Source organism: Pseudomonas sp. PDM01 (assembly GCF_014852325.1).
In the GTDB taxonomy this organism is placed as follows: Bacteria; Pseudomonadota; Gammaproteobacteria; order Pseudomonadales; family Pseudomonadaceae; genus Aquipseudomonas; species Aquipseudomonas migulae.
This window is the reverse complement of record NZ_JACVBK010000003.1, coordinates 56,482-114,152: the sequence shown is the minus strand read 5'-3', so window position 1 is coordinate 114,152 and position 57,671 is coordinate 56,482. Positions and strand designations below refer to the sequence as shown.

Here is a 57,671-nt window from a genome sequence, read left to right as displayed (position 1 = left end):
CACGGTTTGCTGAACAAGGCCGGTCAACGCGGTTATCTGTTTGTGCAATTGAAGGCGGTCATGCCAAAAACCTCGAGCGATGAGGTCAAGGCGTTGTGGCAGGAACTGGCGAAAAAAGCCGCATTCGACCCGAGAGAAAACTTCTGATCCAAGAGACGGAGTAGCCCATCATGAGCAACCCCCTGATCGTTCAACTGGACATGGCAGAATTCTGTGAGGCGACCGATTTGTCGGACGTCTACGTGATCGAAATCGTCGAGCACGGCATCCTCGAACCTCAGGGCAAGCAGCCCAAGGATTGGCGTTTCACCGATTATGAGCTGGCGCTGGCCAAGCGTGCCGCGAAGCTGCGGCACGACCTGGAGCTGGAGTGGGAAGGCGTCGCCCTGGCGCTCGACCTGCTTGAAGAGGTGCAGCAACTGCGGGCCGAGAACCGGATGCTCAAGCAGCGGTTGGCGCGGCTGGTTGTCGAATAGCTGAAGCCAATTCGATTCCTGTAGGAGCCGGCTTGCTGGCGATGAACGATGATGCGGTGAGTCAGACAGACCGCGTTGCCCCCATCGCCAGCAAGCTGGCTCCTACAGATGGCCGTCTATCTGGGCAACACCACGGTAAACAGCGTCCCGTCAGTTTCGTTCGAGCTGACCTCGATCGTCCCGCCGTGCGCATCGACCACTTCCTTGACGATGAACAATCCCAGGCCAAGGCTGGTGGACGGCTGGCCGAGTTCTTCATCGGCGCTGCGTACCAGCGGATCGAAGATCGTACCGATCGCCTCCTCGGGTATCGGCGCTCCAAAGTTATGCACCGTTAGACGAACGGTGTCAGGTTCGCCGGTGAGGGTCACCGTCACATCATGTTTGTTCGACCCATGCTGCAACGCATTGCCGATCAGGTTTTGCAGCAGTTGAGCCAGGCGTCCGGCATCCCACACGCCTGTCGTGTCGCCCTGTGCATGAACTGTCGGATCGCATTCGGGATTACCGGCACAGGCTTCGGCAATCGCTGCGTGGGCGGCATCGGCCAGGTCCATCGGCTTGGGTTCAATCGGCAGGCTCTTGCCCAGGCGACTGCGCACCAGTTCCAGCAAATCGCCGACCATCACCGCCATGTGCCGCGCGCCGCGTTTGATATTGATCGCACAAGCCAGGGCATCGCCTTCAAGCGTGGTTTTGCGCATCAGCATTTCGGTGGACAGGCTCACGGCCTGCAAGGGGGCACGCAGGTCATGGCCGAGAATAGCCAGGAAGATATCCCGCGAATGATTGACCTGTTCGGCATAGGCCGCCGTGGATTCGGCAAGGGCTTCATCGATGGCTTCGTTGAAACGGATCATGTCCTGGAAGTAAGCGAGGTCCGGTGATTCCAGACTGTTGACCCACAACCGGATCACACAGGCACGCAGGTGACGGAATTCGCTGGTCATCTGCATCAGATCGAAGCCCACGGTATGGCGCAGTTCACCATGGCTGGCGCCGGCTTCGTCCAGGCTCGGGGTTTTCTCCGGACCTTCGCCCCTGGCCTTGGCGAGTTGCTCGCTGGCTGTTTGCGCGGTGGTCATGTCCCGCGCTGCCGCCAACAGAATTTCCCTGGCGTGATCACGCAAGGCCACTCGATCCATATTTTCGGCCGCCGGGGTAATCGTTCTGGCGAACTGCTCCCATTCATCGACGATACGGTCTACGTGTTGCCTGATGAATTCGGATAGGCGCATGGTCGGTTTCCTGATGGCAATCCGAGGCATCTTAGCCCCTTTGGCACCCCCTAAAAACTACCACTGCGCCGGCGACCATTCTTTAGTGGCCCCAGGGTGCTAATTAAATATTTTTTAGATCCTGAAATTAAATGCATTGTTGGGCTGGCGCGGTTTTCCAAGTGGTTTTTTAAGCTTTTGTTTTTAATCGCACTCAATAGTCTGGTGGTTCTTTTCATCGCATAAGGATTTGCGAAATGAACGAACTATCGGACGCTCCGGCGTTGCAAGTTATTACCGGGCATGGAAGAAGCAAAGCCAATGTTCATCATGATTATCTGCTGGGCAAACTGCCTTCGCCGCTAAAAGACGCACCTGTTTCGCGACTGCTTACGATGGCCGATTCGACCGCGGATTTTCCACAGTGGTATTTGAATGCACGCGCCATCGACCGTCAGTACCTCAAGCAACTGACGGATGAGCGCTGGCGCCTTCAGGTCCCGTTGGACGACGTGTTGGAGAATGTACAGCGGGACATTCTTGCCTTTGCCGAACCGTTGCTCGTTAAAGCATTAAAGGACCAGCTGAATCTGGATCTGGACGTCAATGCGACGCTCATTCGCCTGTACATCCCGGCAAAACTGGGTTTTGGCATTGATACCAATGCCAGTCGGCTCAGGCAATCGACGTTGCTGGAAGCGGCGCTTCACAATTTCGAGGCGCCTGAAACGCAGGCCGGCGCGTTTCGCGACGGCTCCGGCATCTTCACCCGGGACCACGAAAACGAGTTACAGCGGCATGCACTGACGGTCGAACAATTCGCGGCCCTGTGCCGGACGCTTGATATCGGCGCGCACTATCAGCGTCACATCAAGGCCGCAGTGATGCCCGAAGCTATCGCGGCCAAGGCAATAATCGAGCGGCACTGCATGGCCAGTGAAAAAGCCATCTTCAACGAAGCCGCGCTGATCGCGTATTTGAAAAACGACATCAGTTCCTATGGCTACGGGAAACTTCAGCAAGTTCGTGATAATGAAAAGGGCATTGCGTGGAATCATCGTCCTTTGCAATGCCATCGACTTTCGTTAATGGGCTTCAGGTTGTCCGGCATCCTGTTGTTCAGTGCAGTGGCAGACCCCACTGAAGTTAAAAGAATTTACGACAGTCTGGTTCCCCGGCACCAACGCACACTGATGGAATGGTCCAGACGTCTGATGCTGCTACCGGGCCAGGAGTTTGAGCAGTTCGAATTACTCGAGGCGTTTTTCGCCAATGGCCCCAACGGTCTTGTCGACGCCACTTTGCAAAGGGAAGATGGTTTTCAACAAAGCCGTCTCGACGGGACGTTGATCGCTTATGTCCCGGATGATCCTGACCATCCCTTCAAAGAGTATGCGTCCTTCACTGACTTCATGAAGGAACTGACGAGCCAGTTGCGCTCGCCAGACTATCAACAGTTTTTCAGCCGATTCGTGGCACAAAAAGACCATGGCAAATTCTTTGCCCGGGTTCGCGAGCGTTTCACCACGTTCACCTGGACGCAGCGTGAGCCGCTGGACATGGGGCCGTGGTGGCGAGAGACCGCGGTTGAAAACGCCAACGCAGAACCCATCACCAACATCATTACTGGCGATATTTGGCCGCAAATCGGTCGCTGGCGCAGGGACAAGGCGATTGCGGATGCGCGGCACATCGCGGTGCCGACCGACGATGAAGACGCGACCACCCGCTGGAATCGGTTGACCAGCTATCTGAGCATCGGCTGGAACGTGTTCAACTTCGGCGCGATGTTGGTTCCCGGCCTGGGCGAAGCGATGCTGGCGGTCATGGTCGGGCAGATGCTGTTCGAAACCATGGAAGGTATCGAGGAGTGGAGCAAGGGTGACAGGGACGAAGCGGCGGCCCATCTGACCGGTGTCATGATCAATTTCGCGCAACTGGCAATCATGGCGGCGGGGCATGTTTTGCCCGCCGGTGCGGCGGCGTCGGTCAAACCCTCGGCCTTCATCGATCAGTTGAAAAAGGTTGAGTTGCCTGACGGCAAGACACGCTTATGGAAGCCGGACCTGTCGCCCTACGCCCATGACCTGACGTTGCCGAAAGCGGCGACGCCAGGTGAGCTGGGGCTGTTCCGGCACAGCGAAAAAACCATCCTGATGCATGAAAACAAGTACTTCGAAGTCAGAAGCGATCCGCGAACGGGGCAGCCTCGCCTGCAACATCCGGATCGGCCGCAGGCGTATCAGCCCGCACTCGAACACGACGGTACGGGTGTGTGGAAGACCGAGCTCGACCGACCCGTCGAGTGGGGCAAAACCACGCTCATGCGGCGCCTGGGGCTGGCGGTTGAGGATTTGTCCGAGGCCACGCTGGAGCAGATTCGTATCGCCAGCGGTGTCGAAGAAGACCTGCTGCGCCGGCTGCATGTCGTCAACGAGCCACCGCCCGCGCTGCTGAGCGACACGATCGAACGCTTCAAGATCTGGGCTGATGTGCAAAAGCTGCCCGGGCAGATAGCGCTCGATGAGGTTCCCGAAGTGTTCATCGAGCAGGTGCCCCGTTTGCTGGTCGAACTGCCGCGATGGCCTGAGCAAAAAAGCATCGAGCTTTTTGACGGCGCCGAGCAGTCGGGGCGCTCGATCAAGTACGGCAATCTCGACGCGTCGCCGGCCAATACGCTGAGGATAAGTCGTGCCGAGGTCGGTGCCGGAAAACTTCCGGAGCTGGCTGTGAAGTTTGTCAATGAAGCCGACATCCATGCGTTGTTCGGACAGAGCATTTCCACTGACGAGCGTATCCGCATCGACGCCTTGAAAAACCAGCTCGCGGGGCGGGCAGGCAGTCATCCGGGGCCTTTGTTTGATGCGCTCAATCGCCGTTTGCAGCAGACAGACAACCGGCAAGTGCGGGTGCTCCAGGACGCCTTCAGCAACCTCCCGACGGTGATCGCCCGTGAGTTGCTGGCCGACATCGAACCGCAGGACTTGCTCAATATCACCGAGTCTTCGCGCATTCCCTTGCCGCTCAGAGAACGCACGCGGCTGGCCTTGCGCACGTTACGCGCCGCACGTGCTTACGAAGGTCTTTACCTCGATGCCGCGTACGGTGTCGATAGCGAGCGATTGGCGTTGCATTCGTTGCAAGCGTTGCCCGACTGGCCCGCAAACGTGCGGATCGAAATCCGCGAATACTCATTCGACGGACCACTGCGCGACAGTGTGGGCCCGGCAGATGCCGCCGTTCGCAGAATCCTTGTCAGCGAGGACGGTCAGTACCAGGCCCGCGATGCCGATGATCTTCACCTGCATGGGGCCGATGACCTCTACGCTTCGGTGTTGCATGCCCTGCCTGATACTGAGCGGAACGCGTTGGGGTACCAGATCAATCAAGGCGCGACGCTCAAGCACGCCGTTCAAAAAACGCCATTGCCACGGGACAGGTTCAACGCGCTTCTGGCGGATAACCCTGTTCGAAAACCTGCGTACGATCCAGCCACGATGCGTCTGCGTGGCGGCATGCGCGGGATGGCCCAAGGTCTGCGTCGAGTTCAGGGGCAAGTAACGCCGCAAGAGCGGGTCCGCGTCGTTCGCCCAGGATGGACGGAGGCCGAAGCTCAGTCCTATCTGCAAGCGGGGGGCAGCGACGTCAGTCTTGACCAGAGGGCGAGTGCCCTGGAGGAGGAGTTCAATCGGCTCAATGCCAACTTCCAACGCTGGCTGAAATCACCGACCGAGGCATTCCGCTTTACGTCCGCCGGCATCGCCGAATGGCAGTCCAGAAACGCGTTGTACAAAGCGGTCAGGGAATGTTGGCAGCACACCGGCTTGCGCGATGTGGACTCGTACGGCGAGTTGCGAGGCTTCGTGCTCGACCTCGAGAACCTGCCGCTGGGGCGGCATCTGCGCACGATGCCCGCACTGGAGGGCAACTTCGATCACGTCACTCGCCTTAATCTGAACGGAACCGAATTGACCGACGCGCATGCTTCATTGCTCGATCATTTCCCCCGGTTGCGCTCTATCAACATCAACGGCAATTCGCTCACCCGACTTCCTCGTGCCATCGGCCGCATGCGCGCGCTGACGGAGTTGAACCTGCGAGGAAACCGCATTGTCCTGGATGCGCAAGGCGTCGCGGACCTGCGCAACCTGACGCGGCTTCAGATCCTGGACCTGCATAGCAATCCCCTGGGGCAGGTTCCGGATATTGGCAGCATGCGCGTGTTACATACGCTGATCCTGGCCGACACCGGCATTCGGACCTGGCCGGACGGCTTGTTCGCGCAGCCGCGGTTCCGGCATTTTTACCTGGACATGCAGCGCAACGAAATCACCTACGTGCCCATGGTCACGCGTGGCTCGGTCCAGGCGGAATTGCTGGCGCGCACGTTGTTGAGCCGGGAGCCGGAGTTTTTGCCGGCCTTCAATCTGCAGACGCTCAGGGAGTACATCGCGTCCGTTGGCATGGACCCTGATCGACCGTATCCGCCTCGTGGCGTGCGCGACAGCCTCGACTGGGAAGCTGGCTTGACCCGGCCGGAGTGGGTGGCCAGACAGGAGGTGTGGAACAGCGTCGAGGATGAGCACGGTTCGGTTGGCTTCTTCAACGAGATTCGCAAACTCACCGAATCGGGGCATTTCAAGCACGACCTCGGGTTTCGGGTCGACATGACCGCCAAGGTCTGGCGAATGCTCGATGCGATGTCGAAAAATACCGAACTGCGGCAAAAACTCTTCACCCTGACCACCGTGCCCACCGCGTGCGTCGATGCTGGTGCGCAGCTGTTCAACGCCATGGGGATGGAGGTGTTGATTCATGAAGCCTATGAACTGGCAAATCCCGCGCTGGTAGAGGGTGAACTGGTGTCGCTGGCGCAGGGTAAGTCACGTCTGGATGAACTGAGCAGGATTGCGCGAAAAACGATTTCCGAGCGGGAGGCGATGGGTGAGGAATTCAGGCGCGTCAATGCGACGGGCGAGGTCACCGGCACGATTGATGAGGTTGAAGTTCACCTGGCATTCATGACGGACCTTGCCGACCGGTTGGACCTGCCCTGGCAGTCGCGAAAAATGCAGTTCAGAAAAATCGCCGGCGTCACGAACGCGATGATCGAAGATGCATTCCATCGTGTACTGAACCTTGAGGCGGGTGAATTGCTCGACGATTTGCTGATCGAGCAGCCGTTCTGGTCATCCTATGTCGAGGGTTCCAACCGGGGGGTTATCAAAGGTTTCAGACGCCGGATTGAAGCCACGATTGAGTTCTACTCAGCGCTTGAAAAACGAGCATCCGACACAACGCTTTCCCTTGAGCAAAAGGCACAGTTGAAGGAAGAGCTCAGGGTGCTCGGTGCTGAGTTGAACAAACCGGAAAGCGCGTTTGCGCCGGGACGGGTCATGACCGAAGCGGAATACGCCGCCGAGCTGGAAGTCATCGACGAAGACAAGAAAGCCTTTATCAAAACGTTCACACGCCAGGCAATCGAACGGGCAAAACTGCAACGGGTAGAAATCCCTTTCACCGTACAGCCGAACAGTTGATCGCTGCGGCTTTGCATCGGAGCCTGGCCAGCCAGGCTCCGGTGATTTGGCCGATTAAAACAGGAAGTAACGCTGGGCCATCGGCAGCACATCCGCTGGCTCGCACCAAAGCAGAACGCCGTCGGCCTTGACCTGATACGTCTGCGGGTCGACATCGATACTCGGCAGGTAGTCGTTGTGGATCAAGTCGGTTTTCTGCACGTCGCGGCAGCCTTTGACCACAGCGATTTTCTTCTTCAAGCCCAGCGCTTCGGGAAGTCCTGCCTCCTGCGCCGCCTGGCTGATGAACGTCAGGCTGGTGGCGTGCAACGAGCCGCCGTAGCTGGCGAACATCGGGCGGTAGTGCACCGGTTGCGGCGTCGGAATCGAGGCGTTGGCATCACCCATCAGGCTGGCCGCAATGGCCCCGCCCTTGAGGATCAACGTCGGTTTGACCCCGAAAAACGCGGGGCGCCACAGCACCAGATCGGCCCACTTACCAACTTCGACCGAGCCCACTTCATGGCTGATGCCGTGGGTGATTGCCGGGTTGATGGTGTACTTGGCGATGTAGCGTTTGGCGCGGAAGTTGTCGTTGCCCTCGCCATCCCCCGGCAGTGGGCCGCGCTGTTTTTTCATCTTGTCGGCGGTTTGCCAGGTACGCGTAATGACTTCGCCGACGCGGCCCATGGCCTGGCTGTCGGAGCTGATCATCGAGAACGCGCCGAGGTCGTGGAGGATGTCTTCGGCGGCAATCGTTTCGCGGCGGATGCGGCTTTCGGCGAAGGCCACGTCTTCGGCAATGCTCGGGTCCAGGTGATGGCAGACCATCAGCATGTCGAGGTGTTCGTCGATGGTGTTGCGGGTGAAGGGCCGGGTCGGGTTAGTCGAGCTTGGCAACACGTTGGTAAAACCGCAGGCCTTGATGATGTCCGGTGCGTGACCGCCGCCCGCGCCTTCGGTGTGGTAAGTGTGGATGGTGCGGCCCTTGAAGGCGGCGAGGGTGGTCTCGACGAAACCGGATTCGTTGAGGGTGTCGGTGTGAATCGCCACCTGCACGTCGTACTGATCGGCCACCGTCAGGCAGTTGTCGATACTCGCCGGGGTGGTGCCCCAGTCTTCGTGCAACTTGAGGCCGATGGCGCCGGCCTTGACCTGCTCGATCAACGGCTCCGGCAGGCTGGCGTTGCCCTTGCCCGTCAGGCCGATGTTCATCGGGAAGGCGTCCGCCGCTTGAAGCATCCGCGCCAGGTGCCATGGGCCGGAGGTGCAGGTAGTAGCGTTGGTCCCGGTGGCCGGGCCGGTGCCGCCGCCGATCATGGTGGTCACGCCGCTCATCAACGCCTCTTCGATCTGCTGCGGGCAGATGAAGTGGATGTGGGTGTCGATGCCGCCGGCGGTGAGGATCATGCCTTCGCCGGCGATCACTTCAGTGCTGGCGCCGATGGCGATGGTGACGTTCGGCTGCACGTCCGGGTTGCCGGCCTTGCCGATGCCTGCCACGCGCCCGTCCTTGAGGCCGACGTCGGCTTTGACGATGCCCCAGTGGTCGATGATCAGCGCGTTGGTGATCACCGTGTCGACGACTTCGGCGGCCAGCAGCTGGCTTTGGCCCTGGCCGTCGCGGATGACTTTGCCGCCGCCGAATTTCACTTCTTCGCCGTAGGTGGTGAAGTCTTTCTCCACCTCGATCCACAGCTCGGTGTCGGCCAGACGGACCTTGTCACCGACGGTGGGGCCGAACATGTCGGCGTAGGCTTGACGGGAAATCTTCATGTGCTTGCCTTAGGAATTAATTGAATGGGAGATCGCATTCGCGGGCAAGCCTCGCTCCTACAGGGTTCGTGCTGCGGACGACACATGACCTGTAGGAGCGAGGCTTGCCCGCGAAGAGGCCGGTACAGGCTGCACATGACTTACAGGTCACCCATAACCCGCCCGGCAAACCCGAACACCCGGCGATGCCCGGCCAGGTCAACCAGCTCGACCTCGCGGCTCTGCCCCGGTTCGAAGCGCACGGCGGTGCCGGCGGGGATGTTCAGGCGCATGCCGCGACTGGCAGCGCGGTCGAAAGTCAGGGCGTCGTTGGTTTCGAAAAAATGGTAGTGCGAGCCGACCTGGATCGGCCGGTCGCCACTGTTGGCCACCTTCAGGCTGACGGTGCGGCGGCCGACGTTGAGTTCGATGTCGCCGGGCTGGATCTGGAATTCACCGGGAATCATCAATGGGCTCCTTGGAGAATCTTGTAGTAGAGGGCGGTCGGCTTGTAACGACCGCTCGGGTCGCAGGCGTAGTCGGGAATTTCTCCCGCACGGGTGTAGCCCAGAGCCTTGTAGAAATCCTCGGCCGGGGAACCGGCTTCGGTGTCGAGGTAAAGCATGCCGCGCTTGTGCTGGAGCGCGGCCTGTTCCAGGGCGTTCATCAATTGTTGGCCCAACCCGCGGCGGCGCGCGTGTTCACGCACCAGCAGCTTCTGCACTTCGGCGCGGTTCAGGCCGTTGGCTTTCTGGCACAAAGTCAGTTGCACACTGGCCTGCACTTGCTCGTCCTTGACCACCACCCACAGCAGCACGTTGCCCTTGTTCAGCTCCTCTTGAACGCCATCGAACCAGGCGCGTGCCTGTGTGGCATCCAGATCGGCCATGAACCCGACACTGGCGCCATAGCTGACCGCGTCGAGCAGCAGATCAATCAAACCCTGACGATAGTGCGCAAAGCTTTCAACATTGACGCGGCGCAGTTGGGCGGCGTTCATCGGGCATTACTCCTTGTTGGCGGGCGGCGGCTCCGCGCCAGGATTGAGGGTCAGTTGCATGAAGGTCAGGTCCAGCCAGCGGCCGAACTTGGTGCCCACCTGCGGCATCTGCCCGGTGGTCACGAAGCCGACGCGTTCATGCAGGCGGATGGACGCGGCATTGCCGCTTTCGATGGCAGCGACCATCACATGCTTGTCGCAGCCTTTGGCACGCTCGATCAACACGTCCATCAATTGCGGACCCAGTCCATTGCCGCGTTGATCGCTGCGTACGTAGACCGAGTGCTCGACGGTGTGGCGGAAACCGTCGAACGGTCGCCAGTCACCAAATGAAGCGTAGCCGAGTACGTTGTTATCGCCGTCGACGATCACCAGGATCGGATAGCCCTGGGCTTGCCGGGTGCTGAACCAGGCCTGGCGGTTGCCGAGGTCCACGGCTTGTTCGTTCCAGATGGCCGTGGTGTTGAGCACGGCGTCGTTGTAGATGTCGCGGATCGCCGGCAGATCGGCGTGCACCGCATCGCGGATGTGGTAAGTCATGGCGCGGCCTCAGGCGATGGGTTGGTGGACGGTGACCAGTTTGGTCCCGTCGGGGAAGGTGGCTTCGACCTGGATCTCCGGGATCATTTCCGGGATGCCTTCCATCACTTGTTCGCGGCTGAGCAGGGTGGTGCCGAAGTGCATCAGCTCGGCCACGGTCTGGCCGTCACGCGCGCCTTCGAGCAGCGCTGCGGAGATGTAGGCCATGGCTTCCGGGTAGTTGAGTTTCACGCCGCGCGCCAAACGCCGCTCGGCCACGAGGCCGGCGGTGAAGATCAGCAGCTTGTCTTTTTCGCGTGGGGTCAGGTCCATCGTTTGGAATCCATAATCGGCAGATTAAAAAATCACTACAACCTCTGTAGGAGCGAGGCTTGCCCGCGAATGCTGCGCCTCGGTTTAACTGATTGACCGCGTTATCGTTCTTCGCGGGCAAGCCTCGCTCCTACAGGGATCGGTGTTCAGGTGCTCCATATTCTGGGTGGGACGGCTTCTCGACCGAGCAACGCAGGCCTGAGCAATCGCCACAAATCAATCAACCAGCCTCGCGCCAACAGCGCCTCGCTGGCCAGGCACCGAGCCACCAACAGGCCCGGCAACTGGGTCAAATCCCCGCGTACGTCATTGGGCAGCGAGCGACAGGTTTCCAGCAGTTCACTGTCAATCTCCCCCGTCACCAACAACGTCGCAAACACCGGTTGCCCATCCAGGCCAATCGGCGAATCGAGCAACCCGTCATCCCCGACAATGCGCTGGCGTTCGTGCCAGAGCAACTGGCCGTCGCGGCGGATATCCAGCTGCGCCTGAAAATGCCCGAGGTCAAAGCGCTCGCCACTGGCCGGACGACCCAGCGCCACCACGTCCCAGTAGAACAGCCGCGCATCACCTTCCAGATCAATGGATGTGTTGAGTTCTGCCTGGGCGGCGCTGAAGATAATCGTCTCTTGTGGTAACCACTCCAGTGTCGCGCCGTTGGCCACTTTCAGATCAAGTGTCTGATAAGCCGGTCCTGCCGCGCGATACCACTTGGCCGCGCCGGGGCTGGTGATTTGTGCCCACGCATCGCGGCCAACGCTGGCGCTGATGTCCAGTCGATCACCGCCGGCAATCCCGCCGGGCGGATGCACGATGATGTGCTGGCAAACCTCGGGCCCTTCGGCGTACAGATGTTTTTGCACCCGCAACGGCCCTTTATGCCGACGCTGAACCGGGCGCGTGGTGTCGCCGAATCGGGCATAGCCCAGTTCCAGCTCGGCATGCCAGCTAGGCGTGAACAGCGTTGTGTGGGCAGGTAAATTCATGATTTCTAATTATCGTTAGGACGCTACAGATTAGATCGTAACCAGACCGCGCACACCCTCGGCTTCCATATTTTCGCCGCGGCCCTGCTGCACGATCTCGCCGCGGGACATCACCAGGTATTGATCCGCCAGTTCAGCGGCGAAATCGTAGAACTGCTCCACCAGCAGAATCGCCATGTCGCCGCGTGCCGCAAGCTTCTTGATGACCGCGCCGATCTCCTTGATCACCGACGGCTGGATGCCCTCGGTCGGCTCGTCGAGGATCAGCAGCCGAGGACGGCTGGCCAGCGCCCGGCCGATTGCCAGTTGCTGCTGTTGGCCACCAGACAGGTCACCGCCGCGTCGTTGCTTCATTTGCAGCAACACCGGGAACAGCTCGTAGATGAACGCCGGGACTTCTTTCGCTTCGCTGCCCGGAAATCGCGACAGGCCCATCAGCAGGTTTTCCTCTACCGTCAGCCGACCGAAAATCTCCCGGCCCTGAGGCACGTAAGCGATCCCTGCATGCACCCGCTGGTGCGGTTTGAACGTGGTGATCGGTTTGCCTTCCCAGTTCACCGCGCCTTCTTTGGCCGGCAGCAAACCCATCAGGCATTTGAGCAGCGTGGTCTTGCCCACACCGTTGCGCCCGAGCAGGCAGGTGACTTCACCGACCTTCACGTCAAACGTCAGGCCGCGCAGGATGTGGCTACCGCCGTAGTACTGGTGCAGCTTGTCGACTTGCAGCATCTTTGAATTCCTCTCAACCTCTGTAGGAGCCGGCTTGCTGGCGATGGCGGTGGGTCAGGCGATATTGATGCCGGCTGATACGCCGCCATCGCCAGCAAGCCGGCTCCTACAGGGGGGTTGTATTTGCAGGCCTAGCGACCGAGGTACACCTCGATCACCCGCTCGTTATCCTGCACCTGCTCCAGCGACCCTTCGGCCAGCACGCTGCCCTGGTGCAGCACGGTGACGTGGTCGGCAATCGAGCCGACAAACCCCATGTCGTGTTCCACCACCATCAGCGAATGCTTGCCCGCCAGACTCTTGAACAGCTCGGCGGTGAATTCGGTTTCGGCGTCGGTCATGCCCGCCACGGGTTCGTCGAGCAGCAGCAATTGCGGGTCTTGCATCAACAACATGCCGATCTCCAGAAACTGCTTCTGCCCGTGGGACAACAAGCCCGCCGGGCGATTGACCGAGGTAGTCAGGCGAATGGTTTCCAGCACTTCGCTGATGCGATCTTTCTGTTCGCCACTCAGGCGAGCCCGCAGGCTGGCCCACACTGACTTGTCGGTTTTCTGCGCCAGTTCAAGGTTTTCAAACACGCTCAGCGCTTCAAACACCGTCGGCTTCTGAAACTTGCGACCGATGCCGGCCTGAGCAATTTGCACTTCGCTCATCTGCGTCAGATCGAGGGTTTCACCGAACCAGGCTTTGCCATGGCTGGGGCGCGTCTTGCCGGTGATTACGTCCATCAGCGTGGTCTTGCCCGCGCCGTTGGGGCCGATGATGCAGCGCAATTCGCCGACGCCGATGTACAGGTTCAAATCGTTCAGTGCCTTGAAACCATCGAAGCTGACGCTGATGTCTTCCAGGGTCAGGATGGTGCCGTGGCGGGTATTCAGGCCGGGGCCGACGCGTTGCCCGAGGCCGATGGCATCGCGGCTGGTGCCGGCGTCCTTGTTCGGCTGCGGTGGATAGAAGGCCGGTTCGAGCATGAATTCAGCCGTCGCAGTCACTCTCATTGGTCACCCCTTTTCTTCAGCAGGCCGATCACGCCTTTGGGCAGGTACAAGGTCACGACGATGAACAGCGCGCCGAGGAAGAACAGCCAGTACTCGGGGAACGCCACGGTGAACCAGCTCTTCATGCCGTTGACCACGCCGGCGCCCAGCAACGGGCCGATCAGCGTGCCGCGACCACCGAGCGCGACCCAGACGGCGGCTTCGATGGAGTTGGTCGGCGACATTTCGCTCGGGTTGATGATGCCGACTTGCGGCACGTACAGCGCACCCGCGAGACCGCACAACACTGCGCTCAAGACCCAGACAAACAGCTTGAAACCGCGCGGGTCATAGCCACAAAACATCAGGCGGTTTTCTGCATCGCGCAGGGCGGTCAGCACTCGGCCAAATTTGCTTTGCGCCAGTCGCCAGCCGATAAACAGGCTCGCCACCAGCAACACCACCGTGGCGAAAAACAGCACCGCGCGCGTCCCCGGTTCGGTGATGCCAAAGCCAAGAATGGTGCGGAAGTTGGTGAAGCCGTTATTGCCGCCAAACCCGGTTTCGTTGCGGAAAAACAGCAGCATCCCGGCGAAGGTCAGGGCCTGGGTCATGATCGAGAAATACACGCCTTTGATCCGCGAACGGAAGGCAAAGAAGCCGAACACCAACGCCAGCAATCCGGGCGCCAACACCACCAGACACATCGACCAGAGGAAGCTGCTGGTGCCGGTCCAGTACCACGGCAGTTCGGTCCACGACAGGAAGGTCATGAACGCCGGCAAGGCATCGCCCGAGGCCTGGCGCATCAGGTACATGCCCATCGCGTAACCGCCAAGGGCAAAGAACAGACCGTGACCGAGGGACAGCAGGCCGGCGTAACCCCAGACCAGATCGAGGGCGAGGGCGACGATGGCGTAGCAAAGAATCTTGCCCACCAGGGTCAGCGTGTAGGCCGAGACATGGAAGGCGCTGTCTGGCGACAACAGCGACAGCAGCGGCAACGTCAACAGCAAAACAAGGATCACCGCACCGACGGCAATCGTGACTTTCGGGCCGGCCTTTTGGCTGGCCGTGAGCATCAGAGGCTGGTTCATCAGTCGATCACCCGTCCTTTCAGTGCGAAGAGGCCTTGCGGACGTTTCTGGATGAACAGAATGATCAGCGCGAGGATCAGGATCTTGCCGAGTACGGCGCCGATCTGCGGTTCGAGAATCTTGTTGGCGATGCCCAGCCCGAACGCGGCGAGCACGCTACCGGCCAGTTGACCGACGCCGCCGAGCACCACCACCAGGAACGAGTCGATGATGTAGCTCTGGCCGAGGTCCGGGCCGACGTTGCCGATCTGACTCAGCGCCACGCCGCCAAGGCCGGCGATGCCGGAGCCGAGGCCGAAAGCGAGCATGTCCACGCGCCCGGTGGGCACGCCGCAGCAGGCGGCCATGTTGCGGTTCTGAGTGACGGCGCGCACGTTCAGGCCCAGGCGTGTCTTGTTCAACAGCAGCCAGGTCAGCACCACCACGAACAGAGCGAAGGCGATGATCACGATGCGGTTGTACGGCAGCACCAGGTTCGGCAACACCTGAATCCCGCCCGACAACCACGCCGGGTTGGCCACTTCGACGTTCTGCGCGCCGAACACCAATCGGACAAGCTGGATCAGCATCAGGCTGATGCCCCACGTGGCGAGCAGGGTCTCCAGTGGGCGGCCGTAGAGGTGACGAATTACCGTGCGTTCCAGCGCCATGCCAATCGCGGCCGTGACGAAAAACGCCACCGGCAATGCGATCAATGGGTAGAACTCGATGGCTTGCGGGGCAAAGCGCTGGAACAGCAACTGCACGACGTAGGTCGAGTAGGCGCCGAGCATCAGCATCTCACCGTGGGCCATGTTGATCACGCCGAGCAGGCCGAACGTGATCGCCAGCCCGAGCGCCGCAAGCAGCAGGATCGAACCGAGGGACATGCCGCTGAAGGCCTGACCGAGCATCTCGCCGATCAGCAGTTTGCGTTTGACTTGGGCGAGGCTGGTTTCGGCAGCCGTGCGCACATTGGCGTCAGCTTCGACACCCGGCTCCAGCAGACTCTCCAGTCGAGTGCGAGCCAGTGGATCGCCGGTTTCACCGAGCAGGCGCACAGCGGCAAGGCGTACGGCCGGGTCGGTGTCCACCAGTTGCAGGTTGGCCAGCGCGAGGCTGAGCGCGGCGTGAACGTTTTCGTCGTGTTCGCCAGCCAGTTGCTGGTCGAGGAATTTCAGCTGCGCCGGTTTTGCGCTTTTCTGCAATTGCTGCGCGGCGGCCAGACGGGTTTTGGCGTCGGTGGCGAGCAATTGATGGCTGGCCAGTGCGGTGTCGATCAGACCCCGCAGGCGATTGTTCAGGCGCAAGGTTTTCGGTTGGCCGTCGACCGTCAATTCGCCTTGTTGCAGGGCGTTGATCAGTTCGATTCGGGCCGGGTCGGGCTGCGCGGCCCAGGCTTCCAGCAGTTTTGCTTGCTGCACAGGGTTGGCGGCGACGAAGTCTTCGGCGTCTCCGGCATGCGTGGCCATCGGCAACAACAGAGCGAGAGCGAAGATGAAACGGTAAAGGGCAGTGGGCATATCAAATGTCCTGGTGATACGCGGACCCTGTAGGAGCCGGCTTGCCGGCGATGGCGGTGCATCAGGCAAACCGTGTGATGCTGATCGCCAGCAAGCTGGCTCCTACAGGTGTTGTGTCGGGGGCGAACCCGACATCCAGGTGGCTTAGTTGCTCTTCACCGCATACTCCGGCTTCTTGTCGTTGCCAGGAATGAACGGGCTCCACGGCTGGGCACGGATCGGGCCTTCGGTCTGCCATACCACGTTGAACTGACCGTCCGCCTGAATCTCGCCGATCATCACCGGCTTGTGCAGGTGGTGGTTGGTCTTGTCCATGGTCAGGGTGTAACCGGACGGCGCGGCAAAGGTCTGGCCAGCGAGGGCTTCGCGGACTTTGTCGACGTCGGTGGACTTGGCTTTTTCCGCTGCTTGCGCCCACATGTGGATGCCGACGTAGGTGGCTTCCATCGGGTCGTTGGTCACCGCTTTGTCGGCGCCCGGCAGGTTGTGTTTCTTCGCGTAGGCTTTCCAGTCGGCGACGAATTTCTTGTTCGCCGGGTTCTCCACCGACTCAAAGTAGTTCCACGCCGCGAGATTGCCCACCAGCGGTTTGGTGTCGATGCCGCGCAGTTCTTCTTCGCCGACCGAGAACGCCACGACCGGAACATCGGTGGCTTTCAGGCCCTGGTTGGCCAGCTCTTTATAGAACGGCACGTTGGAGTCGCCATTGACCGTGGAGATGACCGCAGTCTTGCCACCGGCCGAGAATTTTTTGATATTGGCGACGATGGTTTGATAGTCGCTGTGACCGAACGGGGTGTAGACCTCTTCGATGTCCTTGTCGGCCACACCTTTGGAGTGCAGGAACGAACGCAGGATCTTGTTGGTGGTGCGCGGGTAGACGTAGTCAGTGCCGAGCAGGAAGTAGCGCTTGGCGGCGCCGCCTTCTTCGCTCATCAAGTATTCCACGGCCGGGATCGCCTGTTGGTTCGGCGCGGCGCCGGTGTAGAACACGTTCGGCGACATCTCTTCGCCTTCGTACTGCACCGGGTAGAACAGCAGGCCATTGAGCTCTTCGAACACCGGCAGCACCGATTTACGCGACACCGAGGTCCAGCAACCGAACACCACGGCGACCTTGTCCTGGGTTAGCAACTGACGACCCTTTTCTGCGAACAGCGGCCAGTTCGACGCCGGGTCGACCACCACCGGCTCCAGCATCTTGCCGTTCACGCCGCCCTTGGCGTTGATCTCGTCGATGGTCATCAACGCCATGTCTTTGAGGGACGTTTCGGAGATCGCCATGGTGCCGGACAACGAATGCAGAATACCGACCTTGATGGTCTCGGCGGCCTGGACAGTCCAGGTCATGCCCATCGCGGCAATGCTTGCCGTGAGTGTAAAAGCCTTGATCAAGCTGCGACGCTTCATTGTGCGATCTCCATGAACTTATGAGTTTTCTTGGTTGGCAGATGCGGACTACTGAAGGGTCTTTAGCAAGGGGTGTGCCTGTTCGGTAAAGGCCGGTAAATCTCGTGATAGAGCCATTGGCGGGCTGGAGCGCGCACCAGACTGGGGCCTGTTTGCAAGGCGGGTGCGCCTGAGTGCGCAGCATTGGTGCCGAGGGAGTTCAGTGCCAAAACCCGGCAGGCGATAACTATGTACCACCTGCGGTGCTGCGAAATCTTGATCATCGTGGTTTCGAAATCAAGTGAGTAGCGCATGGATAGCACCTCTGGCAACACACCTTCAATCCCCCAGGAACCGGCGAAATTTCCCGCACTGGGACCGACGTTCATAAGCGCCGATGATGCAGCCTATTGGGCACACCGACAGATCGGCGCGCGTCGTGACAGAGCCTACGGCGGCGTGATCGTGCAGCGTGGCGATGGAAAATTTCAGCCCACGTTGCCTGTGGCCGGGAGGATGGGGCATTTCGATTTTGACACCTTGCTGTCTACCGGCCGCGTCGGAGAGCTATTTGCCCCACCGGGCTACAGTGGTGCGGCGTATTACCTGTCCCATTCGGCCAGCCACGCTGAAGTTCTGCGTGCTCATCCGCAGTGGACAGCCGAGCAGATCAAGTTAGACCTCGGTTTTTTTTCGAGAGGGCATATCCTGACCCACATGCAGGACCCGGGCGCCTATGGCCAGCGCCACTATCTGTCGGGGCCGGATGACTCGTTGATCAAGTACGAGTCCACTCAGCCGGCAGAGGAGAAAAAACTCTTTGAACAGGGGTTCAAGTCTTTCGGGCCGTTCACCGATGTTGAACTTTTGATTCAGAAACTGGCCTCGATCGGCACGCTGAGCGTACTGGTGCCCAATGATCAGTGGGGTGGCGTACGAGGAAACGTGCCGGCGAACTGGACCCTTGGTACCGCCCTGGGACACAACCGGCCCGTCTCACAGCCTTTTTTTTGTGCCGTCTCCGATCAAGTGGACAAGGCTATCGAAGCCGCGGCAACGAGCGTATCCACAGTCTCCGGTAGTGTGTATCTGGGTTTTGTCGTCACCTCTGCCGGAAGTTCGGAATGCATGGCGACCTATCCGGTTCTCTCCAGCCAACTGAATGTGGCCATCGAGTTGTTCAATACCTTTCCGAGGAGACCCGATCACAAGCTGGAGAGGTTGCTCGATTTCGACCTGCATGGCGTTTACTTCCTGTCGCACAGTGATGGCGCGCAGAGTGCCAGCGACCCTTGGCTTTATGAGCACTTTATTTCACCGGATGAGTTGGCTGCGGGAATCAAATTTTCGCTTTGGGATGTTTATCGGCAGGAATACCCTGACTACCTGAATGTGTACACCAGAACCCGGGATGGTGCCGTGTTGCAATACCGCCCCTCGGGGCACATCCGTGAAGCTCCGTTGGATGACAGCGCGGATATCAACGCTCGACTGAAGGCGGGCACGCTCAAGCCTGCCGATTACGTGAAGCAGGTAGCAGCAGCCGGCGAGCTGACGGTGCTGAAGGACAGCGCGTTATGGGATGTTGTCGGGAACGTTGGTGCCGACTGGCAGCCCTATGCCAGGTCGAGGCGTTTGAGTCCCGCTTTTCTCATGGCGGACGATGCCGCACGTTTTGCGCACGAGTACATCGGCAGCCGGCGTGAACAAGGCTTCGCCGGGATGATTTTGCAGGATCAAAACAAACGCTTCGTTGCCACAGAACCGGTTTTCTCCGCAAAACCACGGTTTGTGCTGGACAGGCTGTGCCCCCTCGATGCCACCGGCGCACCGATCATGTTGCTCGAGGGATACTCGTTTCATGGGCTGTACGCTTCGCGTTGGCAAACTGATTCAAGCGCCATTGTGCGTGCCGACGAACAAGAGCAATTGACGCAGGCGCAGATGTTCACCACCGAAGACATTCGCTCGGTGCTCGACAAGAGCGCGCATGTTGTCGACTTTTACCTCTCCGGTTCGCCAGACAGCCTGCTGGTTTACAGTCCCGATCTATCGAAAGTGGCCGCCCGCAACAAAGTGCACGAGCGAGTTGCCCTGCTCGCCGATGGCTCCACCCTGATCGACCGTGCGCTGGCGTCTGGCACACTTGCACCCGATACCGTTGTCGACGAACTGGCCGAAACCGGCCGATTGCGTGTGGTAGCCGGCAATGATGTGTGGGGGCCGCGAGGAACGGTGCTGGGTAATGAGTCAACTCCCGTAGGCGTTTCCCCTCCGTTGCTCGGGGCGATTTTTACCAGCGCCGAAGCAGCCGTACTGAACGCCCGTCATCGCGCAAGGTTCGATTACCGCACGGCTGCGGCAGGTTGGGGATTCATTCTCAAGCACAAGGATCGCGATGAGTATGTGGCGACCGAAACGGTGCCGGTCGGGCGCCTGGGGGCATTGAACCAGGCGAGTGACTTTGGTGCTCCCGTATTGGTCGACGAGTTTCGCACTCTCGCGCTTTATTACTCGGCAAGCTGGATTCTTGACGGGCTATCGACAGCGGATGCCTGGTTTGCCCGGCATTTTGCTTCCCTGACCGAACTGGCTGCAGCGATCTATGACGACGAGGGCACGCTACGTCTTACGCATTTTCAGGACCTGAGCGTTTTCGTCGCGACCCTGGATGGGGCCTTGTTGCGGTATCAATACCCGGCCACCTCAACACAGTTTGACGCTAAAGGTTTGCAGCAACTGAAGTCGCTATTGCTCAACGACACGCCGCCCTATGCCAACGTCATTCAATTGATCGCCAAGGCCGCAGAGCTGAAGGTGTTGCGCACCAGTGAACTGTGGGACGAGGCGGGCATTGTCGGTGCAGATTGGAAACCCTACGCGCAGATCCAGCGGCGAGCGCTCAGCCCGGTCTTTGTGTCGCAGGATGATGCAGTGCGCTATGCGCTGACGCAGTTGGACTCGCGGCGTGAGCGGATCTACGGTGGCCTGGTGCTGCGTCGGCTCGATGGTTTATTTGTTGCGACGTTACCAGTGGCCGTCGAGGTCGAAAACTTCCCTGCCAGCTGGGTTCGCCTGGACGAATTGACCGGACAGGGGTTGTTTCTGGCTGGAAGCACAGTCGTCGCTCGCTACCATTCGCGAATGCAGGTCGAACCGATTTTCGCGCTGTCGAACCGCGAACGGGACGTGTATCTCGGTATGTTTTCCACCGATTTCATGGCGGGCATCCTGCCCGTTTCAGGGCTTTCCCCATCGCTGTCGCCTGGCAAGGAATACCTGTTGGGGCTCGATGGCAGCCTGATCAGCTACACCCTCAGCGCCAGTGCTGCCGAAAAACAACTCGCGCGATCATTGGCACCCCCCAGTCAATTGCAGCGCGGGCATACCCCGATAGAACTGCAAATGCGCAATGGCACGCTAACCCCGAGTGAGTATGTCAATCAGGTTGCAAGCGCCGGCAGATTGCAAGTGATCAAGGGTAGCCGGCTGTGGGGCAAGGTCAGGCAGTTGTCAGCATGGAGCGCTTATTTCGAGGGTGGTCCATCGCAAGTGCATCGGTCGGCCATTGCTGATCCGGCGCTCAGTCCGGTCTTCACGCAATTGAACGACGCCGTACGGCATGTCCACCGTGCGGTGGGCGCTCGAACCGGATTGAGGTTCGGGTTCGTGCTCAAGTCGCTGAACGCCGAGCGGTATATGACTACGATGCCGATTGACGGGCGGCAAGGAAGTCTCTCCGTCGAGAAGGTATTTCCCGATGGGCTATTACCTCTGGGATACAGCGTTGAGGGAATCTATCTGTGCCCGTCGACCGGGCCGGGGCGACTGCCGCACGACGTGAATCAGAGTTTCATATCGCCTCGGGATCTGATGTACGGGCTGGACGCTGTCCGTGTACGCACGGGGGCTGTGACTACTTTCCTCAACGTCTTTGTGTCCTGTGCCGATGGTGCCTTGTTGCGATACAAACCCAAGGCCGCTGCACCGGAGTGGACCCGGTTACAGGTCGCGCTCGCCTACGAAAAAGTACTGCAATCAGGGCACGAAACACTGTTCGAGTATCTGCGCAAGGTGATCGCGAACGGTGAGTTGCAGGCAGTGGTGCGCAGCACTTTCTGGTCGCCGTTCAGGGTAGATGCCAAGGGTGTCAAAACCGGCATCGGGCTGGTGAAATGGGCGCCGGATCACCGCTTTGCTCTCGGGCCGGTATTTGCACATGCCGATGATGCGGCTCGTTCGGCCCAAAGACTGATTGGCGAGTACGTCGGCCAGCAATATCTTGGAGGCGTCCTGATACACCAGGCATCGTCTTCGTTCGTTGCGGTCGAGCCGCTTGAGGACGGCCTCGACAGTGGCGCTGCCAGCGCACTGTTTTACTCAGGGCCGGGAGGGCCGATTGCCCCGGTCGCGGTACCAGGCGAGCAGCCGTTGCCATTGCCGGTTTTTCCGCGGGATTTCAAATGGGTGGCTGTTCATCAGTTCTACAAGCGCTTCAATTTGTTCGTGAAGGACCCCAGCGCGGCTGATCAACTGCTGCTGGACAATCTGGCCCTGGCCGACTTGTGGTTCAGCAGGGACGTTGTGAAAAAGAGCGGTGCCTCCGGTGGCAGCTGCTATTTCACCGGGCGAGGCGGGGCTCTCTTCAAATTCACCCCCAGCTTCTCATCGCAGGAAACCGGATTTTTCAGCGAAGAGGCAAAGGATGGAGTCGCTGCATACCTCGCCAGACTCGCCGGCGTGGGACGGCTGGAAGTAGTGGATACCGATGGTTACTGGCGCCGTCGCGGGCTTGTGAGCGCCAACTGGAAACCTGCGTTGCCTGGTCATGACGAACTGTAGAGGATCGTATTTTCACTGATGGAAGCCTGAGAAACTGACGTCCTCAAGTGCTCAGCGACGTCTCATCAGGCCGATGAAAAACAACCCGCCAATCGCCGCCGTGGCCACGCCAATCGGTAAATCCTCGGGGGCGATCAGCGTGCGCGCAGCGACATCGACCCACACCAGAAATACGCTGCCCAACAATACGCACACCGGCAGCAATCGCCGGTGTTCGGCCCCGACCAGTCGCCGCGCAATGTGCGGCACCATCAGCCCGACAAAACCGATTGAGCCACTGATCGACACCAGCACTCCGGTCATCAACGAGGCAATCAAAAACACCCGCAACCGTACGGTGCGGGCGTTGAGCCCAAGGGTCACGGCCGTCTGTTCACCGGCCATCAACGCGTTCAGTGGTCGAGCCATGCCAAGCAACAAAACCAGCCCGAGCAGCACACTGGCGGCCGGCACCGCGAGCAATTCCCAGCGTGCCAACCCGAGCCCGCCGAGCATCCAGAACATCACCGCCGAACTGGCGCGGTGATCGCCGAGAAACAGCAGCAGATTGGCGATTGCCATCATCACGAACGACACCGCCACACCGCACAACAGCAGCCGATCACTGTCCAGGCGACCGTTGCGGTTGGCGATCATCAGTACGATCAGCATGCTCAGCAGTGCGCCAATAAATGCGGCAATCGGCAACGTCAGCAGGCCGACGATTTCACCGACATGCAGCACCACGATCACCGCGCCGAGGGTGGCGCCGGAGGTCACGCCGAGCAGGTGCGGATCGGCCAGCGGATTGCGCGTCACCGCTTGCAGCACCGCACCGATCAGCGCCAGGCCGGCACCGACCAAGGCGCCAAGCAACATGCGCGGTACGCGGATCAGCCACACGATGTGTTCCTGCCCGGCCGTCCAGCTCACCTCGCCAAAACCGAACACCTTGTGCAGCAAAATCCGCCACACCACGTCCACCGGCACCCGCGCCGGGCCGAAGCCCAGCGACACCACGCACGACACCAGCAACAACGCGCCGAGGGCAATCAGCAACAGGGCGTAGCGACGATTGATCATTCGCCGTGGAAACCTTTGGCCAGGGTTTCAACCGCCAGCACGTTGTCGATCCCCGGCGTGGCCTGCACATACGGAATGACGATGAAGCGCTGGTTCTTGATTGCGTCAACCGATTGCAGCGCCTTGTTATCGAGCAGGAATTGCGTCTTCTGTTCAGCAGTCACTTCACCGTAATCGACGATCACGATCACCTGCGGATTGCGCTCGACCACGTTCTCCCAATTCACGCGGGTCCAGCTCGCTTCGACGTCATCCAGTATGTTGCGCCCGCCCGCGGCGTCGATCAGCGCTTGCGGCATGCCCAGGCGACCCGAGGTCATGGCGCGATCTTCGCCACTGTCATAGAGGAACACCCGGGGTTTGTCCGTCGGCAGATCCTTGCGCACATCGGCGACTTGCGCCTGCATGTCGGCGATCAATGCAGTGGCGCGGTCCTGCACGTCGAAGATTTTGCCGAGGTTGCGCAGGTCGTTGTAGGTGTCCTCCAGGCTGGCCGGTGGACGCTTCATGACGAAGGCGCAGGACTCGGTCAGCTCATAGACGTTGATGCCCAGCGGCTGCAAGGTTTGCGGCGTGAGATCACCGCCCACGCGCATGCCGTAATCCCAACCGGCGAAGAAGAAATCGACGTTGGCGTTGAGCAGGGTTTCTACTGACGGGTATTTGGCCGCCAGCTCCGGCAGGCCATCGAGGATGGCCTGCATCTGGGGCGTGACCGACTTCCAGCCACTGACACCGCTGTAGCCGGCCATGCTCGGTTTGAGGCCGAGGGCGAGCATCATCTGCGTCATGTTGATGTCGTGGCTGACCGCGTGTTTCGGCGCTTGCGTGAAGGTCACGTCGCGGTTGCAGCTCTGGATCGTCAGCGGATATTTCGTTGCTTCGGCAAACGCTTGGCTACTGCCCAGCAACAGAGCAACGCACAGCAGGGAACGCAAAGTCATGGTTGGGTTATCCAGGTGATTCGTGGGTAGCCGTGCAAAGGGTGTTCATCGATCAGCGCTTCGACGCCGAACACATCACGCAGCAGCGGGGCGGTCAGGACTTGTTTCGGTGTGCCGCTGGCGACGATGCGGCCGTGATTGAGCACGTACAGCCGGTCACAGAACGCGGCGGCGAGATTGAGGTCGTGGATGCTCGCCAGGGTGCCGATCCGCAGGCGTTTGACCAGTTGCAACAGTTCCAGCTGATAGCGCGGGTCGAGGTGGTTGGTCGGCTCGTCTAGGATCAGCACTTGCGGTTGCTGGGCCAGGGCGCGGGCGAGGATCACGCGTTGTTTTTCGCCGCCGGATAGCGTGGCGAAAGCGTGGTCTTCGAAGCCGTTGAGGCCGACGGATTCCAGTGCTTGCGTTGCGAGATTCCGGTCTTCGAGGGTGTCACCGTCGAACAGGCCTTTGTGCGGTGTGCGGCCCATGGCGACCACTTCATCGACGGTCAGGCCGAAGGCGTCGGGGAACTCCTGCAGCACCACGGCGATGCGTTGCGCGCACCAGCGCGAGGATTGTTTCCAGACGTTGTGGTGGTCGAGCCGGACCTCACCGTTTTCCGGTTTGCTGAAGCGGTAGGCGCACCGCAGCAGGCTGGTCTTGCCGCTGCCGTTGGGGCCGATCAACCCGACAAACTCACCGGCGGCCACGTGCAATGAGGCATCACGCAGTTGGAACTGGTGATGACAGTGGCCGTGGCCCAGGGGTGTCCAGGCGAGGTTGGTGAGGTTCAGCGAGGTCATGCATTTACTCAGAGATATTTGGTGATGCTGATGACGCCTTCGCGGGCAAGCCTCGCTCCTACAGGATTTTTGTCGATCACAAAAAATGCGTACGACACAAAACCTGTAGGAGCGAGGCTTGCCCGCGAAGGGGTCCTTGAGTCAAAAGGTGTAATCAGCTGTGACAAAGAACGAACGCGGCTCCCCCAGGATCCACTGCTGCCCCTCATTGTATTGGCTTTGCGCATACTGGCGGTCAAACAGATTGTTCACCTGCAACCCCAGCGTCGTATTGCGCAGCGCTTTCCATGACAACGTGGCATCGACAACGGTGTAGCTCGGCAGCTCGTTCTGGTTGGCCATGTCGGCATAACGCGCGTCAACGTAACGCACGCCAGCCCCGGCCTTCAGGTCTTCGTTGAGCGCTTTGCTCAGCCACAGATTCGCCGTACGCCTAGGCACATCCACCGGACGATTGCCGTTGCGCGACACTGGCACGCCACCGACCACTTCTTCGAAATCGTCGTACTTCGCTTTGACGATGGCCGCGTTGGCCTGCAGTTGCCAGGCGTGTGGCAGTTGCAGGTCGAGGCTGGCTTCCAGGCCATTGGACGATTGTTGGCCGACCTGTTGTTTTAGCGTCGGGTTGCCCGGATCGTCGGTCAGCAGTTTCTTTTTGACGATGCGATAAGCCGCCAGCGTCCACTCGCCGCGTTGATCCCAGAACATCTGCTTCACGCCGATCTCGGCCTGTTTCGCCGTGGCCAGGTCATATTGCTGCTGGCTCGGGCTCAGGGAAATCAGGCCGCCGACACCGTCGGTGCTGGTGGCGTACTGACCGTAGAACGAGGTGTCCGGGGTCACGGCGAACACCAGCCCGGCCTTCCAGTTGTTGCCGGTCAGGGTCTTGTCGCTCTGGCTGCCATCGACCAGGTTGTCGCGATCGACGTGCACGTAGTCGCGACGCACACCGGTCACCAGCGACCAGCGCTCGCTCAACTGCGTGCGGTTTTCGGCAAAGGCCGACATCTGTTTGGTGGTGCTCTGGAACTGGTCGCGATACGGATTGGCACTTTCAAAACGGCCACGTTGTGGATGATACAAATCGATCGGCTGGCCATCGGGCAACACGTCATTGAACGGCGAGTTGCTGTCGAGCTGGAAGCGGATGCGGTTGTAATCGACACCGGTCACGGTCTGGCTGTCGAGGCCGAACAGAGAGTGTTTGAAGGTGAAGGTCTGACGGTCGCCGACCTGTTCCTGCCGGTGGCCGATGCCGAAATAGCCGCTGCGGCTGAGCTGCTGTGCGTTGCGGTCGAAGGTGTAGTTTTCGGCGTTCTGCCAGCGGCGCTGGGCCTTGAGGTAATACAGTTCGTTGCTTGAGCTGACGTTCTCGGAAATTTGCCAGTCGCTGGTCAGGCGCGTCCATTGATCGTTGTAGTGCTGCTTGTCGTTGCTGACGTTGTAGTTCTTGTCGCGCAGACCTTCGTGGAATCGGCCGTTGATCAATGGCGTGCCGAAGTAGTTCATCGGGTTCTGGTCGCCGTAGTCGTGGGTGAGGGTGAATGCCAGGTCGTCCGTGGCCTGCCAGCGCAGGGCCGCGCTGACGAAGTCGCTGGAGGAATCGCCGCGATCGACCCAACCGTTGCTGCGCAGGCGATTGAGGTTCAAGCGATAACTCAGGGTATCGCTCAGCGAGCCGCCGCTGTCGAACGCTTGTTGCTGACTGTCGTAAGAGCCGTAACCGAGACGCACGTGGTTTTCGATCTCGCCTTCGAAGGGCTTTTTCGGGATCACATTGACCACCGCACCCGTCGCGCCTTCGCCGTACAACACCGAAGCCGGGCCGCGCAGCACATCGACACGCTCCACCGACCAGGTGTCGACCGGGAAGGTCACGGTGCCCATGCCGGTGTACATCCGGTTGCCGTCATACAACTGCATCACCGAGTTCTGCCCGGTAAAGCCTCGTGCAGACAACGACGTCCCGCCGTCGCCCGGCGTGCCGGTGCGGCTGATCCCGGTGCTGCGCGACGCCGCGTCCTGCACGCTGCGGTCACCGCGCGCGCGGATCTGTTCGCCAGTCAGGCTTTCCACACTGGCGGGTGTTTCCAGTGCCGTGAGGTTCAGACGCGAACCGGCGGTGGTCGGCGTGTTGAGGTTGACGGTTTCGTCGTCAACGGCCGGTGCGGTGATGGTGCCGGCGGGCAGCGTCAAGGATTGTGCGTGGGTGCTGTTGTTCAGGGCGAGCAGGCAGAGGCCGGACAAGAGGTACTTGTTCATCGGGTGGGTGACACTTCTTCCAAAAGAAAACCCGCAGCAATGGCTGCGGGTTGGGCGGTGCATTTGCGTTATACAGTAACACTAAAAATGACCGTGCGATAAGCGCCCGAAGTCTACAGATCCCTCTAATACGCGCATCTCGCCTGTTTCATGATGAAGATGAGGCTGATTCAGTTTGTCGGGTGAATCGCGACAACAGCACTCGATCCAGCAACCAGACCACCACCAGCGAAGCGCCCACCAACGGAAACGCCACCGCCAGTACCAGCATGATTGCTACCCCTGTTTTCCATTTCGGCAGGTCGTGGCGCAGCGGTGGAACACCGAACTTGCCTTGTGGCCGACGCTTCCACCAGATCACCACGCCGCTGACGGCACTGAGCAGAATCATCAGGCAGATCAGCAGCACGATGATCTGGTTGAGCACACCGAACATCTTGCCTTCGTGCAGCATCACGCCGGTTTCCGTGGCGCGGGCCACGGGGCCGTAATGTTCCCAGCGCACGTCGGCGAGGACGTTGCCGGTGTACTGATCGACATGCAGGGTCGCGTCGTTGCGCGGGTCATCGGCGAATACGGCGATGGTGAATACACCGGTGGCCGTGGTCGGGAAAGTAATGCTGTAACCCGGCTCGACCTTGCGTTGCACGGCGATGTTCTGCACGTCTTGCAGGCTGATGGTCGGTGCGGCGGGGCCGGGTTGCGCACTGTCGTGGGCCATGTGTTCGGCGTGGTCGCCGGACATCGGCATCGGCGTGTTTTCCATCGCCCATGGCACGGTCTGGCGCGTGGCGGTGTTGAGGCTGCGGGCCTCGACGTCGGACTTGGGCATGTCATTCCACATGGCATCCGGGAACACGTTCCAGACCCCGGCGTATTGCTTGCCCCAGAACCCGGTCCAGGTCATGCCGCTGAGCAGCATCACCAGCAGAAACGCGGCGCCCCAGAACCCGGTGACGGCATGCAGGTCGCGCCACAGCACGCGACCGCGACTGCTCAGGCGCGGCCATAAAATGCCGGCCGCCTGACCTCGTGGCCACCACAAAAAGACCCCGGAAACCACCAGCACGATGCCCCAGCCAGCGGCCAGTTCGATCAGCCGGTCACCGACCGTGCCGATCATCAACTCGCCATGAATCGCTCGCGCTATCGCTTGCAGATTCTTCTTGGCGTCTTGCTCGCCGAGGATGTCGCCGTGGTACGGGTCGACGAAAACGTTCAGCTCATTGCCGCCATTGAGTACGACAAATTGCGCGCTGCGTTCGGCGTTGACCGGTGGCAGGTATTGCTTGATCGTCGCTTGTGGATACGCGTCTTTCACCCGCTTGAGCAAGTCGTCGGCCGGGACGCTGTGATGGCCGGCCGGGACGTTCATCAGGCTGTCGTACATCAACGAGTCGAGTTGCGGCTTGAACAGGTAAATGACACCGGTCAGGGCCAGCATCACCATGAATGGCGCGACGAACAGACCGGCATAGAAATGCCAGCGCCAGGCCAGGTTATAGAAATTCGGTTTGGGCTGTTTCATCGGTTGTGCTCCGCTTGGCTTGGTTCTTTTGTTGTTGTCTGGTGACTGCTGCGCAGTCATTCGCGGGCGAGCCTCGCTCCTACAGGTCCAGTGGCGTTCGCACCGATTGTGATCGACGCGAATTTTGTAGGAGCGAGGCTTGCCCGCGAAGCTTTTAGAAGCTCATATCCACCTTGGTCCAGAGCGTTCGCCCCGGTTCTTTAATGGCCTGCGGGTCATTGGCCGGGTAGCCAAAACCGGCGTTGCCGGCCAGGTTCAAATGCTCGGCGTACGCCTTGCCGAACAGGTTGTCGACGCCGCTGCTGACCTTCCAGTTCTTGTTGATCCGATAGGCGCCATTGAGCGAGAACACGCCGAACCCCGAGGACTTGTCGAAGTCCTTGCCGACCACGTTGCCCTTGTTCTGATCAATGCGGTTTTGCGCCGCGACCACTCGCCACAAGGCGCCGGCGCTCCAGTTGTCTTCGCTGTAGGTCAGGCCGAATCGCGCGTCCAGCGGCGGCATTTGCGGCAATGCCTTGCCGTCGCTGCTGTTCTTGCCCCAGGCGTAGGCCAGGGTTGCGTCGGCCTTCCAGTTCGACGTCAGCCTGTAGGCTGCCCCGAGTTCACCGCCCATGATCCGCGCGTCGATGTTCTCGGCTTGCGAGGTCGTGCCCATCATTCCCGTCTTGTAATTGAACAGGATGTAATCGCGGACCTGTCCGACGTAACCCGAGGCCCAGGCTTCGAGGTCTTCGGTCTTGTATTGCAGGCCGAAGTCGAGCTGGGTGGTTTTTTCAGGCTTGATCGAGTCGAAGGCGTTTACCGAGCCGGCAGGTCCCGAGTTGGGCGAAAACAGCTCCCAGTAATCCGGGAAACGCTGGGTGTGACCGAGGCCTGCGTACAGCGTGGTCGGGCTGTCTGCCAGATCATGCTCGTAACGGACGAAGCCGCTTGGCAGGGTATCGGCGCGGGTGTCGTCGGCGGTCGGGTTGGCGCGGGTCATCATCCCCGAGCCAGTGGTCTGCCGAAAATCCTTGGCCGAAGCACGGTCCAGTCGCGCGCCGGTAATCAGTCGATCACGGTCGGCGGCGTACCAGGTCAGTTCGCCGAACACGCCGTAGTTATGGAAATCGGCGTCCTTGTTGCGCGGCAGATCCTTGTAGGTGTCGATGCCCATGGCGGCGCGCTTGCGGTGTTCGCTGGTCTGCGCGTCGATACCGCTGATCAATTGCACATCGGCCCAGCGCCACGTGGCTTTGATCCGTGCGCCGAGGGTTCGGCGATCGACACTGGAAGCCATCGGGCCGGCCATCATCCCGGTGCCGGACGGCGTGCGCAGGGTGTAGTTGTCCATCACGTGGTCGGCGTAGTTGTAGTAGATCTGTGCTTCGACCTTGTCGAGCACGTCGCCGATATTGGACTTCTCGAAACGCAGTCCGAGGCTTTCGCGCTTGAACTGCGCGCCGTCCATGCCGCGTCCGGCGTAGCGGGCTTCGCCATCGCCCTTGCCGGCGGTCAGCTCCAGCAGGGTGTCGGCGTCCGGGGTCCAGCCGAGTGCCACGTCGCCATTCCACTTGTCGTAACGCGAGGCCACGGTGTCGTTGTTGCCGTCCCGATAGTCGTCGGAATGCGCGGTGTTGCCGATCACTCGCACGTAACCCAATGACCCGCCGGCAGCGGCGTCCACTACTTTGTCGAAACGGCCGTTGGAGCCGGCCAATATGCTGGCATTCACTCGGGTGCCGAGTTCGCCAAAGCTTTCCGGGTCACGGTCGAACAAGATGGTGCCGGCGGATGCGCCCGGCCCCCAAAGCACCGTTTGCGGGCCTTTGATGACGGTGAGTTTGTCGTAGGTTTCCGGTGAGATGTAGGAGGTCGGTGCGTCCATCCGGCCGGGGCAGGCGCCGAGCATCTGGCCGCCGTTGGTGAGGATGTTCAGGCGCGAGCCGAACATACCGCGCAGCACCGGGTCACCGTTGGTGCCGCCATTGCGCACCAGGGCGAAGCCGGGGATGGTCTTCAAGTAGTCACCACCGTCGCTGGCCGGTACCGGTTGGCGTGGGTCTTTGGGGTTGGTGACGATGGTCAGCGGTGAACTCGGTGCGATGGCGGTGATCACCGTCGGGCTCAGTTCTTCACTGTGGCCGGCATGATCATCGGCCAGCACCATCGGTGTCAGCAGTACGCCGCAAAGAACGGCGGTGGCGTGCCTGAAACGAACGCGCGTTTCGTTCAGGGCAAAAGAAGCTTGGGCGGCGCTCAAGCGTGTGTCAGCAGAAAACCTGGACATGACAATTTCCATCGAACAGTCGTAAACGACACGGCCGGCAGCCTGCGCAATGCCTGTGGGGGCGGGCGTGCTCGCGATGTGGGTGGGTCAGCCCCACCGCTTTCGCGAGCAAGCCCGCTCCCACAGGTTGCTTTGCTGTCTTCTAACCGTGTGAGATTGGGGAGATGTTTACGTGACGATGGGTGGTGCGCGGGTGCGGGCGCCGGGGAAGAAGGTTTGCCGGGCGTGGCCCAGGCGGGTGGCGGGTGTACTGAAGGTACTGGTTTTTGGGGCGTCGAATGCAACGAAAGACTGGCCACCCGTCAGCGCCGGGCAGTTGAACAGCAGGCTGCAATAGCCGCACTTTTCCCAGATCGCATGATGGGAGGTTTTGGGTGGACAGTGCTCGGCGGCGGGTGTCGCGCCGTGCTCGCCGTGCGCCATCGCTGACATGTCCATGCTCATGTCCATCGACATGTTCATGGACATGTTCATGGACATCGAAGAGGCGCGCTGATCCATCGGCATCGACTGAGAAATCAGCGGGCCGATGAAGATCATCAACATGGCGAACAGGCTGATCCAGCTGCCGCGTGTCAGGCTCAATGGCTGACGACGGGGCGCGGATGGCCTGGCGCTAAGCGGGCGCATGGGCGTATTCAGCTCTGGCAGTTACGGATTGTGTGCGTGCACTTGCACGCCGCCCGGTGCGGTTTTCTGCACCGAGACTTCGACCGTCACATCACCGGACTTTTCGAAATGCATCGTCAGCGGGAACCGCTTGCCGTCGCTCAGCAGGCTGCGGTCTTTCAGGTCCAGTAGCATCACGTGGTACGCCATCGGTGCAAACGTGACGTCGCCGCCAGCCGGGATTTCGACGGTTGGCACCTGCTGCATTTTCATCAGATCGTTCTGCATCACGTGCTCGTGCAACTGGGCGATGCCCGCAATCGGCGAGTCGACGCTGAGCAGTTTGTCGGCGGTTTTGCCGGGGTTTTGAATCACGAAGTAAGCCGCAACGGTCGGCGCGTTCGGTGGCAATTCCTGTGACCACGGATGAGCGATTTGCAGTTCGCCAGCCTTGTATTCATGGGCATTGGCAAAGCAGGCAGGTAGCAGCAATGCAGCCAGAACGATGAGTTTGTTCAACATGGCAGTTCTCCAGAACGATTCAAAACGCAGGTCAATTGCGAGAAGGAATCACACCAGAGGGGATGCGCGGGGGTTGAGATTCGGCCATTGCTGGCGCGGAGTGGGAGTGTCGAGAGCGGTGGCGGGCAGGCTTCGATGGGACTCGAAACGCGCGAAATACAACTGCGGCACATGCCCGGGCAACGCCACCAACGGCGCAGAACCGGAACAGCACCAGCAATGCTGCATGTTGGAATGAACGTCGTTCTGCGGCGCTTTCTGATCAAGCGTCCCCAGAGAAATCGCCACCATCTTCGTGCCGGTGGACGAGCAGAAACTGCCCCACAACACCTGTTCGGCCGGCGATTTCGCCGTCTGCGCCATCGCTCCGGTCATCGGCATGGCGAGCATGTTGAACAGCACTGCGAAGCAGGCTATCCAGGCAATTGCGAGCCGTTGTCGGGACATGGGACAGATCCGGTTGGGTGGGAGATCAGGCGCGGCTATTTAGCCTGATCAGTGCCGATAAGTAAAAACGCGGCCTGCGGTTTGGTGTCGCAGCGCAATCAGATCGCAGAGGCATGCAGGCGTAGGCCCAAGGCTTTCATAACCTTCATGATAGTCGCGAATTCCGGATTGCCAGTGCCGCTCAATGCTTTGTACAAGCTTTCACGACCCAAACCTGCATCACGCGCAACCTGTGTCATGCCCTGTGCTCTGGCTATATCGTTGAGTGCCGCGCGTATCAGAACGCCGTCGCCAGCATCTTCTTCAAAGCATGCATCCAGATAAGCCGCCATTTCTTCCGGCGACTTGAGGAATTCCGCGGCATCGAAACGAGTGAATTGTTCGGTCATGATTTACTCCTCATTACCGATGTTTTGCGCCATTTGGATAGCACGTTTGATATCTCGTTTTTGAGTCGACTTGTCGCCCCCCACCAAAAGCAAATAAACCACTTCGCCTCGGCGAGTGAAGTACATCCTGTAGCCGGGGCCGTGATGAACACGCATTTCATAGACAGATTCGCCTACAGGTTCGCAATCGCCAAAATTTCCATGTTCGGCAGCTCGGAGTCTGGCGATGATCCGAACCTTTCCAATGGTGTCTTTCAGTGAGTAGAGCCAATCTGCAAATGCTCTGGATTGTTCGAAGTCGATCATGGCTGATCGTATTCCTTGGGATACACATTGGCAAGCAACGCTTTCCTCTACTTGTGGTTGGTCGTTCCCCAAGAATCGAGTCGTTGTGCTTGATAGGATTTAAGGAATGCGAATATAGGATTAGGGCTATAGGAGGTACAGTCGGCTCTTTCCTAGAGTGTTGCGGGCAAAATGACAAGGCTATGCAGGTGTTAGGAAAGGTCTGACACAGATAAGGCACTTAGCACATCACCCACACTCCCAAACTCCCGCTCCACCCCAACCAACACCGGCCGCTTCAACACCAGCACCGGCACTCCTCGCTCCCGCGCCACTTCGAGTTTCGGCTCGGTGGCGGTGCTGCCGCTGTTTTTGCTGATCAGCACATCGATCTGCCGGCGCTCGAACAACTCACGTTCATCCTCAATCGGAAACGGCCCGCGTGCGCCGATCACTTCGCAGCGCTCGTTGCCCGGATAAACGTCCAGGGCGCGCAACGTCCAGAATTGCTGCGCAGGGATTTCATGCAGGTGTTGCAAGGGTTCGCGGCCGAGGGTGAACAGTGGTCGGTGGAACGGTTTGAGTGCTTCGATCAGCTCGGCCCAGTCACTGACTTCGCGCCAGTCATCCCCGGCTTGTGGTTGCCAGGCCGGGCGGCGAAGTGCCCAGCAGGGGATGCCGGACACTTGAGCGGCGGTCGCGGCGTTCTGGCTGATTTGCGCAGCGTAGGGATGAGTCGCGTCCAGCAGCAGATCGATCCCTTCGTCGCGGATGAACTGCGCCAGGCCGTCCGCGCCGCCATACCCACCAACGCGAACCCGACAGGTCAGATCGGTCGGCACACGACCGACGCCGGCCAGGCTGTAGATGTGTTCCGGCCCCAGCGTGCGGGCGATGGCCAGCGCTTCCGTCACACCGCCGAGCAGCAATAGGCGTTTCATTGAAAAGCTCCTGCGTGGCCGACAATCCCGCCTTGTCGATCGATGGCAAACACTTCGACCTGAACCTGCGCCGGCACCACACTGCGGGCAAAATCCAGTGCGTGCCGGCATACCGCGTCGCCGAGTGCGATGCCGGCGGCGCTGGCCATGGCCAAGGCCTGTTGACTGGTGTTGGCTTCACGTATTGCCTGCTGCAGCGCTTCGTCCGCGCCGACCGCCGCAGCCCATTCGGCCAGTTGCGGCAGGTCGATGCTCGAATGCCGACTGTGCAGATCCATGTGCCCGGCCGCCAGTTTGCTGATCTTGCCGAAACCACCACAAATGCTGAGTTTGGCCACCGGCACTTTGCGCAGGTGTTTGAGCACCGCACCGACGAAGTCGCCCATTTCGATCAGGGCGATTTCCGGCAGGTCGTAGACTCGGCGCATGGTGTCTTCGCTGGCGTTGCCAGTGCATGCTGCGATGTGCAGGTAACCGTTGGTTTTCGCCACGTCGATGCCCTGATGGATCGAGGCAATGTATGCCGCACAGGAAAACGGCCGGACGATGCCGCTGGTGCCGAGAATCGACAGACCACCGAGAATGCCCAGCCGAGGGTTCATGGTTTTCAACGCCAGCGCCTCGCCGCCTTCGACGTTTACCGTGACTTCGAAACCGCCGTGGTAATCGAGCTCTTGCGCGAGTGAGGTCAAATGATCGCTGATCATCTTGCGCGGCACTGGGTTGATCGCCGGCTCGCCGACGCCCAGCACCAGGCCCGGTCGGGTCACGGTGCCGACACCACGACCGGCACAGAAACGAATGCCCGGTTCTGCGCTCAGTCGCACTCGGGAATAGAGCAGCGCGCCGTGGGTCACGTCCGGATCGTCCCCCGCATCCTTGATCGTTCCTGCTTCGGCGCCGTCATCCAGCAACCGGCAGAATTCCAGGCGCATCTGCACGCGCTTGCCTTTGGGCAGGACGATGTCCACGGCGTCTGCACTCGTTCCGCCGAGCAGCAATCGAGCGGCCGCCAGGCTGGTGGCGGTGGCGCAGCTGCCGGTGGTCAGGCCGCTGCGCAGCGGTGCGGGTTGTTCGGCGGTTTCGTCACGCATCGAAAGGTTTGACCACGTCCAGCAAAGTAATCGGCAAGGCCTGGCGCCAGGTATCGAAGTCGCCCAGCGGTTGCGCCTGGGCGATATGAATACGCGTCAGCTCGCCGCCGTGTTGCTCCCGCCAGGCCATCAGGGTCATTTCACTTTGTAGCGTGACCGCGTTGGCGATCAGTCGGCCACCGGGTTTGAGCCCTGCCCAGCAAGTGTCCAGCACACCTTCGCGGGTGACGCCGCCACCGATGAAGATCGCGTCCGGGCGCTCCAGACCTGTGAGTGCTTGCGGCGCACTGCCGCGAACCAATTGCAGGCCGGGCACGCCGAGCGCGTCACGGTTGTGCTCGATCAACAGTTGCCGACCTTCATCGGCCTCGATCGCCAGCGCCCGGCAACCCGGATGGGCGCGCATCCACTCGATGCCGATCGAGCCGCTGCCGGCGCCAACGTCCCACAACAGTTCACCGGGAACCGGGGCCAGGCGCGCGAGGGTGATTGCACGCACATCGCGCTTGGTCAGTTGACCGTCGTGCCTGAACGCCGAATCCGGCAGGCCGGCCAGTCGCGAAAGGCGCGGCGTGTCGGGGTCAGCGATGCACTCGATGGCGATCAGGTTGAGGTCGGCGATTGCCGGGTCGGCCCAGTCGTTGGCGACACCGTCGATGCGTCGCTCAGCCTCGCCACCCAAATGTTCCAGCACGCTCAGGCGGCTCGGCCCGAAACCACGTTCGCGCAACAACGCCGCTATTGCGGCGGGGCTTTGCCCATCGTTGCTGAGCACCAGCAAGCGAACACCGCTGAACAACTGCGCGTTAAGCGCCGCGACCGGGCGAGCGACCACCGACAGCGTGACCACATCCTGCAACGGCCAGCCCATTCGCGCGGCCGCCAGAGAGCAGGAAGAGGGCGCCGGCAGGATCAGCATTTCCGCGCTGGGCAATTGCCGGGCGAGGCTGGCGCCGACACCGAAGAACATCGGATCGCCGCTGGCCAGCACGCACACCGGCTCACCCCGCAAGGCCAACAACGCATCGAGGGAGAACGGCGTCGGCCAGAGTTTGCGTTCGCCACGGATGCAGGGCGGCAGCAGGTCCAGTTGCCGCTGACTGCCGAAGATCTTCGAGGCAGCCAGCAACGCATGCCGGGCATTCCTGCCCAAACCCTTGAAGCCGTCTTCACCAATGCCTGTCACGGTCAGCCAGCGTGCCATGTGTGATCTCTATTCATCTGCATAAAGCGGCACATGATAACGCGGCAGACGCGGAGGCGAGTAATAGAATGTTTTAAGTTGGTTTGATTAGTCTGTAGCTGGTCGTAGTTAAGTTATGTAGTTTGAATATTCATGCACTCATTTGATAATGGTTGAAAGGAATTGACTATGGTTATTGATAAAACAGGGAGCCTGGACTTGATGGCTTATTCCGATGCGTTCAACCGAGACTTCGCGCCACGGCAAACAAAGAACTCTCGACTTTACGCCTCTCAGGATCAGCAAGGCGCTGCCGGGTCGCTATTGGGCGGCAACCTGGTCAGCACGGCCAGAGGCGTGTCGCGTCAGGACAAGCGTGACGTCAACTCCAGCGTGCGCTATGCGCAGTGGTATGCGAGTCAGCAGCGCAATAGGGACACAGATCCTCAAGGCTGGTTTTCCTTGTTTGCCGTGGTGTTATGGGACTTGGGTTGGGAAATTGACGAACGCAGGGTTGTCGAGAAAAGTTACAGTCACTTTGCAGGAAAAGTAACTCAGATTTATTTGAACAGAATTTCCGGCGTTAATAGTCAGATGGCGGTAGTTACAAAAAACATGTTTGATTCATTGTTGGCTAATTCGTCGGCGCTTTGGTCATTGGCCACCGAAAGTCTGCGTGGCAGGGAGTTTTCCATTGCCCCCGCTGAATACGACAAACAAGGGAAATTATCACTGGACCTGAATGACTTTTCGCTTCGGGCGCTGGCGCAACGGGAAGATTTTCTGTTTTGGGACTGGAAGGAGGGCAACGTGACGCTCACGCATCGAGCCGCCCCTTTCACCCTGAACAGGGCACGCTTCGATAAAGTCCGCCCGGAGTTGAACGATCGGCTCGACCGGATCGCTGACGCCATTTTCGAGTTTTACTCAGAGCGCCTGTGAGGGACGCCGCCTGATGGATTCAAGGTCGGAGCAAATGCGACACGCGGTCTTATGATGCTGCGCGGCAAAGCAGGCATAATACCGCTCGCCTCCGACGGGGGGCGCTCCCACTTCAGATCCGGTCATCCCTTTGAACGAACTCCCTATGTCCCGCGCTTTACGCCCCTCGGCCTGTCCGGGGCTGCTGCGTATCGTCCAGGCCAGAGACGGCGGTATCTGCCGGATAAAACTGGCCGGTGGCACCCTCACTTCCGAGCAGGCCAACGCTGTCGCCGAAGGTGCACAGCGTTATGCCGGCTCAGTGATCGAGGCCACTAACCGGGCCAACCTGCAGATTCGCGGCATCGTCAAAGAGCAGGAAGCGTTGATCGAAAGTCTGCTCGCCGCAGGCCTTGGCCCTTCGCATGCGGCGGGCGACGATGTGCGTAATCTGATGCTGAGCCCGAGCGCGGGTATCGATCGGCAGATGCTGTTCGACACCCGTGAATTGGCCACACAGATCCTCGCCACCTTGCAGGGGCAAGAACGCTTTCACGACCTCAGCGCCAAATTCGCCGTGCAACTGGATGGCGGTGAACGCCTGGCGATGCTCGAACACCCCCACGATCTGTGGTTGTCCGCGGTCGAGCGAGAGGGCGAGCGATGGCTGGCTTTCGGTCTGGCGGGATGCCCCACCGATCAACCGGCCGGTCGTGTTCCGCTGGAAGATGGCCACGCGCTGGTGGTCGCCGTGCTGGAGCTTTTCCTGGAGCTGGCGGGGCCTGAACACACGCGGATGCGCCACTTGCTGGTCGACGTCCCTCAAGCCGAATTTCTCGCTCGCCTCGCCGGGCGACTGCCTTTCCAGCCCGTTAGCATCTGGCAACGTTCAGTCAGTAACGAGGTGCTGCACATTGGCGCGCACCCGCAGGCGCAAGCCGGTCATGTCTATGTCGGGGGCGTGCCGCCTCTCGGACGACTCGATAGCACCATGCTTCGGGGCGCCGCTCGACTGGCGCAGGAATACGGCGATGCAACGCTGCGGTTCACGCCATGGCAAAGCCTGTTGTTGCCGAACATTCACCACGACAACGCCGATGAAGTCATCCGCCGCCTGCACGCGTTGGGCCTGGTCTGCGATGCCGGTCAGGCCTTGTCGCGGTTGATTGCCTGCACTGGCTCGACGGGCTGCGCCAAGGGCCTGGCCGATACCAAGCAGGACGCTCTGCAACTGGCCGCGTTGCTGCAACGCCATGGCCAGCTGCTGAGCGTGCATCTGAGCGGTTGCCCGCGTTCCTGTGCCGCCGCGCACAGTGCGCCGGTCACTTTGCTGGCCGTCACCCCCGGTCATTACGACCTCTATTTTCGCGAAGCGGGGCAGCCGGGTTTCGGCGCCCTGCACGCACGCAACCTTACTATTGAAGCGGTCGACGCCTTGCTCGACGCCCGCTCACGGAGCCCCCTTGATGCTTGATTACATCCGCGACGGTCAGGAGATCTATCGCAACTCCTTCGCGATCATTCGTGCCGAGGCCAACCTCGAGCGAATCCCGGCCGATCTGGAAAAACTCGCGGTGCGGGTGATACACGCCTGCGGCATGGTCGATGCGATTGACGGCCTGCAATTTTCGGAAGGCGCGGGCAAGGCCGGGCGCGATGCTTTGGCCGCCGGTGCACCGATCCTGTGTGATGCGCGGATGGTCTCCGAAGGCGTGACCCGCACGCGTTTGCCGGCGAACAATGAAGTCATCTGCACCCTGCGCGATGAAAGCGTTCCGGAGCTTGCCCGTGAGCTGGGCAACACCCGTTCCGCCGCCGCGCTGGAACTGTGGCGCCCGCACCTGGAAGGTAGCGTGGTGGTGATTGGCAACGCGCCGACCGCACTGTTTTATCTGCTGGAAATGCTCGACGCCGGGGCGCCGAAACCGGCGCTGATCCTTGGCTTCCCTGTGGGCTTCGTCGGTGCCGCCGAATCCAAGGCCGCACTCGCCGCCGACAGTCGCGGTGTGCCGTTTGTCATCATGCAAGGCCGGCTGGGCGGTAGCGCCATGGCAGCCGCCGCCGTCAATGCCCTCGCCACGGAGATCGAATGATGCAGCAACCTGGACGTTTGATCGGCCTCGGCGTCGGCCCCGGTGATCCGGAACTGATTACCGTCAAGGCCCTGCGCCTGCTGCGCGAATCGCCGGTGGTGGCGTACTTCGTTGCCAAGGGCAAAAAGGGCAACGCCTTCGGCATCATCGAAGCGCATTTGCAGGACGCTCAGACCCTGCTGCCGCTGGTGTATCCGGTGACCACCGAAGCCTTGCCGGCACCGCTTTCCTATGAACAGGTGATCAGCGATTTCTACGATGCGGCCGGCGAAGAACTCGCCGCGCACATGGATGCAGGCCGAGACGTGGCGGTGATCTGCGAAGGCGATCCGTTCTTCTACGGTTCCTACATGTACCTGCACGATCGCCTGGCCGAGCGATATGAGGCCGAAGTCGTGCCCGGTGTCTGTTCGATGCTCGGCGGCGCTTCGGTACTTGGCGCGCCGTTGGTGTATCGCAATCAGAGCCTGTCGGTGCTGTCCGGCGTGTTGCCGCACGACGACCTCAAGCGGCGTCTCGCCGATGCGGATGCGGCGGTGATCATGAAGTTGGGGCGCAACTTTCCCAAAGTCCGTCAGGTGCTGGAAGAACTCGGGTTGGCCGAGCGTGCGCTGTACGTCGAACGCGCGACCATGGCCAATCAGAAAATCGTGCCGCTGGATCAGGTCGAGCCGATGTCCTCGCCGTACTTCTCGCTGATCATCGTTCCGGGTGAAAGGTGGCAAGGCTGATGACTCGTCCAGTTCCGGCGATTGTCATTCTTGGCAATGGCAGCCTCGCGACCGCGCGCAAGATTCAGCAGGTGTACCCGGGCGCGTTGATCCACGGTCTGGCCGAGCGGGTCGAGGGCGCGGACCGCATCTATCACGAGTTCGGCGCGACCCTGCGTGAGCTCTATCAGCAGGACACGCCGATCATTGCCCTGTGCGCCGCTGGCATTGTGATTCGCACTCTGGCGCCGTTGCTGCTGGAAAAGGGCGCCGAGCCACCGGTGCTGGCCGTTGCTGAAGACGGCAGCGCAGTGGTGCCGTTGCTGGGCGGTCTGGGCGGCGTGAACGTGCTGGCGCGAGAAATTGCGGCTGCACTGGACGTCGCGGCGGCGATCACCACCAGTGGCGAATTGCGCTTCGGCACCTGCCTGCTCAATCCACCCAGCGGTTATGCCCTGGGCGATCTCGGACTGGGCAAGCGCTTCGTTTCCGATTTGCTGGCCGGTGAAACGGTGCGCATCGAAGGCGCGGCCCCGTGGTTGGCGCAGGCGCAGTTGCCCGAGGACCCGCAGGCGCGGCTGGCCGTTCACGTCGGTCATGCCGAGCGTACGCCGGCGGCCAACGAGCTGTTGATCTATCCGCGCAACGTGTTGGTGGCCGTCGGTACCGGCGTGGCCGATCTGCCGAGTGCGATTCGCGAGGCGTTGCATCAGGCAAAAATCGCCGTGCAATCGGTGGCCTGTCTGCTGGCCGCCGATAGCGAAATGTCGAGTGCGGCGCTGCGTGAAGCGGCGCTTGAGCTGGGCGTGCCGCTGCGTTTTGGCAACGATGTCGGCGCAGTCAGTGAGCTGGCACGCAACGCCCTCGGTCAGTCTGTGAAGATCTTCGGCGACGACACCCTTGCTATCGCAGTGGCCGAGCAACCTCTGGACCCATTGTCGATCGGTCGTCCTCGCGGTCGCTTGGCGGTGATCGGCCTTGGCCCTGGTGCTGCCGAGCTGATGGTGCCGGCGGTCAAGGCCGAACTGGCGCGCGCCAATGATGTGCTCGGTTACGAAACCTATGTGCGCATGGCCGGCCCGTTCCGTGCGGATCAAGTCATGCATTGCACCGACAACCGCGAAGAGATGCAGCGTGCGCGCCACGCATTTGAACTGGCGGCGCAAGGACGGTCGGTGGTGGTGGTTTCTTCCGGTGATCCGGGAGTGTTCGCCATGGCGGCTGCGGTGCTCGAAGCACTTCACGAGTCCAGCGATGCCGCGTGGCACAACGTCGATCTGGAAATTCTGCCGGGGGTTTCTGCTTCACTGGCGACGGCGGCTCAAGCCGGTGCGCCGCTGGGGCATGACTTCTGTGTGTTGTCGCTGTCGGACAACCTCAAGCCATGGGAGATCATCGAGAAGCGTCTGGACCTTGCATCACAGGCCGACCTCGCCTTGGCGTTCTACAACCCGATTTCACGCTCCCGTCCATGGCAACTTGGCCGGGCGCTGGAGATCGTCGCGCGATACCGCACACCTGCGACGCCGGTGGTGTTGGGGCGTGACATCGGTCGCCCAGGACAGACACTGCGAGTGACGACGCTTGGCCAGTTGACCCCGGACCAGGTGGATATGCGCACCATGGTCCTGGTGGGTTCGTCTACGACCTGCGTGTTTTCGCGTATGGGTGGTGGTGACTGGGTGTACACGCCGCGTTGGTATGGAGAAAAGCCTGCCACCTGAAGCGTTGCGCTTCGCTAAAAAAAGCCACGGCCGGGTTTGCACTCGATTTGCCGTGGCTTTTTCTTTGCGCTGTCGTAAAAAACATTCGCCGTAGGGTGTAGGTTAATTCCTGAATGAATAGAGGGTATTTATCTTCTAGCGCTTTTGGTGAGTCGGATTATTTACCTTTCTGCGTAAGTTGAGTTCTTGTTTTTTAATGGGGCGTGCAGGCGTGTGCGGATCTATTGGGTTTTACTGTTATTTGGTTTTTATTGATTTGTTGTAATTAATTATGGTTCGTTACATCTCGATATTTTCAGGTTGTTTTGTTGTTTTTTTATAAGTCCGGGCGCTGTTGAATCTGTCGGGTGGGTGCGATAGTTTTTCGACGGAGCCAGTTCGGCTTTTATATATATTTGAATTTAAGGTTTATAAGATGAATAAAATGAATGAAGCAGAAGCCAGTTTATATTTCGATCAATGTCTTGAGCAATGTCGAGTCAAACTTGAACTTGCCGGTCCGAAAATCCAGGCGCGCTCTGCAGTAAAGTTGCCGATTGATCGGGATGAATTGAATGCCGCCATCATGGGCAGTGGCATCGTTGGTTTTCTGGAGGGGATGTCGAGGCGTAACAAACGCATTGTAAAAAACACCTACGCCTATGCCGATATTGCCTCAAAACTTCTATTTCCGGGGAAGGCAGAGAAGGTTGCTCGCTACGAGTGCTTTAAAAAATTGCTGTTTGCCACGGGCTGGACTGAGTATCACAGTGCGTTCACTCAGTACAAGTCAAGTACTGCCAAGTTGACGATGGATAATGTTGCGCTGGATATTGTTTATTCTGTCGCCGGTGGCGTTGCGGGTTCTGCTGGGGGCGCGTTGAAAGTTGTAGCGGAAAAAACCATTGAGGCGCTGAAAAAGCAACCTGATGCGGTCAAGCTATTTGAACGTCATGCTGTCGAATCCAGTGGTGCGAACTTCGGTGTGTCTGTGTGCAAACAAGACGAAGACGCTGAAGTTACGATGGCCGTAGGCACAGTGCGTTACGACTCATCGGTCAACAATACCAAAGTTATTTTTGTCGAATGGAACAGCTCTGACGTTGAGATGTATCAAGGTAAAGCGCTCTTTACCATTCATGAGGAGGACTTGCGCAAAGAGGCTGAGTGCATCAAATACCTCGACGATCTTCGCGAGGCTGTGTTCATGGAGTTTTCGCCTGTTTAAAAGAACCGGGTTGCCAGAGGCATCAAGCCTCTGGCATTCCATCGTCCTACGGCACCAGATACCCTTTCACACCGGTGAAAATGATCTGCGCCGCCAGTGCACACACAAACAACCCCATCAGGCGACTGACAATCTGCAAGCCCTGGTCGCCGAGAATGCGTTCGATGCGGTTCGACAGGTAAAGCACCACACCGACGGTAAAGCTGGCCAGGGCAATGCTGAGGATGGCGGTGAGCTTGTCATCCCAGTGGGGCTGGCTCACGCCCATCACCAGCAAGGCGCCGATGGTGCCGGGGCCGACGGTCAGGGGGATGGTCAGCGGGACGATGGTGACGTCCTGCTGCACGTTATCGGTCTGGACCGCCGACTTGCCTTGGGCCATGCCCAGTGCCGAGATAAACAGCACGCTGCCGGCACCGATGCGGAACGCATCCACGGTAATGCCGAAAACACTGAAAATGTACCGTCCGAACAAGTACAGCAAGACACTGGAAATCAGTGTGGCCGTTGCCACTTTCCAGGCCAGCCGCCGTTGTTCCTTGCGCGAATAACCGCGGGTCAGGCTGATGAAACAGGACAACACGAAGAACGGGCTGTAGAGCACCAGCATCTTCAGGTAAACGCTGAACAACACGTGGAGCATGATGCAGGCTCACTGGCGAGAGAAGTCGTGGGGGAGTCTATCAGGCGTTGCAGGGTCTGTCGGCTCAGGACGGTTGTGTTGCCGTCCGTTGCTGCTGATCGCGCTGGGCAACCCAATGTTCGATCAGCTCGCGCAACTGCGACAGCTCGACCGGTTTGGCCATGTGGCCGTCCATGCCGGCCTGACGTGCGCGCTCTTTATGCTCGGCGAGGATGTGTGCGGTCAATGCCACCACGGGGGTGCGAATCCGCTGGTTGCCAACTTCCCAGGCACGCAATTGCTGGGTGGCCGAGAAACCGTCGAGGATCGGCATTTCACAATCCATCAGCACCAGGTCGTAACGTTGGGCTTTCATTGCTTGCAAGGCTTCTTCGCCATTGCTGGCGGTGTCCGGTTGCAGGTTGAGTTTGCCCAGCATGCCGCGAATCACCTTGGTCGAGATGCTGTTGTCTTCGGCCACCAGAATGCGGAAGTCGCTGGGAACCTTGACCGGCAAGGTCGGGCCGGTGGATGGGAACTGCGATACCGCGAGGCCCTTGTTGCGTTGATTCAGTTCATCCGCCAGCGTGGTCTTCAAGGTGTAGCCGGCCACCGGTTTGGCGAGGATGCGCTTGATCCCGGAGTTACGCGCGATGATCTTGCTCGGCGCATTGCTGATGCCCGTGAGCATGATCAGCAGGATGTCGTGGTTCAGGCTCGGGTCTTCCTTGATCTTGGCCGCCAGTTGCATGCCGGTCATGCCGGGCATGTTCTGGTCCAGCAGGACCACATCGAAGTAATCGCGCAGGTGAGCCTTGGTGCGAAGCAGCGCCAGGGCTTCCTTGCCGGACGGGACCGCGCTGACATTCAGGCCCCAGGCACTGCACTGCTGCACCAGTACCTTGCGGCAAGTGTCGTTGTCGTCCACCACCAATACCCGTGCGCCCTGCAGCGGGCCATCGAGGTCGGACGTCGGGTGTTCGAGGCGGTCGGGGTCCAGCGGCAAGGTCAGCCATAAGGTGCTGCCCTGGCTGGCGCCGCTCTTGATGCCGAACTCCCCTTGCATCAGGCGAATCAACTGACGGGCGATCACCAGCCCCAGGTTGCCGCCCAGGCGGGTGGTCGAGAGGAAGTTCTTGCTGTGCAGTTCGGCGTGCATCAGCGCGTCGCGTTCTTCGGCATCCATCGGCTCGCCGCTGTCTTGTACGGCAATGCGCAAACGCGGTTTGGCCGTGCGCTCGTCGAGGGCGACGACAATCAGGATCTCGCCTTCGTCGGTTTTCTTCAGGGCGTTTTCCAGCAGGCTCAGCAGCGTCTGGCGCAGGCGCGTCGGGTCACCGCTGATGACCCGCGGCACTTGTGGCTGGATAAAGCTGATCAGCTCGACGTTCTGCTGTTCGGCCTTGGCGCGGAAGATACTCAGGCAGTCTTCGATCAGTGCATTGAGATCGAACTGCACATCGTCGAGCTCGATTTGCCCGGATTCGAGCTTGGAGATGTCGAGAATCTCGTTGATCAGGGTCAGCAGTTCGTTGCCGGCGCTGTGAATGGTTTGCACATAATCGCGCTGCTTGACCGAGAGTGGCGTGCCCAACAACAGCTCGGTCATGCCCAGAACGCCATTCATCGGGGTACGGATTTCATGACTGATCTTCGCCAGGAATTCGGCCTTGGCATTGATCTCGGCGTTGCTGGCGGCCAGATCGCGGCTGACGCTGAAACGGTCTTCGGTGATGCTGCGCTGGCGTTCGCTCAGGGCAATGCTCATCAACAGGCCACTGATGCAAATGAACACCAGCAGGGCAATGATCAGGCCTTGCGGTTCTACCAGTGTCAGGCCGAGCAGCGCCGGCAGGATAATCAACGTGCCGACGTTGAACACCACCATGGCGGCCACGAACAGCCGGGCCGGGCGATAGCCTTTTTGCCAGTGCCAGGCGCTGACGAACAACATGGTGAGCCCCGCGAGGGCGACCAGCGCGTAGGTGATGATGTTCAGCGGTAGCGTGTTGACGAACAACAGCAACAGACCGCAAGCCACAATGAACAGGATGTCGCCCAGCAGCAGCTTGTTCAGCGGGTGCGGGCCGAGCGGGGCGAAGAAACGGTAGGCGAACATCAGCCCGCACGGTGCGGTCAGCAGCAGGGCGAGGTAAGCGCCCGGGGTTTGCACCGCATGCCAGTCCGACAGCCATGGGCCCGCGAGATTCAGCAGCAGCGCCAGGCTGATCATCAGCAGCGCTTCACAACCTGCCAGCCACAGGCTGCTGCGCGACCGGGTGTAAGCGTAACGGATCAGGTTGTGCAGGATCAGCATCCCGATGCATCCGAACAGCAGACCGTAAATCAGCGTCTGGCTCTGATTGGCTGCGGTCATGATTGCCGATTGCAGGGTGATGTAAGGCCGCATCTGGTGGTCGGACACCAGGCGCAGATAGACGTCGAGGGGTTTGTCGCTTTGCGGCAACGGCAACATGAAGTCGCTGTTGGGTAACGGCCGTTCTGCCTGAGGCTGTTCGGTGCCGGTGTTCAATTGCTCGATCAGCTTGTCGCCGTCCAGCACATAAAGATTGAGGTGCGACAGGTCGGGAGCGAACACCCGCAGCAACTGCTCATGTTTGCCGGGTGCCAGCCTGAAGCGCAGCCAGAGTGCACCACCGGGCTCGGCCGCGGTGAGGCGTTCGAGTTCGATGGGGCTGAATTGATTGGTGAAACGAGCGGAACGGATGTCGCTGAGTTGCAGGTCGCCCTGTTCGTCAAGCAATAGCGCCCAGCCACTGCCTTGCGCGGCCTGGGCCGGAAGCATGCAGAGCAGCGTCAGCAGCGTGACTGTGAAACCTATGGCAATCCTGAGCCAGCGCACGGCGAAATCCCTTCGTAGGTTGATGCCAGAATATAACTATGCGCGGCGCCGGAATAGTCCGGCAAGGGCCTGAATCCCAAGCCCTGCCGAATGGATCGCTTATTCCTGATTTTCGCCACGCTCACGGGCAATGGCACGGTAGCCAATGTCCTTGCGATAGAAGCAGCCTTCCCAGTCAATCTTCGCGGCCAGCTTGTAAGCCTGCTGCTGGGCAGCATCAACGCTGGCACCCATGGCAGTGGCGCAAAGCACCCGACCGCCGGCCGTCACCACTTGACCGTCCTTGAGCGCAGTACCGGCGTGGAAGACTTTGCCTTCCAGCGCTGCGGCTGCATCCAGACCGTTGATGGCGACGCCTTTAGCGTAGTCGCCAGGATAGCCGCCTGCCGCCAAAACAATACCGACGCTCGGACGTGGATCCCATTGGGCTTCGACCTTGTCCAGCGCTTGCGCCAGGGCCGCCTCGACCAGCAACACCAGGCTCGACTGCAAGCGCAGCATAACCGGTTGGGTCTCAGGGTCGCCGAAACGGCAGTTGAATTCGATGACTTTTGGGTTACCAGCCTTGTCGATCATCAAACCAGCGTAGAGGAAGCCCGTGTAAACATTGCCTTCCTCGGCCATGCCGCGCACGGTCGGCCAGATCACCAGGTCCATGACGCGCTTGTGCACTTCGCTGGTGACGACTGGCGCAGGGGAGTAAGCACCCATGCCGCCGGTGTTCGGGCCGGTGTCGCCGTCGCCGACGCGTTTGTGGTCCTGGCTGGTGGCCATCGGCAGGACGTTCTTGCCGTCGACCATGACGATGAAGCTGGCTTCTTCGCCGTCCAGGAATTCTTCGATGACCACGCGCGAACCGGCTTCGCCAAACGCGTTACCCGCGAGCATGTCGCGCACGGCGTCTTCGGCTTCGGCCAGTGTCATGGCAACGATCACGCCTTTACCGGCGGCCAGGCCATCGGCCTTGATCACGATCGGTGCGCCTTTTTCACGCAGATAAGCCAGGGCCGGCTCGATCTCGGTGAAGTTCTGGTAGTCGGCCGTCGGGATCTTGTGGCGTGCCAGGAAATCCTTGGTGAACGCTTTCGAACCTTCCAGCTGCGCGGCGCCAGCGGTCGGACCGAAGCAGTCCAGGCCACGGGAGCGGAACAGGTCGACGACGCCGGCAACCAGCGGCACTTCCGGACCGACGATGGTCAGGGAAACGTTTTTCTCGGCGAAGTCGGCGAGTTGCTCCAGTGCGAGCACATCGATAGCGACGTTTTCGCACTTGGCTTCAATGGCGGTGCCGGCGTTGCCCGGAGCCACGAAAACTTTCTGCACGCGCGGATCCTGAGCCACTTTCCAGGCCAGGGCGTGTTCACGGCCACCGCTGCCAATGATCAAAACATTCATTTCAAAAACCTCGGATGACGCTAATTCTGTTGAGTAGCCTGAGCTGTCTGGCTAACGGTGCGCGGCATTAGCTGCTGCGCTGACCCTGTAGGAGCGAGGCTTGCCCGCGAAGGCATCACCTCGGTATTGCAGTTGCACCGCGGCGTTCTCTTCGCGGGCAAGCCTCGCTCCTACAAGAGCTGGATCAGTGACGGAAGTGGCGCATGCCGGTGAAGACCATGGCGATGCCGGCTTCATCAGCTGCTGCAATCACTTCGTTGTCACGCATCGAGCCGCCTGGCTGGATCACCGCAGTGATGCCGACCTTGGCCGCGTTGTCCAGGCCGTCGCGGAACGGGAAGAACGCGTCGGATGCCATGACCGAACCCGCCACCTGCAAGCCGGCATGTTCAGCCTTGATCGCGGCAATGCGCGCGGAGTTCACGCGGCTCATCTGGCCTGCGCCGACACCGATGGTCTGACGGTTCTTGGCGTAGACGATGGCGTTGGATTTAACGTACTTGGCGACTTTCCAGGCGAAGATCAGGTCGTGGATTTCCTGTTCGGTCGGTGCACGTTTGGTCACGACTTTCAGGTCATCGGCGCTGATCATGCCGATGTCGCGGCTCTGTACCAGCAGGCCACCGTTGACGCGTTTGTAGTCCCAGGCAGCAGCGCGGTCAGCCGACCACTCGCCGCAGGCCAGCAGGCGCACGTTGGCTTTTGCCGCGACGATGGCGCGGGCTTCTTCGCTGACGCTCGGGGCGATGATCACTTCGACGAACTGACGCTCGACGATCGCCTTGGCGGTCTCGGCATCCAGCTCGCGGTTGAAGGCGATGATGCCGCCGAACGCGGATTCAGTGTCGGTGGCGTAGGCCAGTTCGTAGGCCTGACGGATGCCGCCTTCGGCGTCCGGGCTCACGGCAACACCACACGGGTTGGCGTGCTTGACGATCACGCAGGCCGGCTTGACGAAGCTCTTCACACATTCCAGCGCGGCGTCGGTGTCGGCCACGTTGTTGTAGGACAGCTCCTTGCCTTGCAGTTGGGTCGCGGTGGCGATACCGACTTCGGCAGGCTTGGCTTCAACGTAGAACGCCGCGCTCTGGTGCGGGTTCTCGCCGTAGCGCATTTCCTGAGCCTTGATGAACTGGCTGTTGAAGGTGCGCGGGAACTCGCTGCGACCTTCGGTGCTGAGGGTGTCAGCGGCCTGGTTCACGGTGCCCATGTAGTTGGCGATCATGCCGTCGTAGGCGGCGGTGTGTTCGAAGGCCTTGAGCATCAGGTCGAAACGCTGAGCGTAGGTCAGGCCGCCGGCCTTCAGGCTTTCCAGCACGTTGGCGTAGTCGCTGGCATTCACCACGATGGCCACGTCTTTATGGTTTTTTGCCGCCGAACGGACCATGGTCGGGCCGCCGATGTCGATGTTCTCGATGGCGGTCGGCAGGTCACAGCCTGGCTTGTTGATGGTGGCTTCGAACGGGTACAGGTTGACGGCCACCAGATCGATCGGCTTGATGCCGTGCTCGTTCATGATCGCGTCGTCGATACCGCGACGACCGAGGATCCCGCCGTGGATTTTCGGGTGCAGGGTTTTCACCCGACCGTCCATCATTTCTGCGAAACCGGTGTAATCCGCGACTTCCACTGCGGCAACGCCGTTGTCACGCAGCAGCTTGAACGTTCCGCCGGTGGAGAGGATCTCGACGCCCAGGGCTTCGAGCTCTTTGGCGAATTCGAGGATCCCGGTCTTGTCGGAAACGCTGATCAAGGCGCGGCGGATCGGCAGGCGGGTAGTCTGGTCGGTCATTTCAATTTCCATCAAAAGCAAAGGAGTCAGCAAAAAAGGCGACCGTTTCTACGCGGGCGCCTTTCTGGTTTGATTGAATGCTTACAGCAAATCGTACTGCTTGAGTTTCTTGCGCAGGGTGCCTCGGTTCAGCCCGAGCAGCTCGCTGGCCTTGGTCTGGTTACCCTTGACGTAGTTCATCACGCACTCGAGCAGGGGCGCCTCGACTTCGGAGAGCACCAGGTTGTACACATCCGTGACGGCAGCGCCCTCAAGGTGGGCGAAATAATTGTGCAGCGCCTTCTCGACACTCCCGCGAAGGGTCTGGCCTTCTTCGCTCGGCGTATTGAGGTGCTGTTTCAAATTCACGTTGTCGCTCACGGGTGTTGTTCCACTCACTAAAGTCTCGGTCATCATCGTCATGCGGCCACCTCTTCTCCGTCCCCTGTCAGGCTCTTGTAACGTTCGGCGAAGAAGCCCTGAACGTTGGCGCATTGTGCTTCCGTATCTTCCAAACGATTGAAGTGGGCGCGAAACTCCCTGGCGCCCGGCAAGGTTGCGAGATACCAGCCCACATGCTTCCGAGCGATCCGGACACCCATGACGTCTCCATAGAAGACGTGCAGTGCGGCCAGATGCTCTAGCAGAATGCGTTCCACCTCGATCAGGTCCAGCGCCGGGAGTTTCTCGCCGGTACGCAGGAAATGGTCGATCTCGCGAAAAATCCATGGCCGCCCCTGGGCAGCCCGTCCAACCAACAGTCCATCGGCACCGGTCGCGTCGAGCACGTAGCGGGCCTTTTCCGGCGAATCGATGTCGCCATTGGCGAAGACCGGCATCGACACCGCCTGCTTGATCGCGGCAATGGTGTCGTACTCGGCTTCACCGGTGTACAGATCGGCACGGGTGCGGCCATGGACCGCCAACGCCGTAATGCCTGCCTGCTCGGCGATCTTCGCCACCGTCAGACCGTTCTTGTTGTCCCGGTCCCAGCCGGTACGGATCTTCAAGGTAACCGGCACATCAACCGCAGCCACCACGGCCTGCAGGATCTCGGTCACCAGTGCTTCATCCTTCAACAATGCGGAACCGGCGGCCTTGTTGCAGACCTTCTTTGCCGGACAGCCCATGTTGATATCAATAATCTGTGCGCCCAGTTCGACGTTGGCCCTGGCCGCATCCGCCAGCATCTGTGCATCACCACCGGCGATCTGCACCGAGCGTGGCTCGGGATCACCTTCGTGGATCATGCGCATGCGCGATTTGCGGGTGTTCCACAAACTCATGTCGCTGGTGACCATTTCCGAGACTACAAGTCCTGCGCCCAGTCGCTTGCACAGCTGACGAAAGGGTTGGTCGGTGACACCCGCCATAGGGGCGAGAATCAAGCCGTTGTGCAATGTGTATGGACCGATGCGTACCGCCGACATAGGACTTTCCAGTTGTGGGGCCGGATCATGAGAGTTCGAAAAAGGGTTGGCATGATACCCGCTCTCGATGACTGGATAAAGGCTGAATTGAACAAAATCTGAACAGTTATTCTGTTATTGCCAGCAGTTTGGTATGAGCGGTCTCTGCCAGAAATGTGCCGTCAAACCCGTAACACTGAAGCGTTTCACTCGGGTGAGTGAAAGCTCAGGCTGTAGTTCACGGCTTTGGCGCCTGGGTCGAGGATGTCCAGGGCGATGTGGATCGGCGTTTGCGGCGGCATTTCCGCCATGCCTTCGAGATCGCCGTTGAGGTACTCGCCAGGCTTGAAGCGGCGGCTGGCGATCAGGTGACCGTTGAGGTCGGCAAAGCGCAGCTCCAGCAACGGGAACGGCTGGGAGAAGGGCGCGCGGTTGTAGATGATCGCGTCGACCACCAGCGCGCCATTGAATTCCGGATGGCTGCGCACCACCAGGTTGCTGCTCTTGATTTTCGCGATGTCGACTTTCGACGGCACGGTGCAGCCGATTTGCGGGCAGAACTGCTGGAACCACGGACGGTACTGATCCTGACGAGCCAGTTCATCAAAATGGTAAGCGATGTATTGACCCGCGAGTGCGCCAGCGCCGAGCAGGATCAGCAGCAACCAGAAAAACCGTCGGCCCCAGGGCGAGCGGCGTTTTTGCCAGTCAAGTTGCAACGGGTCATCGGTCAGGTCTTGCAGCACCTCGGCGCGTACGCCCGGTTCGCTGCGTTCACGGCGTTTGCGCAGCGGCTCGATCGAAGGCAGGTCATCGTCGATATCGTCACTGGCGTCGGTGGCTGACAGGCGTTCGTGATGGAGCGGGGCGTCGAGTGGATCGTTCAGGCGCAGTTGCGGCGGCAGAGTCTCGTCGTCCAGCTCCACGGGTTCCAGGGACAGCGAGGGTTCGGTGCGCGAAGGTTTGCTCGGCTCGATCGCCGGCTCCGGCGTGAGGGGGACTTCGGCAGCTTCTGTCGCTTGCGCCGCTTCGGCGCGATCGGCAGCGGATTCGCTGAACAGGCTGTCGGACCACGGCTCTTCGTCGTGCGCGGCGCTATCGCGGCGGGCGCTCAGGCTATCTTCGCGGTGGCGACCGAATTCGGTGGTCGGCTGGATTTCCCGCTGTTCCAGTCGAGCGAGTTCTTCATCCAGGTCCAGGCTGTCCAGGTCCAGTTCGGCGGCAGTCCACTGCTTCTGGCTGATGGCCCGAGGTTCTGGCTCGGCTGTCTCGACGATGGCCGGAGCCGCCGGGGGGATCACTTCCTTGCCTGCCTGCTCAAGCAGTTGCTTGGCGGCGTTGAACACCTGCAGGCACGAGCCGCAACGAACCACTCCACGGGCCACGCTCAACTGAGCATGGCTGACGCGGAAGCTGGTTTGGCAATGCGGGCACTGGGTGACGAAGCTGTCGGTCATGCGGCGATCCGGATTATGCAGGCGCTCATTCTAGCGCCGACGGCCAGTGATGCGCACCCAGCCATCGCGATTGGCGATCGGGTCCAGATCGAAGTCCTGCGCGTAGGCGGCGGCTACTTCATCACCTTGCTCGGCGAGGATGCCCGACAGCGCCAGGCGACCACCCGGCTTGACCAGGCTCGACAGTTGCGGTGCGAGGGAGACCAGCGGGCCGGCGAGGATGTTGGCCACCAGCACGTCGGCCTTAACCTGTGGCAGATCTTCCGGCAGATACAGCGGGAAGAGCGCATCGGCGATGTTGTTGCGACCGGCGTTGTCGCGCGAGGCTTCCAGCGCCTGCACGTCGATGTCAGTGCCGACGGCTTCCTTGGCGCCGAGCAGCAGGGCGGCAATCGCCAGGATCCCCGAGCCGCAACCGAAGTCCAGCACGTTGCAGTCTTTCAGGTCCTGACCGTCGAGCCATTCCAGGCACAGCGCGGTGGTCGGGTGCGTGCCGGTGCCGAACGCGAGGCCCGGGTCCAGCAGAATGTTCACGGCGTCGGGTTCAGGCGCGGCGTGCCAGCTCGGCACGATCCACAGGCGTTGGCCGAAGCGCATTGGCTGGAAATCGTCCATCCAGCTGCGTTCCCAGTCCTGGTCTTCGATGACTTCGCTGTGATGCTCGGGCAGCGGGCTGCCGGTCAGCAGCTCCAGATGCGCCAGGACCGAAGCGGCTTCGGTGCCGCCTTCGAACAGGGCCAGCAGGTGAGTGTGCGACCACAGCGGGGTGGTGTTGAGTTCCGGTTCGAAGATCGGCTGGTCTTCGGCGTCCATGAAAGTCACCGACACGGCGCCCACTTCAAGGAAAGCGTCTTCGTAGGTTTCGGCTTGTTCTGGGCTGATGGCGAGACGGACTTGCAGCCAAGGCATGGCGGGCACCTTTGAAAAATATTGATTGCAGCCTAGCGGGCTGCGAGAAGCGCGCAAGTTTACGCGAGCGCGAAGGGTTTGTGGGAGTGGCTTGCCCCTGCAGTTCACTGTGGGAGTGAGCCTGCTCGCGATAGCGGTGTGTCAGCTACATGAATGTTGTTTGGGGCGCCGCCATCGCGAGCAGGCTCGCTCCCACAGGTATTACGTGCTGCCCAGCATTGGATGAAACCTTCAGAAACAACAAAGCCGCCCGAAGGCGGCTTTGTTGATCAGGCTAAAAGCTTAGTGCTTTTCGCCAGCCAGCTTGTGTTCCAGGTAGTGAATGTTCACACCACCTTTGCAGAAGCCTTCATCGCGGGTCAGGTCGCGGTGCAGCGGGATGTTGGTCTTGATCCCGTCGACAACGATTTCGTCCAGCGCATTGCGCATGCGCGCCATGGCTTCGTCACGGGTTGCGCCGTAGGTGATCAGCTTGCCGATCAACGAATCGTAGTTCGGCGGAACGGCATAGCCGCTGTACAGGTGCGAATCGACGCGAACGCCGTTGCCGCCTGGAGCGTGGAAATGCTTGACCGTGCCTGGGCTTGGCATGAAGGTTTTCGGGTCTTCGGCGTTGATCCGGCATTCCAGCGCGTGACCGCGGATGACCACGTCATCCTGGGTGAACGACAGCTTGTTGCCGGCGGCGATGCTGAGCATCTCCTTGACGATGTCGATACCGGTGACCATTTCCGAAACCGGGTGCTCTACCTGGACACGAGTGTTCATCTCGATGAAGTAGAAGTGACCGTTTTCGTAAAGGAACTCAAAGGTGCCGGCGCCGCGGTAGCCGATGTCGATGCACGCCTTGACGCAGCGAGCGAGGACTTCCTGGCGTGCTTTCTCGTCGATGCCCGGTGCCGGCGCTTCTTCGAGAACCTTCTGGTGACGACGTTGCAGCGAGCAATCGCGGTCGCCCAGATGAATGGCGTGGCCCTGGCCGTCGGAAAGTACCTGGACTTCCACGTGACGTGGGTTGGTCAGGAATTTTTCCAGATAGACCATCGGGTTGCCGAACGCCGCGCCTGCTTCGGAGCGGGTCAGTTTCGCCGAAGAGATCAGGTCTTCTTCGCTATGCACAACGCGCATGCCGCGACCACCACCGCCGCCAGCGGCTTTGATGATCACCGGGTAACCGACTTCGCGACCGATGCGCAGAGCGGTTTCTTCGTCTTCCGGCAGCGGGCCGTCAGAGCCCGGAACGGTTGGAACGCCAGCAGCGATCATCGCGTGCTTGGCCGATACCTTGTCGCCCATCAGGCGAATGGTCTCGGCTTTCGGACCAATGAAAGCGAAGCCGGAGTTCTCGACCTGCTCAGCGAAATCAGCGTTTTCCGCAAGGAAACCGTAGCCTGGGTGAATGGCGGTGGCGCCGGTCACTTCAGCCGCGGCGATGATTGCCGGGATGTGCAGGTAAGAGTGGGCGGCCGAGGCCGGACCGATGCAGACGGATTCGTCTGCCAGGCCCAGGTGCATCAGCTCTTTGTCGGCCTTGGAGTAAACGGCGACGGTCTTGATGCCCATCTCTTTGCAGGCACGCAGAATCCGCAGTGCGATCTCACCGCGGTTGGCGATCAGAACTTTTTCCAACTTCGCAGTCATCAAAGTTTCTCCGCGGTTCAAACGATGGTGAACAGCGGTTGGTCGTACTCAACCGGCTGGCCGTCTTCGACGAGGATGGATTCGATCACACCGCTGGTTTCAGCTTCGATGTGGTTCATCATCTTCATGGCTTCGACGATGCACAGGGTGTCGCCTTTCTTCACGGTCTGGCCGACTTCAACGAAGGACGGCGAGCTTGGCGAAGATTTGCGATAGAAGGTGCCGACCATTGGCGAACGGGCAACGGCGCCGTTCAGGGCAGGGGCGGACGGTGCAGCAGGAGCGGCAGCGGCGGCAACCGGGGCAGCAGCGGCAGGCGCTGGAGCCGGAGCGTGCATTGGCGCCGGAGCGTAGTATTGCTGAGCCGGGGTTTTGCTATGGCGGCTGATGCGAACGGACTCTTCGCCTTCCTTGATCTCGAGCTCGTCGATGCCGGACTCTTCCAGCAGTTCGATCAGTTTCTTAACTTTACGGATATCCATGAATCATCAACTCCCAAGGGTCGGTCAGGGGCGTATAGCTTGTTGTTCAAGCTGCTCTAGTGCAGCCTCCAGGGCCAGTCGATAACCGCTGGCGCCAAGGCCGCAGATCACTCCCACCGCTACGTCGGAGAAGTAAGAGTGATGGCGGAAAGGTTCGCGTTTGTGCACGTTAGACAAATGCACTTCGATGAATGGGATGCTCACCGCCAGCAGCGCGTCACGTAATGCGACACTTGTGTGTGTAAAAGCTGCTGGATTGATCAGAATGAAGTCCACACCTTCGCTGCGGGCAGCGTGGATGCGGTCGATCAATTCGTACTCGGCGTTGCTTTGCAGGTGCAGCAAATGATGGCCGGCTTCACGAGCGCGGCGTTCCAGGTCCTGATTGATCTGCGCCAGTGTCGTAGCGCCATAGGTGCCCGGTTCACGGGTGCCGAGCATGTTCAGGTTGGGGCCGTGCAGAACCAATAGGGTCGCCATCTGCTGTTCCTCGTTATCCGTGTGCATTTGTCAGAACCCGGCGACTATGCCGCAAAGCCTTTGTGACTGTCCAGTTCTATGCAATAGCCAGCACGATGGCCGATGTTTGCGCGAAATATGTGACCGGGTGATTAAATCCGGTCATTTGCTTTCGATACACGTTCGGCGAAGTCCGTGGCGCTGATTTCGCCGATCACTCGTACATCGGCGCGTTCGACACCGTCCTTGCCGAAAAACATCAGCGCCGGTGGGCCGAATAGTGTGTAGCGGTCGAGGAGGGCGCGTTGCTCGGCGTTGCTGGCGGTGATGTCGAAGCGAATCAGCCGATAACCCTTGAGGCGTTCGACGACCTGCGCGTCGTTAAGCACTTTGTGTTCGATGACTTTGCAGCTGATGCACCAGTCGGCGTACCAGTCGAGCAGCAGCGGGGTGCCGGAGGATTTGGCTTCGGCGAGGACGCGATCGAGTTCGGCTGGAGTCGTGACGGTTTGCCAGTCGCTGGTGTTTTGTGACTGCTCGTTGCTGTTGACGACACGCGGCTGGCCGATCGGGTTGAACGGATCGGTCTGGCCACTGAAGGCGCCATACCAACAGGCCAGTGCATAAAACAGCAGGAACATCCCGAGTAACTGGCCCAGGCGTTTTCGCGGAGGTTTATAGACGAACTCCAGCGCGCCCATGAACAAGCCGACACCGCCGGCCAGCAAGCCGATCAGCAACAAAGTGATCTGCCCCGGCAGCACGCGACTGAGCAGGCCGATCGCCAGACCCAGCAACAACACGCCAATCGCGTTTTTCACGTAGACCAGCCATGGTCCGCTTTTCGGCAGCCAAGCGGCGCCGCCGGTGGCCACCAGCAACAGCGGTGCACCCATGCCGAGGCCGAGCATGAACAGTTTCAAGCCGCCACCCAACGCATCGCCACTGGCGCTGATGTACAGCAGCGCGCCGGCCAGCGGTGCCGAGACGCAGGGTGAAACCAACAGACTGGAAACCACGCCCAGCACCGCTGCGCCCCACAACGAACCGCCTTCGGTGCGCCCGGCGATGCGGTCCAGCCGACTGCTGATCGCGTGCGGCAACTTGAGTTCGAAGACACCGAACATCGCCAGGGCAAACAGCGCAAAAAACATTGCGAACGGCACCAGTACCCACGCCGATTGCAGCCGCGCCTGAAGGTTGAGCTGTGCGCCGAACATCCCCATCAACGCACCGAGCAGGGCGAAGCAGGCGGCCATCGGCAGCACGTAAGCGAGCGAAAGGTTGAAGCCGCGCAAGCCACCCACCTGGCCGCGCAACACCACGCCGGAGAGGATCGGC

48 protein-coding genes (2 of these 48 only partly in view) are annotated in these 57,671 nt (G+C 60.3%); 10 read left to right on the top strand and 38 right to left on the bottom strand.

From position 1 onward, the window contains the following. Both IB246_RS08505 and IB246_RS08500 read left to right on the top strand, forming a co-directional pair. Positions 1-147 carry the 3' portion of a DnaJ C-terminal domain-containing protein gene (locus IB246_RS08505; RefSeq protein ID WP_008038686.1) on the top strand. It extends 801 nt beyond the left edge of the window, so 147 of the gene's 948 nt are visible here — the last part of the coding sequence; the start codon falls outside the window, past its left edge; it ends in the stop codon at positions 145-147. Between the two features lie 23 nt (positions 148-170). After that, positions 171-476, top strand: coding sequence for a chaperone modulator CbpM (locus IB246_RS08500; protein ID WP_008038687.1), 306 nt, complete (start codon positions 171-173; stop codon positions 474-476). A gap of 116 nt (positions 477-592) precedes the next feature. Here the strand turns inward: IB246_RS08500 and IB246_RS08495 are convergent, their stop codons facing one another. Then, the gene (locus tag IB246_RS08495) at positions 593-1,714 is read right to left on the bottom strand and encodes a sensor histidine kinase (protein WP_008038688.1); all 1,122 of its coding nucleotides are present in this window, start codon (positions 1,712-1,714) and stop codon (positions 593-595) included. A gap of 236 nt (positions 1,715-1,950) precedes the next feature. On the opposite strand from IB246_RS08495, the gene IB246_RS08490 reads away from it, so the two are divergent. Continuing rightward, complete coding sequence (locus IB246_RS08490) at positions 1,951-7,233, top strand: dermonecrotic toxin domain-containing protein (protein WP_008038689.1); 5,283 nt, start codon at positions 1,951-1,953, stop codon at positions 7,231-7,233. Between the two features lie 54 nt (positions 7,234-7,287). Here IB246_RS08490 and ureC read toward each other — a convergent pair whose 3' ends face one another. The 11 genes from ureC to urtA all read right to left on the bottom strand — a co-directional run bounded on the left by ureC (position 7,288) and on the right by urtA (position 17,523). Further along, entirely contained in the window at positions 7,288-8,988 is a 1,701-nt protein-coding gene (gene ureC, locus IB246_RS08485) for an urease subunit alpha (protein WP_008038690.1), read from the bottom strand. A gap of 140 nt (positions 8,989-9,128) precedes the next feature. Next, positions 9,129-9,434, bottom strand: coding sequence for an urease subunit beta (locus IB246_RS08480; protein WP_008038692.1), 306 nt, complete (start codon positions 9,432-9,434; stop codon positions 9,129-9,131). Continuing rightward, positions 9,434-9,967 (bottom strand): GNAT family N-acetyltransferase, encoded by a 534-nt coding sequence (locus tag IB246_RS08475; protein WP_008038693.1) that lies wholly within the window; start codon positions 9,965-9,967, stop codon positions 9,434-9,436. Before IB246_RS08475 ends, IB246_RS08480 begins: the two co-directional genes overlap by 1 nt. A gap of 6 nt (positions 9,968-9,973) precedes the next feature. Further along, positions 9,974-10,507: a GNAT family N-acetyltransferase gene (locus IB246_RS08470; protein WP_008038694.1), complete on the bottom strand. Its 534-nt coding sequence runs from the start codon at positions 10,505-10,507 to the stop codon at positions 9,974-9,976. 9 nt (positions 10,508-10,516) lie between these two features. Beyond that, positions 10,517-10,819 carry an urease subunit gamma gene (gene ureA, locus IB246_RS08465; protein WP_007907366.1) on the bottom strand — a complete coding sequence of 101 codons (303 nt, stop codon included), beginning with the start codon at positions 10,817-10,819 and terminating at the stop codon, positions 10,517-10,519. A 146-nt stretch (positions 10,820-10,965) separates the two neighbouring features. Next, the gene (locus IB246_RS08460; RefSeq protein ID WP_008038695.1) at positions 10,966-11,805 is read right to left on the bottom strand and encodes an urease accessory protein UreD; all 840 of its coding nucleotides are present in this window, start codon (positions 11,803-11,805) and stop codon (positions 10,966-10,968) included. A gap of 30 nt (positions 11,806-11,835) precedes the next feature. After that, positions 11,836-12,534 (bottom strand): urea ABC transporter ATP-binding subunit UrtE, encoded by a 699-nt coding sequence (urtE, locus tag IB246_RS08455; RefSeq protein WP_008031204.1) that lies wholly within the window; start codon positions 12,532-12,534, stop codon positions 11,836-11,838. A 131-nt stretch (positions 12,535-12,665) separates the two neighbouring features. Further along, positions 12,666-13,535 carry an urea ABC transporter ATP-binding protein UrtD gene (urtD, locus tag IB246_RS08450; RefSeq protein ID WP_008038696.1) on the bottom strand — a complete coding sequence of 290 codons (870 nt, stop codon included), beginning with the start codon at positions 13,533-13,535 and terminating at the stop codon, positions 12,666-12,668. Continuing rightward, on the bottom strand, positions 13,532-14,611 hold the full coding sequence (gene urtC, locus IB246_RS08445; RefSeq protein ID WP_008038697.1) for an urea ABC transporter permease subunit UrtC: 1,080 nt from the start codon (positions 14,609-14,611) through the stop codon (positions 13,532-13,534). Before urtC ends, urtD begins: the two co-directional genes overlap by 4 nt. After that, on the bottom strand, positions 14,611-16,113 hold the full coding sequence (gene urtB / locus IB246_RS08440) for an urea ABC transporter permease subunit UrtB (RefSeq protein WP_008038698.1): 1,503 nt from the start codon (positions 16,111-16,113) through the stop codon (positions 14,611-14,613). The genes urtC and urtB overlap by 1 nt, the downstream gene beginning before the upstream one ends. 144 nt (positions 16,114-16,257) lie before the next feature. Next, positions 16,258-17,523, bottom strand: coding sequence for an urea ABC transporter substrate-binding protein (gene urtA, locus IB246_RS08435; protein ID WP_008031211.1), 1,266 nt, complete (start codon positions 17,521-17,523; stop codon positions 16,258-16,260). A gap of 291 nt (positions 17,524-17,814) precedes the next feature. On the opposite strand from urtA, the gene IB246_RS08430 reads away from it, so the two are divergent. Next, positions 17,815-22,344 (top strand): hypothetical protein, encoded by a 4,530-nt coding sequence (locus IB246_RS08430; RefSeq protein WP_008038699.1) that lies wholly within the window; start codon positions 17,815-17,817, stop codon positions 22,342-22,344. A 51-nt stretch (positions 22,345-22,395) separates the two neighbouring features. Here IB246_RS08430 and IB246_RS08425 read toward each other — a convergent pair whose 3' ends face one another. The 14 genes from IB246_RS08425 to IB246_RS08360 all read right to left on the bottom strand — a co-directional run bounded on the left by IB246_RS08425 (position 22,396) and on the right by IB246_RS08360 (position 36,688). After that, on the bottom strand, positions 22,396-23,406 hold the full coding sequence (locus IB246_RS08425; RefSeq protein ID WP_008038700.1) for a FecCD family ABC transporter permease: 1,011 nt from the start codon (positions 23,404-23,406) through the stop codon (positions 22,396-22,398). Continuing rightward, positions 23,403-24,350, bottom strand: a complete 948-nt coding sequence (locus tag IB246_RS08420) for an ABC transporter substrate-binding protein (protein WP_008038701.1) — start codon at positions 24,348-24,350, stop codon at positions 23,403-23,405. The genes IB246_RS08425 and IB246_RS08420 overlap by 4 nt, the downstream gene beginning before the upstream one ends. Further along, entirely contained in the window at positions 24,347-25,135 is a 789-nt protein-coding gene (locus tag IB246_RS08415) for an ABC transporter ATP-binding protein (protein WP_008038702.1), read from the bottom strand. Before IB246_RS08415 ends, IB246_RS08420 begins: the two co-directional genes overlap by 4 nt. Before the next feature lie 141 nt (positions 25,136-25,276). Further along, positions 25,277-27,397, bottom strand: coding sequence for a TonB-dependent receptor (locus IB246_RS08410; RefSeq protein ID WP_192230011.1), 2,121 nt, complete (start codon positions 27,395-27,397; stop codon positions 25,277-25,279). Between the two features lie 148 nt (positions 27,398-27,545). Beyond that, entirely contained in the window at positions 27,546-28,925 is a 1,380-nt protein-coding gene (locus IB246_RS08405) for a PepSY-associated TM helix domain-containing protein (protein ID WP_008038704.1), read from the bottom strand. 154 nt (positions 28,926-29,079) lie between these two features. Further along, positions 29,080-31,197 carry a TonB-dependent copper receptor gene (locus tag IB246_RS08400; protein WP_008038705.1) on the bottom strand — a complete coding sequence of 706 codons (2,118 nt, stop codon included), beginning with the start codon at positions 31,195-31,197 and terminating at the stop codon, positions 29,080-29,082. A 168-nt stretch (positions 31,198-31,365) separates the two neighbouring features. Continuing rightward, positions 31,366-31,827, bottom strand: a complete 462-nt coding sequence (locus IB246_RS08395) for a DUF2946 domain-containing protein (protein ID WP_008038707.1) — start codon at positions 31,825-31,827, stop codon at positions 31,366-31,368. A gap of 21 nt (positions 31,828-31,848) precedes the next feature. Then, the gene (locus IB246_RS08390) at positions 31,849-32,328 is read right to left on the bottom strand and encodes a copper chaperone PCu(A)C (RefSeq protein ID WP_008038709.1); all 480 of its coding nucleotides are present in this window, start codon (positions 32,326-32,328) and stop codon (positions 31,849-31,851) included. A 48-nt stretch (positions 32,329-32,376) separates the two neighbouring features. Next, positions 32,377-32,775 carry a DUF2946 domain-containing protein gene (locus tag IB246_RS08385; protein ID WP_008038710.1) on the bottom strand — a complete coding sequence of 133 codons (399 nt, stop codon included), beginning with the start codon at positions 32,773-32,775 and terminating at the stop codon, positions 32,377-32,379. Positions 32,776-32,873: 98 nt separating this feature from the next. Continuing rightward, positions 32,874-33,164: an addiction module antidote protein gene (locus tag IB246_RS08380; protein WP_008038711.1), complete on the bottom strand. Its 291-nt coding sequence runs from the start codon at positions 33,162-33,164 to the stop codon at positions 32,874-32,876. 3 nt (positions 33,165-33,167) lie between these two features. Next, positions 33,168-33,470, bottom strand: coding sequence for a type II toxin-antitoxin system RelE/ParE family toxin (locus tag IB246_RS08375; RefSeq protein WP_008038712.1), 303 nt, complete (start codon positions 33,468-33,470; stop codon positions 33,168-33,170). Between the two features lie 191 nt (positions 33,471-33,661). Continuing rightward, entirely contained in the window at positions 33,662-34,390 is a 729-nt protein-coding gene (locus IB246_RS08370; RefSeq protein ID WP_008038713.1) for a cobalt-precorrin-6A reductase, read from the bottom strand. Beyond that, positions 34,387-35,484 carry a cobalt-precorrin-5B (C(1))-methyltransferase gene (locus IB246_RS08365; protein ID WP_008038714.1) on the bottom strand — a complete coding sequence of 366 codons (1,098 nt, stop codon included), beginning with the start codon at positions 35,482-35,484 and terminating at the stop codon, positions 34,387-34,389. Before IB246_RS08365 ends, IB246_RS08370 begins: the two co-directional genes overlap by 4 nt. Further along, on the bottom strand, positions 35,477-36,688 hold the full coding sequence (locus IB246_RS08360) for a bifunctional cobalt-precorrin-7 (C(5))-methyltransferase/cobalt-precorrin-6B (C(15))-methyltransferase (RefSeq protein ID WP_008038715.1): 1,212 nt from the start codon (positions 36,686-36,688) through the stop codon (positions 35,477-35,479). Before IB246_RS08360 ends, IB246_RS08365 begins: the two co-directional genes overlap by 8 nt. A 168-nt stretch (positions 36,689-36,856) precedes the next feature. On the opposite strand from IB246_RS08360, the gene IB246_RS08355 reads away from it, so the two are divergent. The 6 genes from IB246_RS08355 to IB246_RS08330 all read left to right on the top strand — a co-directional run bounded on the left by IB246_RS08355 (position 36,857) and on the right by IB246_RS08330 (position 43,322). Then, the gene (locus tag IB246_RS08355) at positions 36,857-37,609 is read left to right on the top strand and encodes a hypothetical protein (protein WP_008038716.1); all 753 of its coding nucleotides are present in this window, start codon (positions 36,857-36,859) and stop codon (positions 37,607-37,609) included. A 145-nt stretch (positions 37,610-37,754) separates the two neighbouring features. Then, positions 37,755-39,062, top strand: coding sequence for a precorrin-3B synthase (gene cobG, locus IB246_RS08350; protein ID WP_008038717.1), 1,308 nt, complete (start codon positions 37,755-37,757; stop codon positions 39,060-39,062). Continuing rightward, complete coding sequence (locus IB246_RS08345) at positions 39,055-39,681, top strand: precorrin-8X methylmutase (RefSeq protein ID WP_008038718.1); 627 nt, start codon at positions 39,055-39,057, stop codon at positions 39,679-39,681. Before cobG ends, IB246_RS08345 begins: the two co-directional genes overlap by 8 nt. Next, a complete protein-coding gene (locus tag IB246_RS08340; RefSeq protein WP_032832463.1) occupies positions 39,681-40,412 on the top strand; it encodes a precorrin-2 C(20)-methyltransferase in 732 nt (243 codons plus the stop codon). Before IB246_RS08345 ends, IB246_RS08340 begins: the two co-directional genes overlap by 1 nt. After that, complete coding sequence (gene cobJ / locus IB246_RS08335) at positions 40,412-42,115, top strand: precorrin-3B C(17)-methyltransferase (protein ID WP_008038720.1); 1,704 nt, start codon at positions 40,412-40,414, stop codon at positions 42,113-42,115. Before IB246_RS08340 ends, cobJ begins: the two co-directional genes overlap by 1 nt. Before the next feature lie 415 nt (positions 42,116-42,530). After that, on the top strand, positions 42,531-43,322 hold the full coding sequence (locus IB246_RS08330; RefSeq protein ID WP_008038721.1) for a hypothetical protein: 792 nt from the start codon (positions 42,531-42,533) through the stop codon (positions 43,320-43,322). 46 nt (positions 43,323-43,368) lie between these two features. Here IB246_RS08330 and IB246_RS08325 read toward each other — a convergent pair whose 3' ends face one another. From IB246_RS08325 to IB246_RS08270, 12 genes are all read right to left on the bottom strand, one after another. Then, positions 43,369-43,965: a MarC family protein gene (locus tag IB246_RS08325; RefSeq protein ID WP_008031249.1), complete on the bottom strand. Its 597-nt coding sequence runs from the start codon at positions 43,963-43,965 to the stop codon at positions 43,369-43,371. Positions 43,966-44,029: 64 nt separating this feature from the next. Then, positions 44,030-46,807, bottom strand: a complete 2,778-nt coding sequence (locus IB246_RS08320) for a hybrid sensor histidine kinase/response regulator (RefSeq protein WP_008038722.1) — start codon at positions 46,805-46,807, stop codon at positions 44,030-44,032. A gap of 99 nt (positions 46,808-46,906) precedes the next feature. Beyond that, positions 46,907-48,202, bottom strand: a complete 1,296-nt coding sequence (purD, locus tag IB246_RS08315) for a phosphoribosylamine--glycine ligase (protein ID WP_008038723.1) — start codon at positions 48,200-48,202, stop codon at positions 46,907-46,909. Positions 48,203-48,386: 184 nt separating this feature from the next. Continuing rightward, positions 48,387-49,994: a bifunctional phosphoribosylaminoimidazolecarboxamide formyltransferase/IMP cyclohydrolase gene (gene purH / locus IB246_RS08310; RefSeq protein ID WP_008038724.1), complete on the bottom strand. Its 1,608-nt coding sequence runs from the start codon at positions 49,992-49,994 to the stop codon at positions 48,387-48,389. 81 nt (positions 49,995-50,075) lie between these two features. Then, a complete protein-coding gene (gene fis / locus IB246_RS08305; RefSeq protein ID WP_007907419.1) occupies positions 50,076-50,396 on the bottom strand; it encodes a DNA-binding transcriptional regulator Fis in 321 nt (106 codons plus the stop codon). Beyond that, positions 50,393-51,403 (bottom strand): tRNA dihydrouridine synthase DusB, encoded by a 1,011-nt coding sequence (gene dusB, locus IB246_RS08300; RefSeq protein WP_008031257.1) that lies wholly within the window; start codon positions 51,401-51,403, stop codon positions 50,393-50,395. The genes fis and dusB overlap by 4 nt, the downstream gene beginning before the upstream one ends. 185 nt (positions 51,404-51,588) lie before the next feature. Next, positions 51,589-52,839, bottom strand: a complete 1,251-nt coding sequence (locus tag IB246_RS08295; protein WP_008038725.1) for a DUF3426 domain-containing protein — start codon at positions 52,837-52,839, stop codon at positions 51,589-51,591. A 30-nt stretch (positions 52,840-52,869) separates the two neighbouring features. After that, a complete protein-coding gene (gene prmA / locus IB246_RS08290) occupies positions 52,870-53,748 on the bottom strand; it encodes a 50S ribosomal protein L11 methyltransferase (protein ID WP_008031261.1) in 879 nt (292 codons plus the stop codon). A gap of 282 nt (positions 53,749-54,030) precedes the next feature. After that, positions 54,031-55,389, bottom strand: coding sequence for an acetyl-CoA carboxylase biotin carboxylase subunit (gene accC, locus IB246_RS08285; protein WP_008038726.1), 1,359 nt, complete (start codon positions 55,387-55,389; stop codon positions 54,031-54,033). A gap of 17 nt (positions 55,390-55,406) precedes the next feature. Further along, on the bottom strand, positions 55,407-55,871 hold the full coding sequence (gene accB / locus IB246_RS08280; protein WP_008038728.1) for an acetyl-CoA carboxylase biotin carboxyl carrier protein: 465 nt from the start codon (positions 55,869-55,871) through the stop codon (positions 55,407-55,409). 24 nt (positions 55,872-55,895) lie between these two features. After that, complete coding sequence (gene aroQ / locus IB246_RS08275) at positions 55,896-56,351, bottom strand: type II 3-dehydroquinate dehydratase (RefSeq protein WP_008031265.1); 456 nt, start codon at positions 56,349-56,351, stop codon at positions 55,896-55,898. A gap of 131 nt (positions 56,352-56,482) precedes the next feature. Then, positions 56,483-57,671, bottom strand: partial view of a protein-disulfide reductase DsbD gene (locus IB246_RS08270; protein WP_008038729.1) — the 3' portion only. Its footprint extends 551 nt past the window's final position; the window shows 1,189 of its 1,740 coding nt (coding positions 552-1,740); its start codon lies off the right edge, out of view; its stop codon occupies positions 56,483-56,485.

Excerpts from the sequence above, each read along its gene's own strand:
- IB246_RS08500 (WP_008038687.1), top strand. The coding sequence starts at position 171 with ATGAGCAACCCCCTGATCGTTCAACTGGACATGGCAGAATTCTGTGAG.
- IB246_RS08495 (WP_008038688.1), bottom strand. The coding sequence starts at position 1,714 with ATGCGCCTATCCGAATTCATCAGGCAACACGTAGACCGTATCGTCGAT.
- IB246_RS08490 (WP_008038689.1), top strand. The coding sequence starts at position 1,951 with ATGAACGAACTATCGGACGCTCCGGCGTTGCAAGTTATTACCGGGCAT.
- ureC (WP_008038690.1), bottom strand. The coding sequence starts at position 8,988 with ATGAAGATTTCCCGTCAAGCCTACGCCGACATGTTCGGCCCCACCGTC.
- IB246_RS08480 (WP_008038692.1), bottom strand. The coding sequence starts at position 9,434 with ATGATTCCCGGTGAATTCCAGATCCAGCCCGGCGACATCGAACTCAAC.
- IB246_RS08475 (WP_008038693.1), bottom strand. The coding sequence starts at position 9,967 with ATGAACGCCGCCCAACTGCGCCGCGTCAATGTTGAAAGCTTTGCGCAC.
- IB246_RS08470 (WP_008038694.1), bottom strand. The coding sequence starts at position 10,507 with ATGACTTACCACATCCGCGATGCGGTGCACGCCGATCTGCCGGCGATC.
- ureA (WP_007907366.1), bottom strand. The coding sequence starts at position 10,819 with ATGGACCTGACCCCACGCGAAAAAGACAAGCTGCTGATCTTCACCGCC.
- IB246_RS08460 (WP_008038695.1), bottom strand. The coding sequence starts at position 11,805 with ATGAATTTACCTGCCCACACAACGCTGTTCACGCCTAGCTGGCATGCC.
- urtE (WP_008031204.1), bottom strand. The coding sequence starts at position 12,534 with ATGCTGCAAGTCGACAAGCTGCACCAGTACTACGGCGGTAGCCACATC.
- urtD (WP_008038696.1), bottom strand. The coding sequence starts at position 13,535 with ATGAGAGTGACTGCGACGGCTGAATTCATGCTCGAACCGGCCTTCTAT.
- urtC (WP_008038697.1), bottom strand. The coding sequence starts at position 14,611 with ATGAACCAGCCTCTGATGCTCACGGCCAGCCAAAAGGCCGGCCCGAAA.
- urtB (WP_008038698.1), bottom strand. The coding sequence starts at position 16,113 with ATGCCCACTGCCCTTTACCGTTTCATCTTCGCTCTCGCTCTGTTGTTG.
- urtA (WP_008031211.1), bottom strand. The coding sequence starts at position 17,523 with ATGAAGCGTCGCAGCTTGATCAAGGCTTTTACACTCACGGCAAGCATT.
- IB246_RS08430 (WP_008038699.1), top strand. The coding sequence starts at position 17,815 with ATGGATAGCACCTCTGGCAACACACCTTCAATCCCCCAGGAACCGGCG.
- IB246_RS08425 (WP_008038700.1), bottom strand. The coding sequence starts at position 23,406 with ATGATCAATCGTCGCTACGCCCTGTTGCTGATTGCCCTCGGCGCGTTG.
- IB246_RS08420 (WP_008038701.1), bottom strand. The coding sequence starts at position 24,350 with ATGACTTTGCGTTCCCTGCTGTGCGTTGCTCTGTTGCTGGGCAGTAGC.
- IB246_RS08415 (WP_008038702.1), bottom strand. The coding sequence starts at position 25,135 with ATGACCTCGCTGAACCTCACCAACCTCGCCTGGACACCCCTGGGCCAC.
- IB246_RS08410 (WP_192230011.1), bottom strand. The coding sequence starts at position 27,397 with ATGAACAAGTACCTCTTGTCCGGCCTCTGCCTGCTCGCCCTGAACAAC.
- IB246_RS08405 (WP_008038704.1), bottom strand. The coding sequence starts at position 28,925 with ATGAAACAGCCCAAACCGAATTTCTATAACCTGGCCTGGCGCTGGCAT.
- IB246_RS08400 (WP_008038705.1), bottom strand. The coding sequence starts at position 31,197 with ATGTCCAGGTTTTCTGCTGACACACGCTTGAGCGCCGCCCAAGCTTCT.
- IB246_RS08395 (WP_008038707.1), bottom strand. The coding sequence starts at position 31,827 with ATGCGCCCGCTTAGCGCCAGGCCATCCGCGCCCCGTCGTCAGCCATTG.
- IB246_RS08390 (WP_008038709.1), bottom strand. The coding sequence starts at position 32,328 with ATGTTGAACAAACTCATCGTTCTGGCTGCATTGCTGCTACCTGCCTGC.
- IB246_RS08385 (WP_008038710.1), bottom strand. The coding sequence starts at position 32,775 with ATGTCCCGACAACGGCTCGCAATTGCCTGGATAGCCTGCTTCGCAGTG.
- IB246_RS08380 (WP_008038711.1), bottom strand. The coding sequence starts at position 33,164 with ATGACCGAACAATTCACTCGTTTCGATGCCGCGGAATTCCTCAAGTCG.
- IB246_RS08375 (WP_008038712.1), bottom strand. The coding sequence starts at position 33,470 with ATGATCGACTTCGAACAATCCAGAGCATTTGCAGATTGGCTCTACTCA.
- IB246_RS08370 (WP_008038713.1), bottom strand. The coding sequence starts at position 34,390 with ATGAAACGCCTATTGCTGCTCGGCGGTGTGACGGAAGCGCTGGCCATC.
- IB246_RS08365 (WP_008038714.1), bottom strand. The coding sequence starts at position 35,484 with ATGCGTGACGAAACCGCCGAACAACCCGCACCGCTGCGCAGCGGCCTG.
- IB246_RS08360 (WP_008038715.1), bottom strand. The coding sequence starts at position 36,688 with ATGGCACGCTGGCTGACCGTGACAGGCATTGGTGAAGACGGCTTCAAG.
- IB246_RS08355 (WP_008038716.1), top strand. The coding sequence starts at position 36,857 with ATGGTTATTGATAAAACAGGGAGCCTGGACTTGATGGCTTATTCCGAT.
- cobG (WP_008038717.1), top strand. The coding sequence starts at position 37,755 with ATGTCCCGCGCTTTACGCCCCTCGGCCTGTCCGGGGCTGCTGCGTATC.
- IB246_RS08345 (WP_008038718.1), top strand. The coding sequence starts at position 39,055 with ATGCTTGATTACATCCGCGACGGTCAGGAGATCTATCGCAACTCCTTC.
- IB246_RS08340 (WP_032832463.1), top strand. The coding sequence starts at position 39,681 with ATGCAGCAACCTGGACGTTTGATCGGCCTCGGCGTCGGCCCCGGTGAT.
- cobJ (WP_008038720.1), top strand. The coding sequence starts at position 40,412 with ATGACTCGTCCAGTTCCGGCGATTGTCATTCTTGGCAATGGCAGCCTC.
- IB246_RS08330 (WP_008038721.1), top strand. The coding sequence starts at position 42,531 with ATGAATAAAATGAATGAAGCAGAAGCCAGTTTATATTTCGATCAATGT.
- IB246_RS08325 (WP_008031249.1), bottom strand. The coding sequence starts at position 43,965 with ATGCTCCACGTGTTGTTCAGCGTTTACCTGAAGATGCTGGTGCTCTAC.
- purD (WP_008038723.1), bottom strand. The coding sequence starts at position 48,202 with ATGAATGTTTTGATCATTGGCAGCGGTGGCCGTGAACACGCCCTGGCC.
- purH (WP_008038724.1), bottom strand. The coding sequence starts at position 49,994 with ATGACCGACCAGACTACCCGCCTGCCGATCCGCCGCGCCTTGATCAGC.
- fis (WP_007907419.1), bottom strand. The coding sequence starts at position 50,396 with ATGACGATGATGACCGAGACTTTAGTGAGTGGAACAACACCCGTGAGC.
- dusB (WP_008031257.1), bottom strand. The coding sequence starts at position 51,403 with ATGTCGGCGGTACGCATCGGTCCATACACATTGCACAACGGCTTGATT.
- IB246_RS08295 (WP_008038725.1), bottom strand. The coding sequence starts at position 52,839 with ATGACCGACAGCTTCGTCACCCAGTGCCCGCATTGCCAAACCAGCTTC.
- prmA (WP_008031261.1), bottom strand. The coding sequence starts at position 53,748 with ATGCCTTGGCTGCAAGTCCGTCTCGCCATCAGCCCAGAACAAGCCGAA.
- accC (WP_008038726.1), bottom strand. The coding sequence starts at position 55,389 with ATGACTGCGAAGTTGGAAAAAGTTCTGATCGCCAACCGCGGTGAGATC.
- accB (WP_008038728.1), bottom strand. The coding sequence starts at position 55,871 with ATGGATATCCGTAAAGTTAAGAAACTGATCGAACTGCTGGAAGAGTCC.
- aroQ (WP_008031265.1), bottom strand. The coding sequence starts at position 56,351 with ATGGCGACCCTATTGGTTCTGCACGGCCCCAACCTGAACATGCTCGGC.